51 protein-coding genes and 4 other annotated features (1 of these 55 running past the window's edge) are annotated in these 57,671 nt (G+C 47.5%); of the genes, 16 read left to right on the top strand and 35 right to left on the bottom strand.

All coding sequences use genetic code 11. The features are described 5' to 3' along the window. From BpJC4_RS08245 to BpJC4_RS08230, 4 genes are all read left to right on the top strand, one after another. Positions 1 to 941, top strand: the 3' portion of a protein-coding gene (locus BpJC4_RS08245) for a glutamate-1-semialdehyde 2,1-aminomutase (protein WP_151679600.1). It extends 352 nt beyond the left edge of the window; only the last 941 of its 1,293 coding nucleotides appear in the window; its start codon lies off the left edge, out of view; it ends in the stop codon at positions 939 to 941. A 306-nt stretch (positions 942 to 1,247) separates the two neighbouring features. Beyond that, positions 1,248 to 1,472, top strand: coding sequence for a glutamine amidotransferase-related protein (locus BpJC4_RS08240; RefSeq protein ID WP_151679601.1), 225 nt, complete (start codon positions 1,248 to 1,250; stop codon positions 1,470 to 1,472). Beyond that, complete coding sequence (locus BpJC4_RS08235; protein WP_151679602.1) at positions 1,426 to 1,818, top strand: type 1 glutamine amidotransferase; 393 nt, start codon at positions 1,426 to 1,428, stop codon at positions 1,816 to 1,818. Before BpJC4_RS08240 ends, BpJC4_RS08235 begins: the two co-directional genes overlap by 47 nt. Positions 1,819 to 1,985: 167 nt before the next feature. Then, positions 1,986 to 3,065, top strand: a complete 1,080-nt coding sequence (locus tag BpJC4_RS08230; RefSeq protein WP_151679603.1) for an FUSC family protein — start codon at positions 1,986 to 1,988, stop codon at positions 3,063 to 3,065. 36 nt (positions 3,066 to 3,101) lie between these two features. Here the strand turns inward: BpJC4_RS08230 and BpJC4_RS08225 are convergent, their stop codons facing one another. The 10 genes from BpJC4_RS08225 to gltC all read right to left on the bottom strand — a co-directional run bounded on the left by BpJC4_RS08225 (position 3,102) and on the right by gltC (position 12,917). Then, a complete protein-coding gene (locus BpJC4_RS08225) occupies positions 3,102 to 3,965 on the bottom strand; it encodes a MurR/RpiR family transcriptional regulator (protein ID WP_253724305.1) in 864 nt (287 codons plus the stop codon). A 4-nt stretch (positions 3,966 to 3,969) separates the two neighbouring features. Continuing rightward, positions 3,970 to 5,430, bottom strand: coding sequence for a PTS transporter subunit EIIC (locus BpJC4_RS08220; protein WP_151679605.1), 1,461 nt, complete (start codon positions 5,428 to 5,430; stop codon positions 3,970 to 3,972). A 17-nt stretch (positions 5,431 to 5,447) separates the two neighbouring features. After that, entirely contained in the window at positions 5,448 to 6,335 is an 888-nt protein-coding gene (murQ, locus tag BpJC4_RS08215) for an N-acetylmuramic acid 6-phosphate etherase (protein ID WP_151679606.1), read from the bottom strand. Continuing rightward, complete coding sequence (locus tag BpJC4_RS08210) at positions 6,335 to 7,405, bottom strand: DUF871 domain-containing protein (RefSeq protein WP_151679607.1); 1,071 nt, start codon at positions 7,403 to 7,405, stop codon at positions 6,335 to 6,337. The genes murQ and BpJC4_RS08210 overlap by 1 nt, the downstream gene beginning before the upstream one ends. Before the next feature lie 435 nt (positions 7,406 to 7,840). Next, entirely contained in the window at positions 7,841 to 9,589 is a 1,749-nt protein-coding gene (locus BpJC4_RS08205) for an ABC transporter ATP-binding protein (protein WP_151679608.1), read from the bottom strand. 112 nt (positions 9,590 to 9,701) lie between these two features. Then, positions 9,702 to 10,232: a nucleoside tri-diphosphate phosphatase gene (gene ntdP, locus BpJC4_RS08200; RefSeq protein WP_151679609.1), complete on the bottom strand. Its 531-nt coding sequence runs from the start codon at positions 10,230 to 10,232 to the stop codon at positions 9,702 to 9,704. 203 nt (positions 10,233 to 10,435) lie between these two features. Further along, complete coding sequence (locus BpJC4_RS08195; protein WP_151679610.1) at positions 10,436 to 10,690, bottom strand: YgaB family protein; 255 nt, start codon at positions 10,688 to 10,690, stop codon at positions 10,436 to 10,438. Positions 10,691 to 10,835: 145 nt separating this feature from the next. Continuing rightward, positions 10,836 to 11,060, bottom strand: a complete 225-nt coding sequence (locus BpJC4_RS08190; protein ID WP_151679611.1) for a gamma-type small acid-soluble spore protein — start codon at positions 11,058 to 11,060, stop codon at positions 10,836 to 10,838. A gap of 84 nt (positions 11,061 to 11,144) precedes the next feature. Then, entirely contained in the window at positions 11,145 to 11,897 is a 753-nt protein-coding gene (gene fabL, locus BpJC4_RS08185; protein WP_151679612.1) for an enoyl-[acyl-carrier-protein] reductase FabL, read from the bottom strand. A 114-nt stretch (positions 11,898 to 12,011) separates the two neighbouring features. Continuing rightward, positions 12,012 to 12,917 carry a glutamate biosynthesis transcriptional regulator GltC gene (gltC, locus tag BpJC4_RS08180; protein ID WP_151679613.1) on the bottom strand — a complete coding sequence of 302 codons (906 nt, stop codon included), beginning with the start codon at positions 12,915 to 12,917 and terminating at the stop codon, positions 12,012 to 12,014. A gap of 135 nt (positions 12,918 to 13,052) precedes the next feature. Between gltC and gltB the strand changes: the two genes are divergently transcribed. Together gltB and BpJC4_RS08170 are read left to right on the top strand one after the other, a co-directional pair. Beyond that, positions 13,053 to 17,618 carry a glutamate synthase large subunit gene (gltB, locus tag BpJC4_RS08175; RefSeq protein ID WP_151697763.1) on the top strand — a complete coding sequence of 1,522 codons (4,566 nt, stop codon included), beginning with the start codon at positions 13,053 to 13,055 and terminating at the stop codon, positions 17,616 to 17,618. 55 nt (positions 17,619 to 17,673) lie between these two features. After that, positions 17,674 to 19,131, top strand: coding sequence for a glutamate synthase subunit beta (locus BpJC4_RS08170; RefSeq protein ID WP_151679615.1), 1,458 nt, complete (start codon positions 17,674 to 17,676; stop codon positions 19,129 to 19,131). A gap of 324 nt (positions 19,132 to 19,455) precedes the next feature. Here the strand turns inward: BpJC4_RS08170 and mutY are convergent, their stop codons facing one another. Next, positions 19,456 to 20,553: an A/G-specific adenine glycosylase gene (gene mutY, locus BpJC4_RS08165; RefSeq protein ID WP_151679616.1), complete on the bottom strand. Its 1,098-nt coding sequence runs from the start codon at positions 20,551 to 20,553 to the stop codon at positions 19,456 to 19,458. A gap of 180 nt (positions 20,554 to 20,733) precedes the next feature. On the opposite strand from mutY, the gene BpJC4_RS08160 reads away from it, so the two are divergent. After that, a complete protein-coding gene (locus BpJC4_RS08160) occupies positions 20,734 to 21,714 on the top strand; it encodes a metal-dependent hydrolase (RefSeq protein WP_151679617.1) in 981 nt (326 codons plus the stop codon). Positions 21,715 to 21,801: 87 nt separating this feature from the next. After that, on the top strand, positions 21,802 to 21,957 hold the full coding sequence (locus BpJC4_RS08155) for a small, acid-soluble spore protein K (protein WP_151679618.1): 156 nt from the start codon (positions 21,802 to 21,804) through the stop codon (positions 21,955 to 21,957). Positions 21,958 to 22,235: 278 nt separating this feature from the next. On the opposite strand, the gene BpJC4_RS08150 is transcribed toward BpJC4_RS08155, so the two are convergent. After that, positions 22,236 to 22,553: a YfhH family protein gene (locus BpJC4_RS08150; protein ID WP_151679619.1), complete on the bottom strand. Its 318-nt coding sequence runs from the start codon at positions 22,551 to 22,553 to the stop codon at positions 22,236 to 22,238. Between the two features lie 13 nt (positions 22,554 to 22,566). After that, the gene (gene recX, locus BpJC4_RS08145) at positions 22,567 to 23,358 is read right to left on the bottom strand and encodes a recombination regulator RecX (protein ID WP_151679620.1); all 792 of its coding nucleotides are present in this window, start codon (positions 23,356 to 23,358) and stop codon (positions 22,567 to 22,569) included. A gap of 92 nt (positions 23,359 to 23,450) precedes the next feature. On the opposite strand from recX, the gene BpJC4_RS08140 reads away from it, so the two are divergent. Continuing rightward, a complete protein-coding gene (locus BpJC4_RS08140) occupies positions 23,451 to 23,573 on the top strand; it encodes a YfhE family protein (protein ID WP_151679621.1) in 123 nt (40 codons plus the stop codon). An 80-nt stretch (positions 23,574 to 23,653) separates the two neighbouring features. Continuing rightward, positions 23,654 to 23,836, top strand: a complete 183-nt coding sequence (locus BpJC4_RS08135; RefSeq protein ID WP_151679622.1) for a YfhD family protein — start codon at positions 23,654 to 23,656, stop codon at positions 23,834 to 23,836. A gap of 206 nt (positions 23,837 to 24,042) precedes the next feature. Here BpJC4_RS08135 and trpA read toward each other — a convergent pair whose 3' ends face one another. The 7 genes from trpA to BpJC4_RS08100 all read right to left on the bottom strand — a co-directional run bounded on the left by trpA (position 24,043) and on the right by BpJC4_RS08100 (position 33,364). Then, on the bottom strand, positions 24,043 to 24,834 hold the full coding sequence (trpA, locus tag BpJC4_RS08130; RefSeq protein ID WP_151679623.1) for a tryptophan synthase subunit alpha: 792 nt from the start codon (positions 24,832 to 24,834) through the stop codon (positions 24,043 to 24,045). Next, on the bottom strand, positions 24,827 to 26,032 hold the full coding sequence (gene trpB, locus BpJC4_RS08125; RefSeq protein WP_151679624.1) for a tryptophan synthase subunit beta: 1,206 nt from the start codon (positions 26,030 to 26,032) through the stop codon (positions 24,827 to 24,829). Before trpB ends, trpA begins: the two co-directional genes overlap by 8 nt. Further along, entirely contained in the window at positions 26,007 to 27,434 is a 1,428-nt protein-coding gene (trpC, locus tag BpJC4_RS08120) for an indole-3-glycerol phosphate synthase TrpC (RefSeq protein WP_151679625.1), read from the bottom strand. The genes trpB and trpC overlap by 26 nt, the downstream gene beginning before the upstream one ends. A 1-nt stretch (position 27,435) precedes the next feature. Beyond that, positions 27,436 to 28,461, bottom strand: coding sequence for an anthranilate phosphoribosyltransferase (gene trpD / locus BpJC4_RS08115; protein WP_151679626.1), 1,026 nt, complete (start codon positions 28,459 to 28,461; stop codon positions 27,436 to 27,438). Beyond that, the gene (locus tag BpJC4_RS08110; RefSeq protein ID WP_151679627.1) at positions 28,445 to 29,044 is read right to left on the bottom strand and encodes an anthranilate synthase component II; all 600 of its coding nucleotides are present in this window, start codon (positions 29,042 to 29,044) and stop codon (positions 28,445 to 28,447) included. The genes trpD and BpJC4_RS08110 overlap by 17 nt, the downstream gene beginning before the upstream one ends. Beyond that, entirely contained in the window at positions 29,025 to 30,425 is a 1,401-nt protein-coding gene (gene trpE, locus BpJC4_RS08105; RefSeq protein WP_371862227.1) for an anthranilate synthase component I, read from the bottom strand. Before trpE ends, BpJC4_RS08110 begins: the two co-directional genes overlap by 20 nt. A 67-nt stretch (positions 30,426 to 30,492) precedes the next feature. Then, positions 30,493 to 30,743: a binding site (T-box leader), on the bottom strand. Between the two features lie 77 nt (positions 30,744 to 30,820). After that, positions 30,821 to 31,062: a binding site (T-box leader), on the bottom strand. Positions 31,063 to 31,387: 325 nt separating this feature from the next. Continuing rightward, the gene (locus BpJC4_RS08100) at positions 31,388 to 33,364 is read right to left on the bottom strand and encodes a methyl-accepting chemotaxis protein (RefSeq protein WP_151679628.1); all 1,977 of its coding nucleotides are present in this window, start codon (positions 33,362 to 33,364) and stop codon (positions 31,388 to 31,390) included. Between the two features lie 372 nt (positions 33,365 to 33,736). Continuing rightward, positions 33,737 to 33,949 (top strand) — a binding site (T-box leader). Between the two features lie 67 nt (positions 33,950 to 34,016). Between BpJC4_RS08100 and BpJC4_RS08095 the strand changes: the two genes are divergently transcribed. Both BpJC4_RS08095 and serA read left to right on the top strand, forming a co-directional pair. Next, the gene (locus BpJC4_RS08095; RefSeq protein ID WP_151679629.1) at positions 34,017 to 35,177 is read left to right on the top strand and encodes a pyridoxal-phosphate-dependent aminotransferase family protein; all 1,161 of its coding nucleotides are present in this window, start codon (positions 34,017 to 34,019) and stop codon (positions 35,175 to 35,177) included. Then, positions 35,170 to 36,795: a phosphoglycerate dehydrogenase gene (serA, locus tag BpJC4_RS08090; protein WP_151679630.1), complete on the top strand. Its 1,626-nt coding sequence runs from the start codon at positions 35,170 to 35,172 to the stop codon at positions 36,793 to 36,795. Before BpJC4_RS08095 ends, serA begins: the two co-directional genes overlap by 8 nt. 101 nt (positions 36,796 to 36,896) lie before the next feature. On the opposite strand, the gene BpJC4_RS08085 is transcribed toward serA, so the two are convergent. The 11 genes from BpJC4_RS08085 to ilvD form a co-directional block, all read right to left on the bottom strand. Then, positions 36,897 to 37,925, bottom strand: a complete 1,029-nt coding sequence (locus BpJC4_RS08085; RefSeq protein WP_151679631.1) for a PTS sugar transporter subunit IIC — start codon at positions 37,923 to 37,925, stop codon at positions 36,897 to 36,899. Between the two features lie 509 nt (positions 37,926 to 38,434). After that, a complete protein-coding gene (locus BpJC4_RS08080) occupies positions 38,435 to 39,565 on the bottom strand; it encodes an HAD family hydrolase (RefSeq protein ID WP_151697762.1) in 1,131 nt (376 codons plus the stop codon). Positions 39,566 to 39,730: 165 nt separating this feature from the next. After that, the gene (gene ilvA, locus BpJC4_RS08075) at positions 39,731 to 40,702 is read right to left on the bottom strand and encodes a threonine ammonia-lyase (RefSeq protein ID WP_371862166.1); all 972 of its coding nucleotides are present in this window, start codon (positions 40,700 to 40,702) and stop codon (positions 39,731 to 39,733) included. 37 nt (positions 40,703 to 40,739) lie between these two features. Next, entirely contained in the window at positions 40,740 to 41,330 is a 591-nt protein-coding gene (gene leuD, locus BpJC4_RS08070; protein ID WP_151679633.1) for a 3-isopropylmalate dehydratase small subunit, read from the bottom strand. A 15-nt stretch (positions 41,331 to 41,345) separates the two neighbouring features. Further along, positions 41,346 to 42,764, bottom strand: coding sequence for a 3-isopropylmalate dehydratase large subunit (gene leuC, locus BpJC4_RS08065; protein ID WP_151679634.1), 1,419 nt, complete (start codon positions 42,762 to 42,764; stop codon positions 41,346 to 41,348). 75 nt (positions 42,765 to 42,839) lie between these two features. Further along, entirely contained in the window at positions 42,840 to 43,940 is a 1,101-nt protein-coding gene (gene leuB, locus BpJC4_RS08060; RefSeq protein WP_151679635.1) for a 3-isopropylmalate dehydrogenase, read from the bottom strand. A 20-nt stretch (positions 43,941 to 43,960) separates the two neighbouring features. Beyond that, a complete protein-coding gene (locus BpJC4_RS08055) occupies positions 43,961 to 45,502 on the bottom strand; it encodes a 2-isopropylmalate synthase (protein WP_151679636.1) in 1,542 nt (513 codons plus the stop codon). Then, positions 45,489 to 46,517: a ketol-acid reductoisomerase gene (ilvC, locus tag BpJC4_RS08050; RefSeq protein ID WP_151679637.1), complete on the bottom strand. Its 1,029-nt coding sequence runs from the start codon at positions 46,515 to 46,517 to the stop codon at positions 45,489 to 45,491. Before ilvC ends, BpJC4_RS08055 begins: the two co-directional genes overlap by 14 nt. Positions 46,518 to 46,544: 27 nt before the next feature. Further along, positions 46,545 to 47,066 (bottom strand): acetolactate synthase small subunit, encoded by a 522-nt coding sequence (ilvN, locus tag BpJC4_RS08045; protein WP_151679638.1) that lies wholly within the window; start codon positions 47,064 to 47,066, stop codon positions 46,545 to 46,547. After that, complete coding sequence (gene ilvB / locus BpJC4_RS08040; protein ID WP_151697761.1) at positions 47,063 to 48,778, bottom strand: acetolactate synthase large subunit; 1,716 nt, start codon at positions 48,776 to 48,778, stop codon at positions 47,063 to 47,065. Before ilvB ends, ilvN begins: the two co-directional genes overlap by 4 nt. Positions 48,779 to 49,130: 352 nt before the next feature. Next, positions 49,131 to 50,831, bottom strand: coding sequence for a dihydroxy-acid dehydratase (ilvD, locus tag BpJC4_RS08035; RefSeq protein ID WP_151679640.1), 1,701 nt, complete (start codon positions 50,829 to 50,831; stop codon positions 49,131 to 49,133). A gap of 249 nt (positions 50,832 to 51,080) precedes the next feature. Here ilvD and BpJC4_RS16130 point away from each other — a divergent pair, with 249 nt between their 5' ends. Both BpJC4_RS16130 and brnQ read left to right on the top strand, forming a co-directional pair. Beyond that, positions 51,081 to 51,323 carry a hypothetical protein gene (locus tag BpJC4_RS16130; protein WP_172967459.1) on the top strand — a complete coding sequence of 81 codons (243 nt, stop codon included), beginning with the start codon at positions 51,081 to 51,083 and terminating at the stop codon, positions 51,321 to 51,323. Next, positions 51,299 to 51,538 (top strand) — a binding site (T-box leader). It overlaps the preceding gene by 25 nt. Positions 51,539 to 51,594: 56 nt before the next feature. After that, positions 51,595 to 52,947: a branched-chain amino acid transport system II carrier protein gene (gene brnQ / locus BpJC4_RS08030; RefSeq protein WP_151679641.1), complete on the top strand. Its 1,353-nt coding sequence runs from the start codon at positions 51,595 to 51,597 to the stop codon at positions 52,945 to 52,947. 221 nt (positions 52,948 to 53,168) lie between these two features. On the opposite strand, the gene BpJC4_RS16560 is transcribed toward brnQ, so the two are convergent. Continuing rightward, entirely contained in the window at positions 53,169 to 53,339 is a 171-nt protein-coding gene (locus tag BpJC4_RS16560; RefSeq protein ID WP_253693388.1) for an STAS domain-containing protein, read from the bottom strand. Positions 53,340 to 53,368: 29 nt separating this feature from the next. Further along, on the bottom strand, positions 53,369 to 53,797 hold the full coding sequence (locus BpJC4_RS08020) for a DUF4395 domain-containing protein (RefSeq protein ID WP_151679642.1): 429 nt from the start codon (positions 53,795 to 53,797) through the stop codon (positions 53,369 to 53,371). A 175-nt stretch (positions 53,798 to 53,972) separates the two neighbouring features. Here BpJC4_RS08020 and BpJC4_RS08015 point away from each other — a divergent pair, with 175 nt between their 5' ends. After that, positions 53,973 to 54,263, top strand: coding sequence for a hypothetical protein (locus tag BpJC4_RS08015; RefSeq protein ID WP_151679643.1), 291 nt, complete (start codon positions 53,973 to 53,975; stop codon positions 54,261 to 54,263). A gap of 31 nt (positions 54,264 to 54,294) precedes the next feature. Here BpJC4_RS08015 and BpJC4_RS08010 read toward each other — a convergent pair whose 3' ends face one another. After that, the gene (locus BpJC4_RS08010) at positions 54,295 to 55,554 is read right to left on the bottom strand and encodes a hypothetical protein (protein WP_151679644.1); all 1,260 of its coding nucleotides are present in this window, start codon (positions 55,552 to 55,554) and stop codon (positions 54,295 to 54,297) included. A 172-nt stretch (positions 55,555 to 55,726) separates the two neighbouring features. Here BpJC4_RS08010 and cypC point away from each other — a divergent pair, with 172 nt between their 5' ends. Then, positions 55,727 to 56,989, top strand: a complete 1,263-nt coding sequence (gene cypC, locus BpJC4_RS08005; protein ID WP_151697760.1) for a CYP152 family fatty-acid peroxygenase CypC — start codon at positions 55,727 to 55,729, stop codon at positions 56,987 to 56,989. 30 nt (positions 56,990 to 57,019) lie between these two features. On the opposite strand, the gene BpJC4_RS08000 is transcribed toward cypC, so the two are convergent. Continuing rightward, entirely contained in the window at positions 57,020 to 57,661 is a 642-nt protein-coding gene (locus BpJC4_RS08000) for a Bax inhibitor-1/YccA family protein (protein ID WP_151679646.1), read from the bottom strand. Positions 57,662 to 57,671 lie beyond the last annotated feature (10 nt).

Genomic DNA, 57,671 nt, shown 5'->3' with positions numbered 1-57,671 from the left:
GAACGGAAGCAGTGATGACCACGATCCGCGTGGCGCGCGCATATACCGGACGCGATAAAATTATTAAGTTTGAAGGGTGCTACCACGGGCATTCTGATTTGGTGCTCGTTGCCGCCGGTTCAGGCCCTTCGCAGCTCGGTATGCCGGATTCGGCGGGGGTCACTCGGGCGATCGCAAACGAAGTGATTACCGTGCCGTACAATGATGTTGAACCGTTTAAGCAGGCGCTTGAAAAATGGGGCGATGAAGTGGCAGCCGTACTTGTCGAACCGATTGTCGGCAATTTTGGGATTGTCCCGCCGAAGCCTGGATTTTTGGAAGCGATCAACGAACTGGCGCACAAGGCCGGCGCGCTCGTTATTTATGATGAAGTCATTACGGCTTTCCGGTTCATGTACGGCGGCGCGCAAAACCTGCTGGGCGTGACGCCGGATTTAACGGCGATGGGCAAAATCATTGGCGGTGGACTCCCGATTGGCGCATACGGAGGACGAAAAGACATCATGGAAGAAGTTGCACCACTCGGCCCGGCGTACCAGGCGGGAACAATGGCCGGAAACCCGGCTTCGATGCTGGCCGGAATTGCCTGCCTTGAAGTGCTGCAAGAGGAAGGCGTATATGAAAAATTGGACCGCCTCGGCGCAATGCTTGAAAAAGGCATAATGGAAGCGGCCAAAAAGCACGGTGTTACGATTACGATTAACCGCTTGGTCGGCGCGTTCACCGTTTACTTTACGGATGAAAAAGTTGAGAACTACAAACAAGCTGAAGCATCGGACGGCGAGATGTTCGCGAAATTCTTTAAATTGATGCTTAACCGGGGCATCAATCTTGCTCCTTCGAAATACGAAGCATGGTTCCTGACGACCGAACATACAGAAGAAGATGCCCAGGAAACAATTAAAGCCGTAGACTACGCTTTTTCGCAGCTGGGCAAATAATTTATAAAAAACCTTGGCAACCAATATGCCAAGGTTTTTTATATGGGTTAGAAATGGAGTTACACAACAGCCTTCCCATTATCTGTGAATTCTTTCACTACTATCCTGCCGGCAAACATGTTATAATTCAGTTCATAGTAAAATCAAGTTCGGGGGGAGGGGAGAATACAATGCGTATCCATTATATTCAGCACGTCCCTTATGAAGGCTCCGGGACCATTCTTGACTGGGCTAAAGAAAACGGGCATGTGCTTTCACACTTTTCTGTATGAAAACGAACCATTCCCTGCACAAGAAGATTTTGACATGTGTGTCATTATGGGCGAATATATGAATATTTATGAGGAAGAAGCTTTCCCATGGCTAAATGCTAAATGCAGAAAAAACTTTTATCCACGAAACGATCCGCTCGGGGAAAAAGTGCTGGGGATCTGCCTCGGGGCACAGCTTATTGCGGACTGCCTAGGCGAAGTAGTCCGTAAAAATAAATATAGAAACGGAAATCGGCTGGTTTCCCGTCCGTTTTACTGAAGAATCACTCCACCATCCTTATTTTAAAACATTTCAGGCATCACCTGATGTTTTGCACTGGCACGGGGATACATTTACGATTCCGGACGGGGCGGTCGTCTTGGCAAGTTCCGAAGCATGCAAAAACCAGGCCTTTTTATATGGCACGAATATCGTAGCGTTTCAGTTTCATCCGGAAGTAACAGAGAAAATTTTCCAAAATTTCCTTATCCATGCAAAAGAGGATCTTCAATTGACAGGCACTTATATACAAAATGAAGAAACAATGCATGCGAAAATGCCGGATCTGTCCGAAATCCGGCGCCAATTCACCGCTTTTCTCAATGCATTCAGCTTATCCCGCTGACACCTGCCCGGCAGTGCGGTTCAATTGCCGTTCCTGTGCCATCTTTTTGCACCATAAAGTCCCCTCTTTTAGAATAAAAGCAGGAACATTCCTGTTTAAACCGCATTTTTACAGGATCAAGAAATAAATCGCCAGGCAATACTTTTTTTAGAAAGGAAATTTTCGTTATGAGGGTTGGAGCCCGCATCATCAAAACAGGAATTGCAATTACCATTGCCCTGTTTTTGGCACAATTGCTAAAAATGCCATCACCGGTTTTTGCCGGGATTGCTGCCACTTTCGCTATCAAACCCACCATTTACCGGTCTTACCGGTCCATCATAGAACAAATACAAGGCAATATTATCGGCGCCGTACTGGCCGTTATTTTCGTCATGGCCTTTGGCAACCATTTTTTGATTGTCGGTCTCGGGTCGGTGCTCATCATTATTTTAATGCTGAAACTGAAGCTCGATGATACAGTCGGGCTTGCACTTGTTACGATGATCGTCATTATGGAAGCACCGAACAACAATTTCCTGCAGGCGGCCGGGGTCCGGTTTGCCACTTTGTTTATCGGGATTTTCAGCTCATTTTTGGTGAATTTAATTTTTCTGCCGCCTAAATACGAAGCAAGGCTGTATGTACGGCTCACCCATGCGACAGAAGAACTGCTGAAATTTATCCGGATCACATCCCGGCAGGAAGCGGATTACCATTTGTTAAAAGAAGAGCTGCCCACCATCAAAGAACGCGTCTATAAAGTGGAGCAGCTTTACACGTTGTTCAAAGAGGAAAAAAGCTACGGGAAAAACAGCAAAATTGAGCGGCAGCGGAAAGTGGTTTTATATAAAGAAATGGTCTCAATCTTAAACTTGAGCTACACCATTTTAAAAAGGCTGTACCAATACAAGTCGGATATTGCCCATTTGCCGGAAACGTTCCAGATGATGATCCGGGAACAGCTAGAATATCTTGTGAATGAACACGAAAAACTGCTGCTCATGTTCCTCGGAAAAGTAAAGGCGCATGCGCAAAAGCAAAATACGGGCGATAAACAGCGGAATGTATTGATGGATCTTTTCCTGCAAAAATTAAAAGACAAGACGTTCCGCGCCGATCTCCAGTCATACCATATCATGAACCTGCTTGCGCTGTTGGTCGACTACCAGGAACAACTCGAACATTTGGAAGCATTGATTGAAGTCTACCAAAAATACCATAAAGATAAAACAGAATTAAACATCAATGAATTGGAAGACCAGTAATCATCTGGGTCGGCTTTGCAATATTGCAAGCCGGCCCTAATCTTTCCGGAAAAAAGTTTGAATCCGGCTCTTTGAAGTTTTCAGCCGGCCGACAGCTTCACTGTAATGCTTGCTGACATAGGCAAAATATAAAACATCAATCGTAAACAACTGCGCAGCCAGTGAGGTTGTTGCGGCGCTTCTGAGCATGACTGCCTCCCCGCCATGGTGGAAAACCGCGAAATCAACCATTTCCGTAAGCGTGCTATCCTGCTTTTGCGTGATGGCAACCGTTCGAAGTCCTCTCTGCTTTGCTATTTTCATTAACTTCACCGTTTCAATCGTTTCTCCCGAATTGGAGACCGCAATAAACAAGCTATTCTGATCCGCATTGGCCAACGAAGAGGCAAGCAGGTGATGGTCCTGCATATGGACTACGGCTTTGCCGATCCTTGAAAATTTTTGCGTAAAATCTTCGGCCGCGACATGTGAAGCGCCCAGGCCGTAGACGTAAATGACGGGACAGGCATCGAGCATTCCGGCCACTTGATCCACGGCTTCCGCATCCAGCTTGTTGGCGGTTTGCGAAATTGACTGGTTAAACCTGATGGCCAGTTTTTCAGCAATTAACGGCACATCTTCATTTGGGGAAATATCGGTGTAAATTTTTCCGTTTTCCCCCGAAACATCTGCATACAACTTGATTTTCAGCTGAGCAAATCCCTGCAAACCGATTGATTTGCAAAACCGCACAACCGTTGCCGGGCTTATCCCTGCTTTTTTCGCCAAGCTTCCCGTATTCTCATCCACAATTTCTTCTGCATGGCTGAGTATATACTCCCCCAGTCTCCTTTCCATTTTTGAAAGCTCTTCTAATTTCGATTTGATCTTTAAAATGATACTTTCTTCCAAGGCCGTCACTCACTTATTTTGTATTTGCTTCCTCCATCGCTTCTTTTGGAACACCGAAGAAATAGGTCACAACAAAACCGCCAATATACCCAGAGACGAGCCCCGCAACATATCCGAGCCAGTGCCCATTTGCGATTAAAGGGATTAAATCAATGCCGCTTGTGCCGACCGCGATGGCCCCGATATTGCCGATTTCGGCGATCACCGCACCGCCAATGCCCCCGCCGATGCACGCCGTAATAAACGGGCGCCCTAAAGGAAGGGTCACGCCGTAAATCAAAGGTTCGCCGATGCCCATGATGCCGACCGGCAAGGCGCCTTTGATCAGCCGTACCAATTTTTTGTTTTTTCTGCATCTCACCCATAACGCCAGCGCCGCACCGACCTGCCCCGCGCCGGCCATTGCTAGGATCGGCAGCAGCGGCGTCACGCCTGTTTTATTGATCATTTCAATATGGATCGGGGTTAAAATCTGGTGAAGGCCGAACATGACCATCGGCAGAAAAAAGAGGCCCAATATGAATCCTGAAAACACGCCGCCGGCATCAAGCAGCCAGTTTACCGAACCGACAAGGGCGCTAGAAACAACACCCGCGGCAGGCATCACGATAAAAATCGTAAAAAGCCCGACAACCAATAGTGCAATCGTAGGTGTTACAATGATATCCACCGCATTTGGGACAATCTTGTGCAGCCATTTTTCAACAAAAGACAAAATCCATACTGCAAATATGACACCGATAATGCCGCCCCGCCCGACCGCAAGCGCATCTCCGTTGAAAATATTCGAAAGCGGCGCATTCGGGTACATCCCTGTTAACAAAATGGCCGCACCAATGATGCCCCCAAGTCCTGGTGTGGCGCCAAATTCATTCGCGCTATTAATGCCGACGTAAATGGCCAAATAAGTATAAAGCCCGTTTTTAATAACGTTTAAGGTTGTAATAAACGGTGCCCAGTTATGCCCGAGGTCGCCTGCAGTCATCATGTTAGAAAAAATCGCTGCAATCCCGGCAATCATCCCCGCGCCGACAAATGCCGGAATCAGCGGAACGAAGATGTTTGAAATCGATTTCAAAACTCTTTTAAAAGTAGTGTTGTCGTTGCGCTTCGCTTTTTCCTTCGCTTTCACCTCGGCGGCTTTTGCTTCTGCCAATTCACGGTTTGTCAGGCCGGATTCATTTTTATCCGGGTGTTTTGGAAATCTTTCTCCCAATTTCACTCCTGCCTGCGCCACCATGATGCCCGCCACTTTGTTCACAATGCCGGGCCCTAAAACGACTTGCAGCGATTCATCTTCCACCACGCCCAAAACGCCGTCAACTGCTTTCAATCCTTCCATGTTGATTTTGCTGTAATCTTTAATGGTAATTCGGACCCTCGTCATACAGTGGATGATTTTATCAACGTTTCCTATACCACCGACATTTTCGTAGATTTTATCCGCCAAACGTTGTTCCTTTGTTTCCGCCATTTTTCTCCCCCCTGAGATTACAAGATTTTCCGGACGAAACCGTTTGCGGCCTCTAATCTCCGACATGCTTCTTCTTTTGAGAGGCCGGTTAACAGCATCACGATGGCTACTTTTGCATTTCCACCCGATTCGCGTAAAAACTGTTCAGCCGTTTCATAACTGCAGCCCGCCGCCTGCATGATGATATTTTTTGCGCGTTCTACCAGCTTTTCATTTGTCGGTTTGACATCCACCATCAAATTTTTATAAACCTTGCCGATTCCGACCATTGTTGCGGTGGAAATCATGTTTAACACGAGTTTTTGCGCCGTGCCCGATTTTAAACGCGTTGATCCGGTTAACACCTCAGGCCCAACATCCACCTCTATCGCGATATCGGCGTGCCTGCTGATTTTTGCCCCTTTATTGCAGGCAAGGCTTGCGGTGAGCGCACCTGTCCGTTTCGCATAATCCAACGCACCGATCACATACGGGGTTCTGCCGCTTGCCGCAATGCCAAGCACCGTATCGTTTTCGGATAAACGGATTCTTTTCAAATCTGCTTTCCCAAGCTCCGGGGAATCTTCCGCACCTTCAACAGCCGACGTCATGGCTGCCTCGCCCCCTGCAATCACCCCCTGTACCATGGAAGGATCCGCGCTAAAAGTTGGCACACATTCGACCGCATCCAGAACCCCTAACCGCCCGCTCGTTCCCGCACCGATATAAATCAGGCGTCCGCCAAGTTGAAAAGACCGGACGGCTGCTTTTACCACTTTTTCAATTTGCCCCAGCTCTTTTCCAACGACCAAAGGCACTGTTTGGTCTTCACTATTCATTAAACGCAAAATATCAATGGAAGGCAGTATGTCCAAATCCATAGAGCGTTTGTTGCGCTGTTCCGTAGTGAGTTTTTGCAGCTCCATTATTTTCCTCCCTCACTCGCTGTAATCTCAAACTTTGTTCCTGATTGTATAAAGGGTAGGAGCGGCAAATCGCGCGCTGCAATCCGGCCGATTACATTGACTTTCGGGTCGGGAGGCAGGGCGCGCCTTACAATTTGCAGTTCCCCTTTATATCTTTTGTAAAGTTGATTATCCAATGTAATGCTGCCGGCAGTGCGCAGCCCGTTATTTTCGGGCGGAATATCCGCATCTTTATTTTCTCTCCGGGAATAGATGCTCCGGATGACATCCCTTGCCGGATCGATCCGGTTTTGATGTTTTTTAAAAATATACGGTTGCCATTTTTCTTCTTTCGCGGCAGCATGCAGGAGAATCGTTTCGCATCGGATCCATTGTCTGAATTGGCTGCAGGATTCAACCGTTAAGCCAGGATCACCGATGTATACATGATCCACAGCGTAATGTTGCAAAAGCGACAATGAAGCAGCGAGCGGATTTTCATGCCTGTGCATTTCCAAAGTAGGAAGGGTTTCGTACAAAGGATGGCGCAGCTCGCCGTCCCCAGGGGCAAAGGCGGCTACGGAAAGCCCTTTGCTTTTCAGCCACTTGTTTTTTTCGCCAAACCATTTTTCATCAAGGCCGGTTTCGAGGCGTGGATAATAATTGTGCCAGGCTTCCATCCGACTGAAATTGGCACCGTACTTTTCCAAATTTTCATAATCACTTTCAGTAAGAGTGTCCGCATTTACTCCGACTATAATGAAGTTTGAAAGTGCGGCGATATCTTTTAAATCAATTCCGTCATCCACGCGGAGCCCTGTGATCCCGCTTTCCTTGATTTGTTTGGGGCGGTGGATGGAGAGGCCTACTGCTTCAAGCGCATTTCCCGAAATATCGGCCATGAGCCTGAGACCCCTGCTTCTTGCGGCATTCACAAGCTGTTTCAACCTTCCACCGTATTGCAATACATCGTCTTCCGGAAGATGCAGGGATGTAAAAATGCCTTTAAACCCGATATCTGCCATTTCCGCTATATAGGCTTCTTTCGCATCAGACCAGTCTTCATTTAAATAAATTGAAAACCCAAACAAGTATTCACCCCCTTTTTAATTTCATTATATTCTGATTTGAAATAAAATTACAATATTATTCAAAAATTATAATCAAAAAAGAAATAGCGTTTCACTTTTAACAAAGGTTATTATTGATGATCGCGCAATCCGCTACACCCCTGCGCCACGAGCCTCCTCACTCAATACCTCAGCACGAGAGCTCGCTTATCCTTCAGGAGTATAAGAAATTAGCGATCATCAACAATAAAATTTAACAGAGCCTAAACAAAAACAGAGGGCATATATGCGCCCTCCGCTTTTCTATTGCCCAGCTCCGGCTCCTATCGGTTAGTGAACTTCTGGCCCCCCTCTTTTTGCGTAAACCAACATCGGCTCATTTCCTCGCCGTGTTTCCTTTATCTCAGTTCGAGAACGTGAGGCTCATACGCCGATAATCAGTCGCCTCCGCTTTCTCTAGTCGTCCAATTGCTGGATTTGGAATAAGTTGTAGTACAGCCCTTGTTTTTCCATAAGCTGTTCGTGTGTGCCCATTTCTTTGATCTCGCCGTCTTCAATTAGAATAATGCGGTCTGCATGGGTAATGGTCGACAGCCTGTGGGCCACAATCAAAGTCGTCCGGTTTCGCGCCAGTTTCTCGATCGCTTCCTGTATGAGATGCTCGCTTTCCAGGTCAAGTGCAGATGTTGCCTCATCAAGGATCAGAATCGGCGGATTTTTCAAAAACACGCGCGCAATCGCAATCCGCTGCTTCTGCCCGCCGGACAATTTAACGCCCCGCTCGCCGACAGTCGTATCATACCCGTCAGCCAAATTCATAATAAAGTCATGGGCTTTGGCCGCAATGGCCGCCTGCACCACTTCCTCATCCGTTGCGTGCGGATTGCCGAGTAAAATATTCGACTTCACCGACTCGCTGAACAAAATATTATCCTGCAGCACCACCCCGATCTTATCGCGGAGACTTCTTACTTTAAACTCGCGGATATCCCGGCCGTCCAAATAAATGGCACCCTTCGTGACATCATAAAACCGGGGAATAAGGCTCACGAGCGAAGATTTCCCCCCGCCGCTCATGCCGACAAGCGCAACCGTTTCCCCTGCTTTAATATGAAGATTGATATTCTTCAACACCGGCTCCTGCTTATCTGCATATTTGAATTCCACACCTTCAAACCGGATATCGCCATGCACATTCCGGCATTCTACCGCATCCGGCCGGTCATCGATGTCGTATTTTTCATCGAGCAATTCAAACACGCGGTCCATTGACGCAAACGCCTGCGTAAGCGTTGTGCCCGAGTTGACGAGCCTCCTCAGCGGACTGTATAAATTATCGATATAGGCGATAAAAGCGGCAAGCGTCCCTACCGTGAGGTTGCCTTTAATGACGAGGTAGCCTGACACAAAAATAATTAACAGCGGTGCAATATCGGTAATCGTATTGACAACGGCAAACGATTTCGCAGTCCAGCTTGTATGGGTGAGTGCTTTTTTCAGAAAATTTTGATTATGTCTGTCAAATTGTTTTTGCTCATGATCCTCTATCGCAAAGCTTTTAATGACGGCCATGCCCTGCACCCGCTCATGCAAATATCCTTGCACCTCGGCCAGCGCCTGCGAACGTCTCCTCGTTAAAAACCGCAAATTTCCGAAAAAATATTTGACCGAAAAAATATAAAACGGAAAAACAACTAGCGAAATAAGCGTCAGCCGGGCATCCATCATAAACATCATCACAATCGCAATAAGAACCGTTGTCATATCCAGCCATACGTTCATCAGGCCTGTAATGACAAAATCCTTCGTCTGTTCGACATCATTAATCACCCGGGAAATGACTTCCCCGCCGCGCGTATTTGCATAAAATTTAAAACTTAATTTTTGCAGATGCGTAAAAAAGCGGTCACGGATATCGTACAAAATTTTGCTTGCAGTCCACTGCGCAAAATATTGCCGGTAATATTCGATTGGAGGCCGGATGATGACAAAAATGCCGAGCATCATTGCCATGATCCAGACGAGCTTATGAAGTTTCTCCTCAGCCGTTAAACTGTGGCTGCCGATAATATCATCGATCACATATTTAATCAAGAGCGGAATCAAAAGCGGAATCGCAAACTTGATGATACCGATAATAATGGTTGCAATAATCTGTATCCAGTAAGGCTTTACAAACTTCATATATCTTTTTACACTATCCACGCAACAAACCCCCGAACGGACAAAACGTACCATGTTTTTTCCTCTTTTTTTAAAAATCAATTCCAAATGGATACATATAAAAAACCTGTTGGATGTCAACAGGTAATTTACTTTAACGCAAATAGGTCAAATAGCGCTCATACCATATGTCGATAAAGTCCGGGCTGAACGGGCCTTTCCGCTGACGGATCCAGTGAATGAGGATGTCCACATTCCGCTTTAAAATATGGTCTATAACATCTGGATAGCCCATTTTTTTGCGGTGGTACTCATATTCATCCTCATCCAGCAGGGTAAACGTCATGTCCGGATATACTTTAATATCCAAATCATAATCGATATATTTCAGCGCTTCGCTGTCGTAAACAAACGGGGAACCCAAATTACAGTAATAATAGACCCCGTCTGCGCGAATCATTCCAATAATATTGAACCAATGGTCCGCGTGAAAGTAGCAGATCGCAGGTTCCCTCGTTATCCATGTCCTTCCGTCCGACTCGGTCACAAGCGTCCTGTCGTTCGCGCCAATCACCAATGTCTTTGTGCTTTTCAAAACGGTTGTTTCTTCCCATATACGGTGAATATGGCCGTTATGCTTATAGCTTTGTATTTGTATTTTATCACCTTCAGACGGAATCCCCATAATCTCATGCCTACTTTCATGATTGTTTATGTAAACCCCCGCCCGTACAGGGGTTTTGGAACAAATGGCCGACAGCATCCACTCCGGAAACGGCCGGGGCAAGCTCTTATGTATATTATGGAACGGAACAGGTTATTTTTTATTTATTATAACGGTTATTGGAAATTTTTAAAACAAAACAACCCTATTTTGAATAGGATTGTTTAAGTGCAGATTTTCGAGCTCCGGTAAACGCGGATCAATTCCGCCGTCTGCGTTTCAAAAACTTTTTGGATTTCGTGCAATTCTTCATTCATCCTTTTAATTTCCGCGAGTAAGTCGTCCGCTTTAGCTTCTTCCTCAAGTTTCAGCAGTTCCGATTCGATTTTCCTGCATCTTTCTATTTCCGATTGCAAATACAGCAGTTTGTCCATCGTATCCATTTGCTGCACCACAAGCCGATTAAATTCTCCCATCATACGATTCCCCCCAAAAGGACAAATTTAACTTTTCAATAACACATATTCTGGACGTCGGGTAAAACTCCTTTGACTGCTTTTGTCGAATGCCGGGGCGACAAATGCAAAAAAGGGGCACCCGAACCGGATGCCCCTTTGTATCGCGTTATTGCTGGCCGAATTGTCCAGCATTTTGCGATTTTTTCGCTTCAGATTGCTGGTTTTGCTTTCTTACTTCCTGAGCGTCAGTTTCGCTTGCGAATTCAGAACCGAAAGATCCTTGGCCGGAAGCAGATTGCGCATTTTGCTTTTTTACTTCCTGCGCATTTGTTTCGCTGGCAAATTCAGAACCGAAATTTCCTTTGGCAGCTTTGTTGAAGTTTTTTGCCATCGTTATCACCTCCACGAGTATAATGTAACCAGAGGCGAAACGAATTATCCTTTCAATCAAACATTACAAAAAAAGGAAATGTACTTAATTCAACAGCAACGACCGGCCCCCGTCAACAATAATCGTCTGCCCGCGGATCATGAACGCATCATCCGAAATGAAAAACCGCACCGCTTTGACCATATCCCCGATTTCAACCATCCGCCCCGCCGGCGTGTTTTTCCGCGCATCTTCTAGCATCTCTTCGCGGTTTGGAAAATGGCTGAGTGCATCGGTATCCAAAACGCCGCCCGATACGGCATTTACGCAAATATTTTTCGGGGCCAGTTCAACCGCCAAATAGCGCGTCAACGCTTCGATCGCCGCTTTCGAGACGCCGACAGCCGTATAATTTTCTATATAGCGGATTGAACCTAATGAGCTTATGCTTACGATTTTGCCGCCGCCGTTTTTTTCCATCAATTTGGAGGCTTCCCTGGCGCAGAATAAAAAAGCTTTGCTGTTGATATCCATCGTCCAGTCCCAGTGCCGCTCTTCCAGTTCCATCGCCGGGCGCAGGACACCGGACGCGGCATTATTCACCAACACATCAAGCCTGCCGTATGTATCCTGAATTTGCGCAAACATCTCTTTAATTTTTTTCACATCACCGACATTCGCTTTCACGAGCAGCGCCTTTTGCCCCCGTTTTTCAATTTCTTCGGCAACTTCCATCGCCTTAGACCGGCTCCGGGCATAATTTATCACAAGATCATAGCCCATCTCTGCAAGATCAAGCGCGATTGCTCCGCCGAGGCCGCGGCTTGCCCCTGTTACAAGTGCCACTTTATTTGCCATGGATTACACCTTCCCTACGTATTTTCAAAGGCTGCAGTTGATTTCCCCGAAAATCGGCTTTTTTTCCGGGGGCACCGCACATCCGCAACCAATTGAACAGTTTTATTAAAAAAATTATCTTTGAAACCGGTTCAGCCTGTCGTAAAATGATTTTAAAAATTCATATAACTTTTTTTCAGACGGCGCAATTTCCCTTTTTTTCGGAACCATCACGCCAACCGGGCGCATAAATTGGGTATCGCTGATTTCAGCCGTTACGATTTCTTTAGACAAATTAAATAATAGCGCAGGCTCCGGAAGTATTGCAACACCCGTTCCGCTTGCTACGAGCCCTTTAATGGTCTCCATATCCTCGCCTTCAAAAGCAATTGCAGGTTCAAAACCGGCCTGCTGGCATGCGGACACGAGCATTTCCCGGATTAAAAACCCGGACCGGAACGTAATAAAATGTTCGGATTTCAGCTGGGAGAGCCGGATCAACTCCTGGCCCGAAAGCCAATGGTCGCGGCGGAAAAGTAGCATCAGCTTTTCCATATATAAAATTTCTCCGGCCACAGCCGGATGATTATCGGGAACAGGGGAAGAGATGGCCAAATCAAGCTCCCCGTTTTCGATTAACCGAGTTAAATAGTTTGGGGTGCCCTGCACGAACTGGTACTGCAAATTCGGATGCATTTTCCGGAACTGCGCGAGCAGCGCCGAAAACGGCTGCACCGACAGGCCGGTAGAAAAGCCGAGACGGACATGGCCCGTATCTGGATCCAAAAATTCATTCATTCTTTGCTTTGCTTTATTGATTTCATTCACAACTTTTTCGGCATGTTCCAGGAATACTTTGCCGATCGGCGTCAGCTTGACATTTCTTCCCTCACGCAAAAACAGGGTGACGCCGAGCTCCGCTTCCAGCAAAGAGATTTGCCTGCTGATCGCCGACTGGGCGACATGAAGGTCTTCTGCCGCCCTTGTCACATGCTCCCTTTTTGCAACTTCAATAAAGTAAATTAACTGCCTTAATTCCATTCGCCATCACACCATTCTCAAAATGAGATTAATTTCATCTTAATAATATATTGTAAGAAAGAATAACAAGAGGGTAAAATTTAAAATAATCTTACTTTTCGGACTCGAGCTGATTAATGGAAGGAATGTGAAGCAATGAATAATCAACATTATGGACTTTACCGATCAGAATATGAGCATGATGCATGCGGCATCGGCTTTTACGCGGATATTAAAGGCCGCGCGTCTCATGAGATTATCACAACCGCTCTGGAAATGCTGAGAAGGCTGGATCACCGTGCCGGTAAAAATGCAGATGAAACAACGAGCGACGGCGCCGGCATTTCAATGCAAATTCCGCATGAGTTCTTTGAAGCCGTATGTTCCTTCACCCTTCCGAAAAAAGGGGAGTATGCTGTAGGAATGCTCTTCCTACCACATGATCCGCACGCCCGAAACGAAATACTGGTCGAATTTAAAACGCAGGCTTCTTCTCTCGGCCTTTCCGTCCTCGGTGTGCGCGATGTGCCTGTAAATCCGGGTATACTTGGCCGGCAGGCGGAAGAATCACGGCCGCACATCGTTCAGATTTTCGTCTCTTCTTCAAACGATAACACGAAAGAATCGGTTTTTCAAAGAAATGTCTATATTTTGCGGAAACTGGTGGAGAACAAATTTAGTTCTTCTTTTTATGCCGCCAGTTTTTCCAATCAAACAATTGTTTATAAAGGCATGCTTTCTGCAGATCAGCTTCCTTTATTTTACGTTGACCTGCAGGATGGGCGATTCAAATCGGCGTTGGCGCTGATCCACTCCCGTTTCAGCACCAATACTTTCCCGAGCTGGGAAAGGGCCCATCCAAACCGGATGATCGCCCATAACGGCGAAATCAATACGATTAAAGGCAATGTCAACTGGTTTAACGCGAAAATCCCATTATTCGCTAATCAGCTGGATCTTGAAGCACTGGAAAAAGTCCAACCCGTGATCAACGCGAGCGGATCGGACTCCGCGATCTTTGACAATGTGCTTGAATTTTTGACGATGAACGGCATCTCCCTTCCGCACGCCATTATGATGATGGTGCCGGAGCCGTGGGAAAGCAGCGAAGACCTTCCGCCATATTTAAGATCATTTTATGAATACCACAGCCAGATCATGGAACCATGGGACGGCCCGATGGCGCTGGAATTTACAAACGGAAAACAAATCGGGGCGGTGCTTGACCGGAACGGATTGCGCCCTGCCCGTTACTATATTACAAATGACGATAAGATCATTTTTGCTTCTGAAGTCGGCGTTGTTGACGTTGAACCGGAAAATGTAAAAGAACGCCGCCATTTAAAACCGGGACAGCTTTTGTTTGTGGATCTTGAAAAAGGCATGCTGATCCCGAGTGATGAATTAAAAGCGCAGATCAGCCTGGAAAAACCATATGCGGACCATCTCGAAGAATCCGTGATCAAACTGCCGGCAGACAAACATTTAATACCGGCCGCATCCCAGCTGGAAAAAAATGAACTTTCTTATTTGCAAACTTTATTCGGCTACACTTACGAAGAATTAACGAAATCAATAGTGCCAATGGCGCAGGAAATGAAGGAACCGATCGGGGCGATGGGGGTTGATACGCCGATCGCGGTACTGTCGGAACGCCCGCAGCTTTTGTTCCATTATTTCAAACAAAGTTTCTCGCAGGTCACGAATCCCCCGATCGATTCCATCCGCGAAGCCTGCGTCCTTTCAACGGTCACATGGCTAGGTCCGCAAGTCTCTCTTGACGGGCACGATGATACCACCCATAAAAAAATCCAATTGGAACATCCGTTTTTAAGCACGGCAAAATTTCATGCCATACAAAACCAGGGTCTGAAAGCTGCTGTCCTCCCTGCTTACCATTCGCCTGATACAAGCCTTGAACAGGCACTGAAACAGTTGCTTAAGCTGGTGGACGAAAAAATTGAAGAAGGGTCGGAAATCCTAATCCTTTCCGACCGTGCAGTCGGCCAAAGCGCCGTTCCGATCCCGTCCTTGCTTGCCGTGTCGGCCGTGCACCAGCATATGATTCGCCGCGGCACAAGGCCGAAAGCAAGCCTTGTCCTCGATTCCGGGGAACCCAGGGATGCGCACCATATGGCCGCCTTGCTCGGGTACGGCGCGGATGCCATCCATCCATATCTTGCGCTTGAAACGATTAGAGGCTTAATCGAAGAAGGGCATATCAGCCTGCCATTTAAAAAAGCAAGCGAAAATTACTTGAAAGTTATCAAGAAAAGCGTCGTCAAAATCATGACAAAAGTCGGGATTACGACGCTGCAAAGCTATCGTGGCGCGCAAACATTCGAAGCGCTCGGCATCGCAGAAAGTGTTGTGGACCGCTACTTCACCGGTACCGTATCGCAAATCGGCGGCATCGGGCTTGAAGAAATCGGCATGGAGTCTTATAAACGTTATGAAAAAGCCCAGGAAATCCTTTTCCATTACAATAAAGCGCTCGATCCGGGCAGCGAACTGCAGTGGCGGAAAGACGGCGAGTACCATTTATTTAACCCGCAAATGATGTACACGCTCCAGCAGGCGGCACGGACGAACAATAAAGAATTGTACCGCCGGTTTTCCGAAATGTACCACCACGGGCCTTACGCGACGATCCGGAGCCTGCTAACGATCAAAAGCAACCGGAAACCGATCCCAATTGATGAGGTGGAACCGGTGGAATCCATTTGGAAAAGATTTAAGACAGGTGCAATGTCTTACGGTGCATTGAGCAAAGAAGCCCACGAAGCGCTCGCCATTGCTATGAACCGCATCGGCGGAAAGAGCAACAGCGGCGAGGGTGGAGAGGAAAAAGAACGCTACGTGCGCGATGCCAACGGGGATTTCAGGCGGAGCGCCATCAAACAAGTTGCTTCCGGCCGATTTGGCGTCACAAGTCTTTATTTGACCGAAGCGGATGAAATCCAAATTAAAATGGCCCAGGGCGCTAAGCCGGGCGAAGGCGGACAGCTGCCGGGCTCAAAAGTATATCCATGGATCGCGGAAGTGCGCGGCTCCACGCCGGGCGTCGGTTTAATCTCGCCTCCTCCTCATCATGATATATATTCGATTGAGGATCTGGCACAGCTCATTTATGATTTGAAGAGCGCAAACCCGAGCGCCCGCATTTCCGTAAAACTCGTGTCAAAAGCAGGTGTCGGAACGATTGCGGCAGGCGTGGCAAAAGGCCTCGCCGATACGATTTTGATCAGCGGACATGACGGCGGCACCGGAGCCAGCCCGCAAACAAGCATCAAACATGCCGGCATGCCTTGGGAACTCGGCCTCGCTGAAACCCATCAAACATTAACGCTGAATGGCTTGCGCAACCGCGTGGTGCTGGAAACGGATGGTAAGCTGATGACCGGAAGGGATGTTGTCATTGCCGCCTGCCTCGGTGCCGAAGAATTCGGCTTCTCCAGCGCACCGCTTGTCGTGCTCGGCTGCATCATGATGCGCGCCTGCCATCTTGATACATGCCCGGTCGGGGTTGCCACGCAAAATCCGAAACTGCGTGCCAATTTTATGGGCAAACCGGAACATGTCGTCAATTATATGCGCTTTATCGCAGAAGAAGTCCGTGAAATTTTGGCTGAATGCGGCTACCGCAGTCTCGATGAACTTGTCGGCGAAACGGGCCTGTTAAAAATGAAAGACGAAGTGAAAAACCATTGGAAAGCAAAACAGCTCAATTTCGATAAACTATTGTTTAAAGCAAACGAAACACCGCTTTCCGTACAAGGAAAAACCACCCAAAACCATAAAATGGAAGAACGTTTTGACAGCCGTGAATTGCAACATCTTTCCATATCCGTACGGAACAAGCAAAAGGCAGCCATTACCCTGCCTGTACGCAATACAGACCGGGCAATTGGCACCACTTTGGGCCATATCATTACAAAAGAATACGGTGACCGCGGGCTGCCGGAAGATTTTATCCAAATTAACCTGAACGGTTCCGCCGGCCAAAGCTTTGGAGCGTTTATTCCAAAAGGCCTCACCTTATATCTTGAAGGCGACGCAAACGATTATGTCGGCAAAGGGTTATCCGGCGGAAAAATCATTGTTAAACCAGGAAACGGATGGCTGCATAATGAAGAACAGGCCATTATAGGGAATACCGCTTTCTTCGGTGCCACCTCCGGTGAAGCATACATCCGCGGAACAGCCGGCCAGCGGTTCTGTGTCCGCAACAGCGGTGTGCATGCCGTCGTAGAAGGAATCGGCGACCACGGCTGTGAATACATGACAGGAGGACGCGTTGTCGTGCTCGGTTCCATCGGCAAAAACTTTGCTGCCGGAATGTCCGGCGGAATCGCCTATATCTACACCGGCATTATGGGCGAAGATGAAGCTTTATCGCAAGTTAACCAGGAACTTGTCAGCGTTGAAGACGCCGAAGCCGATGAAGACATGCGCGAACTTTACCATATGATCCAGAAACATTACCAATATACCGGCAGCCCGATTGCAAAACGTATTTTGAAAAATTGGGAATGGTCTCTGCATCAGTTTGTGAAGATTGTGCCTCGCGAATATAAAGCGATGATGGAACTGATCCAATACTTCCAGGATCAGCAAATGCCGCTTGACGAAGCAAAACTGGCTGCATTTGAATTTAAAAAATCCGGGAAGAGCCTGCCGGCAATCGAAAAAGAAGCAGCTTTTCCGACTAAAGCAAAATAACGATAATCAATATTCATCCGTCAGCCGTCGGATGGATTTGTTGGGAGTGTGAGACATGCGCGGAACGACAGACTTTATTGACCAAAAACGTGAAAAGCCGAAAGAAATCGATGCACTCGAACGGATCGCAACATGGAAAGAGTACCAAAAACCTTTTCCGGAAGAGAAACTGAAAATCCAGGCATCCCGCTGTATGGAATGCGGCACCCCGTTTTGCCAGATGGGGGAATTAATCGGCCGGCAAACGAGCGGCTGCCCTCTTTACAATTTAATTCCGGAATGGAACACGCTTGCCGCTCAGGGAAAATGGGAAGAAGCATACTACCGCCTGCTTTTGACTAATAATTTCCCTGAATTTACTTCCCGCGCCTGCCCCGCCCCGTGCGAAGGGTCATGCACAGCCGGGCTGGTCAGTGAGCCGGTCACCATTAAAAGCATTGAAAAAGCGATCATTGACCGCGCCTATAAAGAAGGTTGGGTAAAGCCGAGAATCCCGCTGAAACGGAATGGCTTAAAAGTGGCTGTTGTCGGAAGCGGACCTGCCGGTATGGCGGCAGCCGATGATTTGAACCAAGCCGGCTATGATGTGACAGTTTTTGAAAAAGAAGATCGCTTTGGCGGGCTGTTAATGTACGGAATTCCGAACATGAAAATCGAAAAGCAGTATGTTCAGCGCAGAATTGACCTACTTCAGGCTGAAGGCATCGAATTTATAGCCAATACGGAAATCGGAAAAGATATTACCTTGGAAGAGCTTCAGGAAACATATGACGCTGTCCTGCTCTGCATCGGCGCGGAAAAGCAGCGTGAAATAGACATTCCGGGACGCGGGTTGAAAGGTATATATCCGGCGATGGAATATTTGAAAACAAGCACAAAACACCTGCTGGATAACGGCGGCAACGGTGAACCCCGCATTACAGCGAAAGGCAAAAAAGTGATTGTGATCGGCGGCGGGGACACCGGTGCGGACTGCGTGGCAACAGCCATCCGCCAGGGCTGTAAAAGTGTTGTACAATTTGGCAAACACGGCGAACTACCGAAAGAACGCCCGGAACATGAGCCGTGGCCTGTTAACCCATCCCTGTTTACGTTGGATTATGCTTACGAAGAAACGTTTAAAGCGTTCGGGGAAGACCCGCGGAAATATTATATCCAAACAACAGAATTTCTCGGCAATGAAGACGATGAAGTCACCGGTCTCCTCACCGTTCCTTTCACAGATGAGCCTGTTGCGGAGAAGCAACTTTGGAAAGCGGATCTTGTCCTGATCGCAATCGGATTTGAGGGTGTTGATCCTACCAAAGCGGCGGGCGCAGAACTCCAAAACGGGCGCATTCAAACACGCCCGGGAAGCTTTCAAACGAACCGTGAAGGCGTCTTTGCCGCAGGGGATGCGAAACGCGGCGCAAGCCTCATCGTCTGGGCAATGCAGGAAGGAAAAAAAGCAGCAAAAGAAATTGAATTGTATCTTGCGCAAAAAACCGCTGCCGCCCAGCTACCGTCTGTTTAACATTAAAATTAAAGAGGTTGCCCATAGCCTGTAAGACGGTTATAGGCAACCCCTTTTTTGTATGAAAACAAATATGAATAAATGGAAACACTTAAATTAACCCTCATCCTTATATTTTCCTGAATCCGTGGCGAAAACCTAATGAATGGCTTTCGTAGGCAGGTTTTCCAAGCTGAATTTCGAAAAATAACTGATTTTTTGTTCTATTGTATTTTGCTTCATTGGTAAGTTATGAATGTACACTATTTGAGCAGTTTTATGGCATGCCAATTTTCCAACATTTATTCTACATCACGCTGACTAACCTTTTTCGACCATCCCGCGTTATTTTAACGCCCGGTAAGCTTTCCAAATTTTTTGATGTGAGACCGGGAATGCGTACTTTTCAATTTCCCACGCCGGTACGCATTTCAACTCATCCGTTCCCTCTACCCGGTTTTTTATCTTTCCGCGGTAAACACGAATATCCCAAATTAAGTGGGTAAATACATGGCGGATTTCTGTAAAATAATCCGTTTCAAGCTCAGCTTCTATTCCGAATTCCTCAGAAAGATAATCTTTCAGCACCTGCCTTGCCGGCAAGAAGGAGCTTTCTTCCGTTTGGACAAATTCCCACATGTTTGCAAGCAGACCTTTACCCGGCCGTTTATGAATCACAATACGGCCGTCTCCATCCTCCAGTACCGCTGCAGCCAGCTGGATCTGTTTTTGTTTTTTTCCTTTTGATTTAACAGGGAGCACTTCTGTTGTTCCTTCAGCAAATGCCCGGCAATGGTCGCGGACGGGGCAAAGCAGACATGACGGTGATTTTGACGTGCAAACAAGCGCCCCCAGCTCCATTAACGCCTGGTTAAAAAAAGACGGGTTTTCATGTGAAATCAGTTTTCGTACGGCATCTTCAAAAATTTTCCGTGATGAAGGCTTGGCTATGTCTTCCCATACGGATAAAATTCTTGAAAGCACCCGCATGACATTGCCATCCACTGCCGGTTCCGGCTGGCCGTACGCAATACTTAAAATCGCGCCGGCAGTATAAGGCCCCACCCCTTTCAGCTTTGCCACTTCTTTAGGCGTTTTTGGCACAGTACCGCCGTATTTTTCCTGTACCTCTTTCACGGCAGTGTGCAGGTTTCGGACACGTGAATAGTAGCCAAGCCCTTCCCATTCTTTTAACACTTCATCTTCATCCGCATCCGCCAGCGCTTCTAGCGTCGGAAATTTTTCCATAAAACGCTGAAAATAAGGGATGACAGTATCCACCCTTGTTTGCTGCAGCATGATTTCCGACACCCAAATTTTATAAGGATCACTGTCGCGCCGCCATGGAAGATCCCGCATTTCCCTTTCAAACCAGGAAATTAAATCCTTTTGAAAGGCATGTATATCAAAACCTGTAAAATCGATTGGTAAATTTTTCTCCACTTTACATCCTCCAAATGATTGTTACATCCGCTTTTTGATGGGAAAAATATAAACGAGAAAATACTGTATTGTATTACTCATAACTGTTGCAATTCTTTTTAATTTACCATATGATGAAGGCATAATGAAAGAAATTAGCGCTTTACAACAGGACCAGAACCACTTTTAGGAGGAATAAGATTGGATACAGGAACCCATGTTGTAATGGGATTTGCACTCGGTGGTTTGGCAACATTAGACCCTGTAGTTGCACAAGATGCGGTTCATTTTCACAGCGTACTTATTGCCACGGTTTTAGGTTCACAGGCACCGGATATTGATACGGTATTGAAGTTTAAAAATAATGCGGTTTACATCCGCAACCACCGCGGCGTTACCCACTCCGTTCCCGCCGTTTTGCTGTGGCCGCTCGCCATTACGGCTGTACTCAGCATCTTCTTCCCGGGAACTGACGCGCTCCATTTGTGGTTGTGGTCGTTTTTAGCCGTTTTCCTGCACGTTTTCGTTGATATTTTCAACGCGTACGGAACGCAGGCACTCCGCCCGTTTACTTATAAATGGGTTGCTCTTGGTGTGATCAATACGTTTGACCCTTTCATTTTCACAATCCATGTCATCGGCTTGGTCGCTTGGGCGCTTGGGGCACAGCCGGGCGCAACTTTTCTGGCCATGTATTTTATTATATTCCTATATTATATCGCCAAATTCCTGGCCCGTCACGATGTAAAAAAAGCCGTTTTGGCCATTATCCCGGACGCGGAAAATATCATTATTTCACCAACAATCCGTTTTAACCAGTGGAAAATTGCGGTGAAAACGAAAGATGCTTATTATGTTGCAAAAGCATATAAATCAGATATTACCGTGCTGGATAAATTCAAACGGCTGCCTGTACCGGAAAATGACATTTTGCAGGCGGCAAAACAGGATAAAAACTTATCGTCTTTCCTGAGTTTTTCCCCTGTTTACAGCTGGCAGGTAAAAGAGTATGAGGGCGGCTACCAGGTCCGTTTTACCGACCTGCGTTACCGGACAAACGGCCATTATCCGTTCGTTGCCGTTGTCAAGCTCAATCAGGATCTGGAAATTACCGGTTCCTATACCGGCTGGATTTTCAATAAGGATAAATTGAAGAAAAAACTTGATGTCGTGCCAAGATAAGGTGCGTTTCCTTATGTTGCAAAATACGCATAATAACCGGTGCGGGGGCTTTTCCCGTACCGGTTATTATTATAGGAGGGCTGTAACATGCGCAATAAAGAAAAAGGATTCCCGTTTCATCGTGACAATAAATTTGAAGGTGAGCCGCGCGCAAAAGCTGAATATGCTTCAAAGCGCGCGGACGGCACAACCAACACCCATCCGCAGGAACGCATGCACGCTTCAAGCCACCGGGGGCAGTAGGGCAAAAAGGGCTGTTAAAAAGCAGGGATCATTGCTTTTGGCAACCCCTGTTCTGCTGCTGATCCGATTGGGAGTTTTCATTTTTTATTAGGGTCTCGAAAAGACCAATTCGCTCATGTTAAAACTTTCAAACTGTCTTAAGGCCCTTATAAAAGACATTTCTCAGGCCGGTTCAACTCGTTTTGTCCTTCCGGCATCAATTCCGCCTCATTTTGTCCTTTAGCGCCCGCCATGCTTATTCCTGCCGTCCCGCTTTCCTACATCCACTCCTTAAAACCTCATTTCACTTCTTTCAGCATCGAGATCGGCAGGGCTTCGATCGGTTTACCGCCGCTGATCCGGTAACCCCAGGCAAATACGCCTTCAATGTAGTCGATTTTAAAATAAGCGCCAGGATCCCCTTCGATCTCGTAAATTTCCCCTTTTTTAAAAGAAGCCGGATCGAGCAAATAAGACCTGGCCATTGCAATTTTCCGCTCCAGAACGGCAAATTCATTAACGATGCCAAGCTGCTCCGCTTTCCGCGCTTTCTCCGTCAATTGTGCAATTTCCTGCTTCAGTTCATACTCGCTCATTTCGCTGTACCTTTTTTCCATTTGTTCCATCCCCCTATTCCTGCTCCCGCAAATAACGTTCAATCATATCGAGCGGAAACCCTCTCCGATATAAAAACTGCTTTATTTTCTGTCCGTATTCATATCCTGACAAATTCCGGTATTTGCGCTTTGCTTTTTCCGCCTGCACCAAAAGCGCTTCCCACTCTTCTTTTTCCCCCTTCTCAAGATGGAGCCTTTCCATCGCCAATGCAATTATATCAGGCGGGTACCCTTTTCCTGCCAGCCCCTGCGCCACTTTTTGTTTTAAAAGTTTCTCCGAAAGCCTGGCGTGCTGCCTGGCCAGTTTTTCCGCATAAGCATAGGCTTGCTTCACTTGTTTCTCCGTATGAAATTCCTCAAGCGCTTTTTCAATAAGGTCTGGCGCAATACCTTTTTGCCGCAGTTCCATTTCAATTACAACCGGGCCTTTATACGTCGTATTCATTTGTGTGCGCACATAACTAGCGGCAAATTCCGCATCATCCAAGTACTGCATTTCATAAAGCTTTAAAATCACTTCCTGAATGACTTCAGGTGCAAAATCCTTTTTCTTGAGATCATCGCGAACTTCTTTTTCAGACCGCATCCGGTATGACAAAAACTGGATTGCAGTGTTGACCCCTTTTCGGACTTCATCCTGGGCCAGAATGGATTCGATATCGAGTTCGTTCAGTTCTTTCCCCTTTAAAAGTCGGAACCGCGCCAGCACTTCCTCATCAACACTGAAACGGTACTGGCCGTCCAGAAAAATATTGTAACGTTCTTTATTGTTTTTTTGAACAGAAATTTTTGTAATGACCGGCACACCAATACCTCCCTCGTCTCTTTATTTTACCATTCAAAGTGTAGGAAGCGTTAAATCGGGGAACACTAAATGAAAAAAGGAGGTTTTTGCAGTTGCCGAAAGACAAAAAAGTCCAAACAAAAAGCACGCTAAGAAGCATGCAGGAAGTAACCTATCAGAGAGAATTTAAAAAAGCGGACCGTGCCGGAGGGTATATGGACAAGGGGCGCAAATAATTACCTGTTTAAGAAAAACCTTTTGGGCAAAAAGTATGCTTGCGGGGCCTTCCGCAAAATGCTTGAAAGGGGTTTTCAGCATGGGCCGCGGGCATAAGCAGAAAACGCGCGATAAAAACAAAGCAACACTGCCGCAAGTACCGAAAAACATGAAAAGCGACGGGAAGGATATTGAATTTTCACGTGAACTTGCCGACCAGGACGATTTAGAGGCGCAAGCCCGTTCGGAAGCGGCGAAAAAAAGGGCAAAAAACAGAAGTTGACGGAGCAAAAGCGGGTGCCCGGCTGAGACCGGCTCCCGCTTTTTGTGGATATTGTGTATAATGCCTAAATTTCCCTATTTTCAAAAGCAGTGGTCTGTGCATAAAATTGTGCACATTTTTTGTGTATGAATTGTGGATATTGTTTATAACTTAAAATTAGCCTGAATTTCCTATGTTTTTCATGTGTATAAAACTGTGGGAAAATGTCACAGCTTCTGATCAGCCATTGTTTGTTTAGCGCTTGCAATCAGTTCTCGGATTGCTTCAGTATCGTCCTGCCTGAAAAGCTCGATAATTTTGCTGCCTGCAACGACGCCGGCACAGTAATTTGTTAGATGGCGGACATGTTCCGGTTTGGAAACGCCGAAGCCGGCAAGCACCGGTACCGGGCTGATTTCCGATAAGTAAGCCAAATAAGCCTCGATATTGTCGTGGAAACTCGTGCGGCTGCCGGTAGTGCCGGTGACCGTGACTGCGTAGAGGAAGCCTTCTGAACGAGCGGCAATTTCTTTCAGCCGATCTTTCGGGCTTGTAATCGCGGCAAGCCGGATCAGCGCAAGGCCACGCTTTTTCAGTTCCCCTGCAATGATCTCTTCTTCTTCAAGCGGCAAATCAGGAATGATCAGACCGGCAACGCCCGCTTCTACGCAGGAATCTGCAAATTTTTCCATCCCGAACGCAAAAATCGGGTTAAAATAAGTCATCAAAATAATCGGAACCTGCCTCGGATGGGCTTTTAAGTGGTCCAGCACTTTTTTGACCGTTGTGCCTTGTTTAAACGCGCGGAGGCCGGCAGCCTGGATTGTCGGGCCGTCTGCGACCGGGTCGGAAAACGGGATACCGAGCTCAATCGCCGTTGCGCCGCAGCTTTCTAAAAACCGCAGCTTTTTTTCGGTCTCCGCTAAACCGCCGTCCCCGGCCATAATATAAGGGACAAACGCTTTTTCATTACGGGCTAAAACATCTGCAAATGCCGCTTCCAATTTTTGTTTACCCATTCTTTTTCCCTCCCAGCAAGCGGCTGACCGCTTCAACATCTTTATCGCCGCGCCCCGACAGGCAAATCACAATGGAGTTATCTTTTCCCATTTCTTTGGCCAGTTTCAGCGCAAAGCTGACAGCATGGGCGCTTTCCAAAGCCGGAATGATGCCTTCCGTTTTGGAAAGCAGCTGGAAGGCTTCCAGCGCTTCTTCGTCGTTAATTGATGTATAAGTGACGCGGCCGATTTCTTTTAAATAGCTATGCTCAGGGCCAACACCCGGGTAATCGAGCCCAGCGGATACAGAGTAAGCTTCCTGGATCTGCCCGTCGTCATCTTGAAGCAAATACGTTTTCATGCCATGCAGAACGCCGAGCCTGCCATCGCTTAAAGAGGCCGCGTGTTTCCCGGTTTCAAAGCCGGCTCCCCCCGCTTCCACGCCGTACAATTTTACCATTTCATCCTGGACAAACGGATAAAACATGCCGATCGAGTTGCTGCCGCCGCCGACACAGGCGACAACCGCATCGGGAAGTCTGCCGGTCTGTTCAACGATCTGTTTTTTCGTTTCTTTCCCGATCACGCTTTGGAAGTCGCGGACAATTTGCGGGAATGGATGCGGTCCGACTGCCGATCCCATAATATAATGGGTGTCTTCTACATGGCTGACCCAGTAGCGCAGCGCTTCATTGACCGCGTCTTTAAGCGTGCCGCTCCCCTGCGTAACACTTTTAACCTTTGCTCCCAGCAGTTCCATCCGGAAGACATTTAATTTTTGCCGTCGGATATCTTCTTCACCCATAAAAATGAAACATTCGAGTCCAAGCAGCGCGCAAACGGTGGCGGTCGCTACCCCGTGCTGCCCGGCGCCTGTTTCGGCAACGACTTTCTTTTTCCCCATCCGGAGCGTCAGAAGTGCCTGCCCGACTGTGTTGTTGATTTTATGCGCCCCTGTATGGTTCAAGTCTTCGCGTTTTAAGAAAATTTTCGGACCTCCGCCGAGCTTTGTTAAGTTTTCCGCATAATAAAGCGGGGTTTCGCGGCCAACATATTGCTTCAACAATTCATTCAACTTCTGATGGAAGGCCGGGTCTTTTATTGCTTCATGATAGGCCTTCTCCAATTCATGAACTGCCGGCATCAGTGTTTCCGGCACGAATCTTCCGCCGAATGTCCCAAAGTGCCCGGTTTTATCGGGTTGTTTGTATGCTAACATAGCTGTCACGCTCCTCTAATTTTTGAAAAGCTTGTTTGGCTGCTGCCACAAAAGCTTTGATTTTTTCGGGATCTTTTTTCCCGTTTGTTTCCACGCCGCTTGAAACATCGACGATATGCGGCCTGACAGTGAGAATCGCTGTTTCAACGTTATCAGGCGAGAGCCCCCCTGCCAGCATGACCGTCCGCTCATTCGATAAATCTTTTGCCAATTCCCATTCAAAAGCTGTTCCACTTCCGCCGCGATATTTTCCACCCGGACTGTCCAAGAGCACAATATCGCAGCGGTAAGCTTTTAATGCGTCAATATCTGAAAGCGTTTGAACCGGAAAAGCTTTGATCACCGGATAAGGGATTTGGGCCGCTTGTTCCGTTGTTTCATCACCGTGGAGCTGGAGATAATCAAGGCAGGTCCTTTCTGCAATCTCCGCCATTCTTTCAGGGGTTTCATTGACGAACACGCCGACTTTTTCCACGTTTTCCGGCAATTGTTTTGCAATCAGCACCGCCTCATCTGGCTCAATTTTCCGTTTGCTTTCGGCAAAAACGAACCCGACCATATCGGCGCCCGCCGCAACAGCCGCCTGTGCCGCCTCAAGCGTTTGAATCCCGCAGATTTTCACTTTTCGTTTTTCCGGCACACCGGTGAGCCGTTTGACCGCTGCCAGCAGGTCTCCTGAGCGCATGAGCGTTTCACCGACTAAAATTCCTTTTGCACCGGCTCTTTCTACTCGAACAACGTCTTTCCGGGTGCGGATGCCGCTTTCGCTGATGATGAGGATTTCCGGATCATCGATTTTCCGTGCGAGCCGTTCAACAACGCCGAGATCCACTTCAAACGTCTTTAAGTTGCGGTTATTTATGCCGATAATGTCCGGACCCACTTGGAGCGCCGTCCCTAGCTCCTGTTCGGTATGCACTTCAAGCAACACTTCAAGCCCCTGGCCGCGCGCGTAACGATAAAGCTGTTCCAGGCGTTCCGGATTAAGTGCCGCAACAATCAGGAGAATGACGCTTGCGCCGTTTGCTCTTGCCCGGTCGATCTGGATTTCATCAATAATAAAATCTTTGCAAAGGACCGGTAGCCGGACCGCATCGCTTACTTCTTTCAAATCTTTGATCGTACCATTAAAAAAGGTTTCGTCCGTTAATACAGAAATCGCTCCGGCACCCGCTTTTTCGTAAGCAAGTGCCTGCTGAACCGGATCGACGACCGTTTTGATATCGCCTTTTGAAGGGGAAGCCCGTTTGATTTCGGCGATGATGCATGTTTTTTCCGCCTGCATAAACGTTTCATACAGGGAAGGGGCTTCCCGGTTTGCCGGCACGTACCTTTCTCCGGATGTTTTCAGGCGGGACACTTCTTTCTCTTTTTCGGCTAAAATTTTTTCCAAAAATGTCAAATCAAATCGCCTCCCGTGCCACATTGCTGCTGGCTTTCCTGAGCGCGCGCAGCTTTTCAAGCGCTGCCCCTGAATCGATGCTTTCTTGTGCTATCTTAATCCCTTCTTTCACCGTCTCCGCTTTTCCTGATGCAAATATGGCAAGCCCGGCATTGAAAAGCACCGTATCACGGTAAGGGCCTTTTTCACCTTTTAATACCGACAACAATATTTCACTGTTCTTTTGTGCATCGCCGCCACGGATTGCTTCGTTTGAATAATATGGAAGCCCCACATCTTCAGGCAACAGCGTAAATGTTGTGATCCTACCTCCGTCCAAAAGCGCTAAATGGTTTTCACCGGACAAAGAAGCTTCATCGAGATAACCAGCGCCGTTTACGACAAGTGCCCGTTTCCTTCCCAGATGACCGAGCACTTCCGCCATCGTGACAAGCTTGTCGCGGCGGTAAAGGCCGAGCAGTTGCGTTTCCAGATTCATCGGATTCGTAAGTGGCCCGATCAGGTTAAAAATCGTCGGTATCCGCAAATCTTTCCGGATTTTCATAATTTTCTTCAGGGCTGGATGGACATTCGGCGCAAACAGGAAGACGATGCCGATTTTTTCTAACAGGCTTTCAATTTCTTCAGCCGGAAAAGACAGCGAAATGCCGAGTTTCTCCAACACATCCGCGCTGCCGGTCTGGCTGGAGACGCTACGGTTGCCGTGTTTAGCGACTTTAATCCCGGCTCCGGCAAGCACAAATGCGGAAGTCGAGCTGATGTTAAAGCTGTGGCTGCCGTCTCCGCCAGTGCCACAGTTGTCCATAAGCCCGGAGACATTGCAGGGGATCGACACCGCTTTTTCGCGGATCACTTCGACCAGCCCGGCAATTTCTTCCGCTGTTTCGCCTTTAAACCTCAAGGTCGCCAAAAATGCGCCCTTTTCCCCTTCTGTCACTTCATCCGAGAACAGCGCCCGCGATGCTTCCCGCATTTCTTCAAACGTGAGGCCTTTTTGGGATAAAATTTTTTCAAGATATGGTTTCATATTGCTCATCCTTTCTAAGTTCGTGTAAAAAGTTTTTCAGCATTTGTTTGCCGGTTTCCGTTCCGATCGACTCGGGATGGAACTGAACGCCGCAGCACGGGGCGCTTTTATGTCTGACTGCCATGATTTCGCCGTCATCCAAAGATTCCGCAATAACTTCCAGCTCTTCCGGCACGGTTTTTTTATCAATCACAAGCGAGTGGTAGCGCATCACTTCAACCGGTTCAGGCTGGCCGGCAAACACGCCTTTTCCGTTATGCTGAATGAACGAAGTTTTGCCGTGCTTGATTTCTTTTGCTTTTGTGATTCTTGCCCCGAAAGCTGCGCCGATTGCCTGATGGCCAAGGCAGACGCCGAGGATCGGGATTTTCCGGTAAAGCTTCCGGACAACTTCGACCGAAATCCCGGCGTCTTCCGGCATACCCGGACCCGGCGATAAAACAATAGCTTCCGGCGCGAGCGCCTCGATTTCTTCTATGGTGATCCGATCATTCCGGAAAACCTCCACTTCTTCCCCAAGCTCGCACAAATACTGGTACAGGTTGTAAGTGAAAGAATCATAGTTATCGAGCAATAAAATCATTCGTCTGCACCTCCAAAATCGATCTTGCTTTATTTAGCGTTTCATCATATTCTTTTGCCGGATCAGAATCGTACACAATACCTCCTCCTGACTGCAGGTAGGCGGTGTTGTCTTTGATGAGAAGCGAGCGGATCGCGAGCGCGAAGTCGATATCACCGTTAAAGTTGATGTAGCCAACCGCGCCAGCGTACATGCCTCGCTTTTGCTTTTCCAGTTCATTGATTATCTGCATCGCTCGAATCTTCGGCGCGCCCGATACCGTGCCGGCCGGGATGCATGACACAAGCGCATCAATTCCGCTGAACCCGTCTTTCAACTTCCCCTGTACTTCCGAGACAATGTGCATCACATACTGGAACCGTTCAACGACCATATATTTATGGACACGAACGCTGCCGGGCACGCACACGCGGCCGAGGTCATTGCGGCTCAAGTCAACTAGCATTTTATGTTCGGCGAGTTCTTTTTCATCCTGGAGCAAGTCTTTCTCCAAATATAGGTCTTCTTCCGGCGAATCCCCCCGCGGCCGTGTGCCTGCAATCGGATTCGTGTAAACCATCCTTCCTTTTGCTTTGATCAAGCTTTCCGGGGACGCACCGAGGACGACATAGCTGCCGAAATCGAGATAAAACATATAAGGCGACGGGTTTGCCTTTCTTAATTTCCGGTAAAAATAAAACGGGTCGTGATCAATTTTCCCTTTCATGCGCTGCGAAGGAACGACCTGGAAAATATCGCCGTTTTCAATATATTTTTTCGCTTTTTCCACCATCCGCATATACACTGTTTTTTCGATTGACGGAACAAAATTGATCGGACCGTAGTCAACGAACGGCTCTGTTTCCGTCTGCGTAAAAATCGCTTTCTTCATGGCAGCAAGATTATTGTCAATGGCCTCCCCGTCTTCACCGGTAGAGACAAGGTAAACCGACTGGCTTTTATGGTCGTAAACCACAACATTTTGATACAACATCAAATGTAAATCCGGGATGCCGATTTCATCTTCCGGCACTTCACCGATATCTTCGTACTGGCGGATTGCGTCATATCCAATATAACCGACCGCCCCGCCGTAAAACGGGAAAGGAAGCGGAAGATCGAGCTTAGGCAGCAGCCTTTTGATAAGTTCGAGCGGCTTACCGTTTTTCTTTTCGTCCCGGCCTGACAAATGGTCAATCACCTGCAGCTCATCCGCCGTCCCAATGAATTCCTTCACCGGATCCGCTCCAATAAAAGAAAACCGGCCGTTGCTGTCATTCGGCAGCGAGCTTTCAAACAAAAATTTACGACTGCCATTTAATCTTTTAAAAATCATAACCGGCGTTAAAATATCGCCATTCAGTTTAATAATTTTGTACTGGAAGTTTATCTGTTCCATCATTCGCTCCCCCTTTATATTTGAAGTAAATAAAAATACGTCCTCTATCCGTGCAAGCATTGCTGCAAAGATAGAGGACGTTTTCCAACGCGGTGCCACCTCTTTTGAAAGGCTTTTAACCTTCCCGCTCATTCGGGTACGGAACGGATTTGCCGCTTTTATACCCTATCCCGGTAACGGGGGAAGCCGTGTTTCCCTACTTGTTGTTTCAGGAAACCTCTCGTAAGCCCATTCTGTAAAGGCAGACGTGCCGGACTCCCACCCGCGCCGGCTCTCTGGGACGCTGCTTCCTTACATACTCCTCTTACTCAACGATTTTTCTATTAAAAATATATTGTTGGTTATCGTAAAAATTGCTTTATTTTTTCCTTTAAACGCAAAAAGGGTTCCCGATCCATGTAAAGGACGGGGAACCCGCGGTGCCACCTTTATTGGCTTCTTCAGCCCGGCTTTGACGGTATCAGGGAAAACCTTAATACCTGCCTTTTGTAACGATAAGGCATTCGCCAAAGCCTACTCCAAAATCGTTTCGGTTTGGAAGCTCGGAAGCCCATTCACCTGCACATCATCACCGGTTTACACCAGCCACCGGCTCTCTTCGGAATCCATACAGGCTACTCTTCTTCTTCATCACCTGGAGTTTTCAATTGATTGATTATTATATTAATACTGAAATGGGGATATGTCAACCCTTATTCAAAAATTTTTTTAGCCCGTTTTTACATTCGGATAGCGGAACGAGATATCAAAAGCCGTTGCCTGCTTCAGCATGCTTTCCAGTGTGAGAAGGCATCAAAACTCCCTTTTTTATCTGTCCAGAAGCCATATTTTCTCTGATGCGGCCTTTTTCCTTTCTTAAAAAGCAAAAAAATCAAATACAGGTGCAATGACCCATTGATGAATCAAAGGGACGAAAAAATACAAAAACCCGGCTTCCGCACTAGGCAGAGAACCGGGGATTTAAATTAAAACTTATATTTTTTCACAATATCCTGCAAGTATTCTGCCAAGTAGGACAACGCCCTTGCCGAATCGGCAATATCGTCCATCGCCTTCAAATGGCTTTCAATAGAAGCGGCCATTTCTTCTGTTGCCGCTGCGTTTTCTTCGGCAATATGGGCAAGCTCATTCGCAGTTGACGTAACTTCCTGGACGGATGCGGAAATTTCTTCAGAAACAGCCGCCATTTCCTCAACCTGCGGCGTAATCTCTTTCATGTCATCCATGATCGTTTCGAATTTTTCGATCGTATCTTCCGAGCGGGCCACGCCGTCTTCTACATTTTTTGAAACCTTTTCCATTTCCCGCACGGAATCTTCCGTGTCGTTTTGGATTTTGGAAATCAAATTTTCAATTTCTTTTGTGGAATTTTGCGACTGGTCTGCCAGTTTTCTGATTTCTTCCGCTACAACCGCAAACCCTTTCCCATGTTCGCCGGCCCTTGCCGCCTCAATCGCAGCATTTAGGGCAAGCAAATTTGTCTGGGCGGCAATTCCTTTAATCACCTCAGTAATTTGGCTGATCTGCTTCGAATTTTCGTAAAGGGCCTGGATTTTCGTATTGGAATGGGTTACAGATTCGGCAATGGATCTCATTTGCGCCACCGTCTCACGCACAGATTCCCCGCCGGCTTTAGCATGCTCCAATGTCGTATTTGACAAGTTTGAAATCACCATCGTGCTGTCCGCCACTTTTTCCATTGCTTTTGCAATTTCCCCCATTGCCTGGGCGCTGCTTTCCGTCCCGTTCGTCTGCGTTTCCGCGCCGCTGGCGATTTGGGCGGCTGCGGTATTGATTTCATGGCTCACCGATGTCGTATTTTCCGCGTTGGCCTTCAGCTGATCAGACGAGGATACGACCATCTCCGCGCTTTTATCGACTTGGTCAAGCAAATCACGCAAGCTGTCCTGCATCTTTTTAAAACTTTCGGCCAGTTCGCCGACTTCATCTTTTCTCCGCACATCAATTTTCTCCGTTAAATTACCCCCGGAAATCTTCAGTGCAGCTTCTTTCAGGCGGCTGATCGGCTTTGTTACCGAACGGATGACAAAATAAGTTAATAAAGTGCCGAGGACAAGAAATATGAAAACGATAAGAATGGTTTTTTGGACAATCGGCTTCGCTGCGTGATCAATTTCATTTGAATACATCGTCCCGGCAATTTTCCATCCCGTAAGGCTGTCGGTTGTAAAAAACATTTGCCTTTCCTGGCCTTTATATGTATAAGTTGTGTGACCGGAAACTTTGCCGAATACGGTATCATATACTTTTTCTTTCGCGTAAGTGCCCGGTGTTTTCCCCGGCATCACAACATATCGGCGGGCTGAGTCAACCAGAACGGCATAGCCGTTTTGCCCGATTTTAATTTTTTTTGCCAATCGCTGGACAGCGCTCATTTTCATGTCCACAGCGACAACGCCGGATTGGTCTTTTGTCGTTTCCGCAATCGTAATTACTGTCTCTCCTGTAACTGCATCCTTATAAGGGGCAGTAATAATCACTTTTCCGGGATTATCCATAGCTTGCATGTACCATAGCCTTTGCCTCGGGTCGTAGCCCGACGGCAAATCGTTTTTCGGCCGGATAATCATCTTCCCGGATGCGGTGCCGACATAAACATTCAGGACATTCTCATTCAAATCGGCATATTGGCTGAACATATTCGTAATTAAGGATTGCTTTTTATAGGATGCGGATGAGATTTTTTTAGAAAAATAACTTACATCCTGCATCCGCGGTTGAATCGTGTCGCGCATAATCCCCTGCAAGAGTTTTACATTTTCTTCTGCATCACTGAGCATCTGCTTTTCAACCTGTATTTTTGCAGACTGTTCTGAAAAATATCCGATCAGTACAGATGGAATAAGCAAAATGGATAAAATGGATATAATCAATTTCACCTTCATATTCCACCGTACATGTTTTTTCAAAATGTTTTCCATCTGGTTCAACTCCTTTGGCTGATTTTTCTGTCTGTGCAGTCCCCTAATTTTTTTATCGTTTAGTATGATGGTTCATAAATAGTCCTTTTGCCCTATATTGCAAAAAGTGAAAAGAGGGAAGAAGGCCTACATTCCCATCACACCGCTTTTTCTTTTCAAATGTGAGGATTTTATGAACATATTTTCATCTCGAATTTAAGGCTGGACTTGGCAGGGAAAAAGCCGGCTGCCAATCTTGTCGATTACCGGAAAGAGGATTAAAACGCTTACTTCGTCAAAAAATACGGCGATTTTAAAATTATTTAATTTTTCCCTTTACATAAATAAAAACACCTGTTAGAATATTTTACACAGAGAAAGTTAACCCCATTGGAAAAAGTAATGATGAAGAAGGCGTATTTGCAAAAAGCCACAGAGAGTCGGTGGTTGCTGTGAACCGATGCTTTTGCCAATACAATGCCCAGCGCTTCTGAACTGGCCGGCTGAAATTGGAGTAGGCTGGACCCGGCACACGCCGTTATTTTGCCCAGAGGCTGCTTTTTCGCAGCAAAAGAGGGTGGCACCACGGTATATCACGTCCCTCATAACAAGGATCACCTTGTTATGAGGGCGTTTTATTTTTAATCTTTAAAAATGGAGGATTGACGCACACATGCTTTTTTGCAAGGAATCTTTATTCACACCCGGCCCGACACCTGTACCGGATCGAGTGAAACAAGCAATGAACCAGCCCATGGTGGCCCACCGCAGCGAAGTTTTTTCCAATAATCTCAAGCAGGTTGCAACCAGATTGATGCCGGTTTTCGGAAGCAAAGAACCGGTCATCGTCATAGCCGGCAGCGGGACATCCGCATTGGAAAGCGCCGTCTGCAACGTAGTCCATGAAGGCGACCATGTCGTTGTGGTTGTAACCGGGGTATTTGGGGAACGTTTTGCCTCCATTTGCGAGTCATACGGTGTCAATGTACACCGCCTCGATATAGAATGGGGAACCGCCTGCCGCCCGGAACAGCTTGAAACTTTCTTAAAAGGCCTGGAACACCCGGTCAAAGCCGTTTTTGCCACTTATTGTGAAACATCGACATCAGTTTTAAACCCGGTCAAGGATCTTGGGGCGGTCGTAAAACGGCTGACGGACGCGCTGTACATCGTCGATGGTGTCAGCTGTATCGGCGGCGTGCCGGTGGATATGGAAGAATACCAGATCGATATTCTTGTTTCCGGTTCGCAAAAAGCGCTGATGCTGCCGCCGGGACTTGCCTTTGTCGCAGTGAACAAGCGTGCCAAAGAAGAAATCAAAAACGGGCCGAAAAAACGGTTTTACCTCGACTTAAACCGTTATATCCAATCATATGATGAAGGGACGACAACGCCGTTTACCCCGCCTGTCTCAATGGTTTACGGCGCCAACGAAGTATGCCAAATGATTGAAGAGGAAGGTTTTGGCAATGTCATTAAGCGGCATGAAATTTTAAGGGATATGACCCGTGCCGGCGTGAAAGCCCTTGGTCTTCCGCTTTTAGTGGAAAATGATGCGGATGCCTCACCTACGGTTACCGCCGTCAAACCGGCTGACGGCAAAGCAAACGTGATCAAAAAATACTTACAGGAACATTTTTCTATGGCCATCGCAAGCGGGCAGAAGCAGCTGAAAGGGAAAATTTTCCGCATCGGCCATATGGGCTACAGCACCCCATTTGATGTTTTAAACGTTTTAACAGCATTGGAAATGGTTGTACACGAATTGGAAGGAAGAGATACATTTGGCATTGCGGTGAAAAAAGCAGAGGAGGTATGGAAAGCACATGTTTAAAATTTTGGTCACGGATAAAGTCAGCGAAGAAGGCCTGAAAAAATTATATGCACACAAAGATTTTATCGTCGAACATAAACCCGGGATCGCGCCGCAGGATCTGAAGGCAGTGATCGGACAGTATGACGGCCTGATCGTGCGCAACCAGACAAAAGTCACAAAAGACATTATTGAAGCGGCCGGCAATTTGCGCGTCATTGCCCGTGCCGGCGTCGGCGTCGACAATATTGATGTCGATGCAGCCACCAGAAAAGGAATCATTGTCGTCAATTCGCCGGGCGGAAATACCATTTCAGCAACAGAACACACTTTGGCCATGATGCTTTCCCTCTCCCGCAATATTCCTCAGGCCCACCGATCCGCTTCCAGGGGAAAATGGGAACGCGAAAAATTTAAAGGCGTCGAGCTTTTCAAGAAAACGCTCGGCATCATCGGAACAGGGAAAATCGGCACAGAGGTTACAAAACGGGCAAAAGCATTTGAAATGACGGTACTCGGTTATGACCCGTACTTAACGGAAGAACGTGCTAGCAAGCTCGGCATTAAGAAAGCGACGCTTGATGAAATTGCCGCGCAATCCGATTTTATTACCCTCCATACGCCGCTCATGAAAGAAACAAGGCACATGATCGATGAAACATTTTTGGCGAAAACGAAAAAAGGCGTACGCATCATCAACTGCGCGCGCGGCGGGCTTGTCGACGAGCAGGCGCTCCTTAAGGCGCTGAAGGAAGGCCGTGTCGCCGGCGCCGCTTTGGACGTATTTGAGAAAGAGCCGGAAATCACGCCGGGGCTTTTAGAACTGCCGAATGTGATTGTCACGCCGCATCTGGGCGCATCGACCCAGGAAGCGCAAATCCGGGTGGCCGTCGATGTCAGCGAAGAAATCATCAATATTTTTGAATCACAGGCAATCCGAAACGCCATCAATATGCCGCAGACTTCCGGGGAAAACTGGGAACGGATGGAACCGTACCTGCTCCTCGGCGAACAGGTGGCACAACTCGGCATCCAATTGCTTCGTGAAGCGCCGGAAAAAATTGAAATTACGTATGCCGGCGACTTGCTCGAAGAAGATACGAAGCTGTTGACGAGAACAATCATTAAAGGCATTCTCAGCCACCATCTCGGCAGCACGGTCAATCTTGTCAACGCCCTCCATCTGTTGAAAGAGCAGGGGCTGACTTACAACATCCAGCGGAATGCTTCGTTCAAGGGCTTCTCCAATTATTTGGAACTTTCGCTTTACAAAGAAGGCAAGCAAGTCAATATCGGTGCTTCGATCATCAACGGATTCGGCGGCCGCATCGTCAAATTAAACGATTACCGTGTCGATATCCGGCCGGAACAGCATCTGCTTTATATCCGGCATCTTGATATTCCGGGCATGATCGGCCAGGTCGGCTCAATCCTCGGCGATAATGACACGAATATCGGCACAATGCAGGTCGGCCGGAAAGAAATCGGCGGTGAAGCCATCATGGTGCTGACTTTAGATAAAACCGTCAGCCGCAAAGTGCTGGATCAACTAAGAGGTCTGATCGGCATGAAAGATGTCCAAATTTTAGAACTGACAACAGGATATACCTTTCAGGAAGAGCCCTTTGTAGAGGTGTAATGGGAAAAAAGCATTCACGCAGTACAGCGTGAACGCTTTTTTTGAATGGGAATGGACACATTTGAATACGACAAAAGTCCAGCCCGCTTTTCTGTCTCTGCTTACTGTACTTCCATTCGCAGATCGCCGGCTTTCGCCCATCCAAGTACTTTCAGGAAATGGTAAATGCCAAGTGTCGTAAAAATCGGCAAGATAATGCCCGATGCCACAAAGGCAAGCAACACACCGACGCCCTGGTTCGCCAAGATATTCAGTGGAGCGATCAAAGAATTCAAGCCAAGCCCGCCGAGTTCATACGGTACTTTCAAATGGAACGCCATCGTCGCAACCGGTGCGCAAATGAGCGACGAAATAAATGGTGGAATGACAAGGCGCGGATTTTTGATCAAATTCGGGAACTGTACTTTTGGTGTAATCAACGATTGGGCAATGTTTCCGCCCCAGTCATTCTGCTTCAACGACATTGCCGTGAAACCAACAAATTGCACTGTACATCCGATCAGAGCGGCTGCGCTCGAAACCGGGTCAAGCTGCAACGCAATCGCAAGTGCAGCCGAAGATGACGGCGACATCAAGAGAATGCTCCAAACAAGCGATACAACCATCGAACCTAAAAGTGGTGAACCTTGTACAGATGTAGTGATTTCCCCGCTCAGCCATTGCAAAAACGGTGTTGTCACAGCAGCCAGCCCGGCTCCGGCAACTCCGCCGACAAGAATAGACGCAAACGGAATAGCCATCATATCCAGCTTCGTTTTTCCTGTAATACGTTTCCCAACCCAGGTTGCAACAACAGCAGCCAGCACCGCGCTGACAGGCTGGCCCGTTGCGATCGTAATTAAACCATCCGATGTCGTGTGAATTGCATTACCGCCAACCGCCGCGCAGGCCATTGCGCTGAAAATAACCAAAGTATTGCCGCCGAGCTGGTATGCGACACCTGCACCAATCGCCGGAGCGAGCAGCGATTTCGTAGCGGCACCGATCGTAAGAAATCCGTCCCAGCCTAAAAATTTGCCAAATGTTTCAAATAATAGACCAAGCCCCAAAGTCACCAGTACTGCGTTCGCAATCCCTGCAGACGCCTTATAACTTCGATCAATGATGTAATCTTTTGTAGCCTGTTTCATCTTCCCCACTCCCATATTGTTGTTATAATATTCTGTAATCGTTACCCGAATAAAAAACCAACTGCAATAGGCGCTTTTATCTGTTTGGGCGCCTCATTTTTGGATGGTTGGCGGACTAAAACAAATCTAATTGTGTGAATATGTCAACACCGCTTCAGTATAAGAGAATGATGTGCAAAATTTCAGATTTAAGAAAATATATCATCCAGGTCTGCCCCTTTTTGCTTTGATGTTGAAATATTACATCAATTAAAAAATAAAGTCAATCTTATATTTTATTTAAAAATATTATTTTTTAACATTTTTTATCCTACTCGTAACGGTTTGCGCTCTTGTTCCGTTTAATATAAACTATTTCAACAAAGTAAGCTTGTTCGTTTTTCTCACCAAAAATTTCTTGTAAAGTTTTCACTTAACCTAATGCAAGCGCCATTTTTTTGAAAATTCATTTTTCGTATGTGATAAAATATGCCATACAAAAAAGGCATGGCGGTGCATGCCTTTTTTGCTTACATAAAAATAGTTTTGAGATCTGTCACATTTTCAAAAATATAATCGGCGCCATGGGCTTCAAATTCAACCCTTGCCTCTTTGCCGGATAAGCCGGTTAAAATCCCGGCAAAAACGCAGCCCATTTTTTGTGCTGCCAAAAGATCAGCAAGTGAATCGCCGACGATTAAAACTTCTTTTCCGTTTTCAAGCGGAAGCGGGGTGTTCACACAATCACGGACAGAGGTCTGCTTTCCTTCTAAAGCGAACAAATAGGTGAAAGGATTCGGTTTTGCAAGCGGGGTGGCGCTGCCCAGTTCCCCTTCCGCCTTTAAAACTTCGTCCGCGGTCACAATATGGTTTTCATCAAATAAAGGCAGCCAACCCAGCGCGCGGAACGGCCCGTACGTTTCCAGCTGCGGCCTCCCCGTCCCGACGCCGAGGTTCAATCCTTTTTCCGACAGATAAGAAAATAAATCAGCAATCTCTTCCGGCCCGGCAAGCGGAATTTCTTCTTCCAAAAATCCTTTTTTCCCGGTTTGAACGCTTGGTTTCCCGGTGGAAGCAAGAATATGTTGGTCACCAACATACCATTCTTGGGAAGCATGTTCACACACAGACCAGAGCGCACCCTTTCTCCCAAGCGCTGTGCCGGTGATGCCGAATTTTTCAAAAGCAAGCTGATCCAATACCTTCAGCAAATCCTGTTTTGTTTCCGGCCTTCCCGCAAAATCTTTTAAAAATACCCCAAAATCCGTGGATACTTGATAGTTTGCAAGTATTCCGCGGATATCGCCTAGCACCTCGTAATCGATCTCGTGCGTCAGCCACTCCCGGATTTTGCCGGCCTCTTTTTCCTTAATCTGCGAAAGCAAGTGCAATAGCTGGCAAGTGAACGTTAAATAGATCATGTCCCAATTGGCGTTCATGCCTTGTGATTTTAGATGCCGGAGCACCTGGTCGTTTCGGAAAACTTCAGCCCGGATGCGTGTAATTTCTTCATCCGATAATGTGGTTTTAAATTTTTCCGGTGCAAGCCCTAAATAATGGCTGCTATGTATCATTTCCCAAACGGTTAAGCCCGAAGCGTCAAAATAGCGCTCTTCGCTTAGCAAAACACCGTCCACATCAAATAATACCGTTCGAATCATCTCTTCACCTCTTTCCAACATTAGTGTAACAAAATATTGCGTTTTTTCATATATTTTTTGAAGACTTTGTTAGCAAAACTGGGAAATGCGCAAAGAAAAGGCGCCTTGGGCAATATAAAGGTGAATGTCGCCTTAATATATTGCACCGGTTCGGCGCCCCGCTTTCTATAGTGAAACAAGCTTATGTTTTTTTTTGCCTGCCATTGCCAGCCGTTTGAAGTAGGAAATTTTATCCAGATCGGCATTTCCGCCGCTGACCACGATGCCGATATGCCTGCCGGGCACGCCCAGTTTGCCGCTCAATACGGCCGCAAATGCCGCGGCACCTGCACCCTCGACAAACATCTTCTCGCGCTCTAGCATATAAATAATGGCTGTGGCAATCTCTTCGTCGCTTACGATGACAATATCATCCACATACCGGCTGATCAGCGGAAAAGTAAGCTCCCCAGTTTCTTTGACGAGTATGCCGTCCGCGATGCCCGAGACATGGGCAAGCCGCCCGCTTCCCATTCCTTTAAAAAGGTTGTAGGCAGACGGAGCCCCTTCCGATTGCACCCCGATGACCCGGATTTTTGAATCATAATTTTTCAGCATGCAGGCCATGCCGGCAATCAAACCACCACCACCGACAGGAATGACCACGGTGTCGAGGTCGGCGCACTGCTGGATCATTTCAAGTGCAATCGTACCCTGGCCGGCCATCACTTCATAATCGTCAAAAGGGTGAATAAACGTTGCACCGCTGATTTGCTGGTCTAAAACAGCAGCTTCATAAGCTTCTTGAAAAGATTCGCCGGTCAACACGACTTCCGCGCCATACGCTTTTGTCGCCATGACTTTCGCGAGCGGCGTTTTTTCTGGCATATAAATTTTCGCTTTAATACCCTGCTTCGTTGCCGAAAAAGCCACCCCCTGCGCATGGTTGCCGGCGGACGCAGCAATCACGCCGTTTTTCCTCGCCGCACCGGACAGGTTCGTAATCTTATTCAGCGCGCCCCTGATCTTAAAAGAACCGGTGCGCTGCAAGTTTTCCATTTTAAAATATAATCTCGTTCCCGCCATTTCATTGAATGTCGCCGATTGGTTCAACGGCGTCCGGTGCACGATCGGCAATAAATTTTCAAACGCTTCTATAACGTCTTTCGTTTGTAAAGAATCCCCATTGTCCTTTTCACACTCCTACTTGTGCTGACGCTTCATATTTTGAAATTTCATCTTCAAGCAGCAATGTCAGCCCGATTTCATCCAGTCCCTTTAACAGCATATTCTTCTGGTACGGATCAATGTCAAAATGAATGGCTTTTTCCCCATTTAATACCACTTGTTTTTCAAGATCCACCGTCACATACAGCGATTGCGCCTCTGCAGCCTCCATCAGCTGCTTAACTTCTTCTTCCGGTAGCATAACCGTTAATATCCCGTTTTTCAGGCAGTTGTTGTAAAAAATATCGGCAAAACTCGGCGCGATGATCACTTTAAATCCGTAGTCCTGCAGGGCCCACGGCGCATGCTCGCGCGAGGACCCGCATCCGAAATTTTCTCCCGCAATCAGAATAGATGCGCCGGTGTATTTCGGGTCGTTTAAAGGAAAATCACCCCGTTTTTCCCCGTTCTCATCAAAGCGCCAATTATAAAACAAGCATTTCCCGAACCCTTGCCGCTCAATTCTTTTTAAAAATTGTTTTGGGATAATTTGGTCGGTATCAACATTTTTCCTGTCCAAAGGGAATACGAGGCCAGAAAAAGTTTGAAATGGCTCCATTTGCTTTTGCCCCCTTTACATGATTAATGCGCCGGCTTGATCCAGTTTCCTGACATCGACAAATTTGCCGTAAATCGCAGCAGCCGCTGCCATGGCCGGGCTAACGAGATGCGTTCTTGCGCCGGCCCCCTGCCTGCCTTCAAAATTCCGGTTCGATGTGGAGGCGCATCTTTCCCCGGCCGGAACGATATCATCATTCATGGCCAGGCACATGCTGCATCCGGATTCGCGCCATTCAAACCCGGCTTCTATAAAAATTTTATCCAGCCCTTCTTCTTCCGCTCGGGCTTTCACGCTTTGCGAACCAGGTACAACTAAAGCGCGGACCCCTTCTCTGACGTGCCGGCCCTTTACAATTTCTGCAGCCGCCCTCAAATCGGCAAGGCGTGAGTTTGTGCACGATCCGATAAACACATGCTGGACGGGAATATCGGTAATTTTTGTCCCCGGTTCGAGGCCCATATAGCGCAATGCTTTTTCAACCGCCTGGCGTTCACCCGGATCATCGATTTCCGCCGGATCCGGCAGTTTTTCGCTGACCGGCAGGCACATCGACGGGTTCGTTCCCCATGTCACTTGCGGTTCGATTTCGCTTGCATCCATTTCAAGCGTGCGGTCGTAAACCGCCCCTTCATCCGATGCAAGCGAAAGCCAGTAAGCCGCTTTTTCTTCAAAATCTTCTTTCGGCGCGTATTTTCTCCCTCGCAAAAACGAAATGGTCGTTTCATCCGGGCTGATGAGACCTGCCCTGGCACCGGCTTCAATCGACATATTGCAGACGGTCATCCGCTCTTCCATTGATAAATTACGGATTGCCTCCCCGGTGTATTCGACAATATAACCGGTTCCGACGCCGATGCCGAATTTTGCAATAATGGCGAGGATTAAGTCTTTTGCCGTGACGCCCGGACCGAGCTTGCCGTTGATTTTAATTTGCATCGTTTTCGGCCGCTTTTGCCAAAGTGTCTGTGTCGCCAAAACATGCTCGACTTCGCTTGTACCTATGCCGAACGCGATCGCGCCAAACGCGCCGTGCGTTGATGTATGGCTGTCCCCGCATACAATCGTTTTCCCCGGCTGTGTCAGCCCGAGTTCAGGCCCGATGACATGGACAATCCCCTGATCCGGATGATTGATCCCAGCGAGAGGAATGCCAAATTCCTGGCAGTTTTTTTCCAAAGTTGACATTTGTTTTTTCGAAATCGGGTCTTTTGAGATCCTGCCCCTTGTTGTGGCAACATTGTGGTCAACCGTTGCAAACGTCAAATCCGGCCTTCTCACTTTGCGGTTATTCATTCTCAGCCCTTCGAACGCCTGCGGGGAAGTAACCTCATGGACCAAATGAAGGTCGATATAGAGGAGGTCCGGCTTCCCTTCTTCTCGGTGGACCAAATGGTTTTCCCAAATTTTGTCGATAATCGTTTTCGGTGCCATCGTATCACTCCCATCCGTTGCTTTTTATTGTCTCCATATGTCATCCGCGGATGACGCCCCATTAAACTCCGGAAATCAATTGGAAACGCTGGACGCGGCTTCACTTTCGCCCAATTTTTCTATCAGCCTGCCGGCCAGTTCATCCGTGCCGACGATTTTGCCGTTCGGAACTTGCAGGTCACCTGTACAATATCCGGCTCTAAGCACGCCATCCACCGCTTTTTCAATTGCCTCGGCTTCTTTTTCAAGCCCGAACGAGTAACGCAGCATCATCGCGGCCGATAACACTGTGCCAAGCGGGTTGGCTTTTCCCTGGCCGGCAATATCCGGCGCCGAACCGTGGACCGGTTCATACATGCCGAACCGGTCGGAACGGAGGCTTGCTGAAGGAAGCATGCCAAGGCTGCCGGTAATCATTGAAGCTTCATCGCTTAAAATATCGCCAAACATATTTTCAGTGACAATGACATCGAATTGGCCCGGATTTGCAATGAGCTGCATCGACGTTGAGTCAACAAGCATATTGCGTACTTCCACATCCGGATATTTCGCTGACGTCTCCTCAACAATTTCCCGCCACATTCTGCTCGATTCCAGCACATTTGCCTTATCTACAGATGCCAGTTTTTTTCTTCTGATGCGCGCAAGCTGAAATGCTTTGTCTACGATCCTTTCAATCTCTTCTCTCGTATATTGCAGCGTATCCACAACCTCATGCTGTGCCGGGCCGCGCCTTTCGCTAGGGCGCCCGAAATATAAGCCGCCGGTCAGTTCCCTGACAATGACAAGATCCACATTTTCCACAAATTCCCGTTTTAACGGCGATGCCGAAAGGAGAGGCGCGTATGCTTTTACCGGGCGCAAATTTGCAAACAGCCCCATTTCTTTTCGGAGACCGAGCAGCCCTTTTTCCGGGCGGAGGGAGGCCGGATTATGGTCCCACTTCGGCCCGCCTACCGCACCGAGCAGAATCGCATCGCTCCTGCGGCAAATTTCAAGTGTTTCTTCAGGGAGGGGCGTGCCCGTTTCATCAATTGCCGCGCCGCCGATCAGCCCTTTTTCAAAAACAGCTTCATGGCCGTAACGGCCCAACACATTTTTTAAAACGCGGATCGCTGCGTCCATGACTTCCGGCCCGATTCCATCGCCGGGCAGAACAGCCATTTTCATTTCCATTGTATTTCCTCCCCGTGTGATCATACCTGTACTTTGTTTCTCGTTTGCTGTTCCATGGCAATCGCCCGATTAATCGCATTTAAGAAAGCTTTTGCCGAAGCTTCCAAAACGTCCTGGGCAGATCCGCGGCCTCCGGATTCAAACTGCCCGTATTTGACTTTGACAAATGCGTCAGCCAGCGCATCCTGCCCGGAGCCGACCGACTGCAGTTTATAGTCCTTCAATTCGATCGGGCCTTCAAACATCTTGCTGATTGTGTGGTAAATGGCTTCAACGCTGCCCGATCCTGTTCCGGCTTCTTCTGCCAGTTCCCCTTCAGGCGTTTTGATCCGGACAGTTGCCGTCGGGATGTTCAGCGTGCCGTACTGTACCTGCACGTTTTCCAGTTCATATTGCGGCGTATCCGCCACATCGGTTTGTTTATCGGCTAAAATCGCAAACAAATCATCGTCGGTGACTTCTTTTTTCTTGTCCGTTAACGCTTTGAAAGCTTTAAACGCTTCGTTCAGTTTTTCCTGGTCAAGGTCAAAGCCGAGCTCCGTCGCCCGTTCTTTGAAGGCATGGCGGCCGGAATGCTTGCCGAGCACTAGCCTGTTGCTGGAGAAACCGACCAGTTCCGGCGTAATGATTTCATAAGTCGAAGCTTCTTTTAACACGCCGTCCTGGTGAATACCGGATTCGTGGGCAAATGCATTGGCTCCGACAACCGCTTTATTGCCCGGAACGACCATACCCGTTAATTTGCTGACCAGCTGGCTCGTGCGTTTGATTTCGTTTAATTTCAGGCCGGTTGTTGCCTTGTAATAGTCTTGGCGGATGTGAAGGGCAACTGCGACTTCTTCGAGCGCCACATTACCGGCCCGTTCACCGATGCCGTTGATTGTCCCTTCCACCTGGAGGACGCCGTGTTCTACTGCCGAAAGCGTATTGGCTGTGGCCATCCCAAGATCGTCATGGCAATGGGCCGATAAAATGACTTTGTCAATATTCGGGACATGCTCGCGCACATAGTCGTACAGCGCGCCATACTCTTTCGGCGTCGTATAGCCGACTGTATCCGGAAGATTGATAACATTTGCGCCGGCATTGATCACTTCCGTAATGATGCGGACGAGAAAATCTTTATCAGACCTCGTTGCATCTTCCGCCGACCATTGCACAACCGGAAATTTTTGTTTTGCATATTTTACGGCTTCGACTGAATCGTAAACGACTTCATCCGGGGTTTTTCTCAGTTTGTACGTCATATGGATGGGCGAAGTTGCCAAAAAGACATGGATTCTCGGTTCAGCAGAGTGCTTTAAAGCATCCCAGGCCGCATCAATATCGCGTTGGTTTGCCCTTGCCAATCCCGTAACAGAGCTGTTTTTCACCGTTTTTGCGATCGCTTCAACCGCTTGGAAATCCCCTTTGGAAGAGGCAGGAAACCCCGCCTCAATAATGTCTACTCCAAGCCTTTCCAACTGCTTTGCGATTTCGAGCTTTTCCGCCATATTCAGATTGACGCCTGCGGATTGTTCCCCATCCCTTAAAGTCGTGTCAAAAATATTAACCTTTCGCATTCACGACCACTTCCTTTTGCTTAATCGGATTTTTGACAAAAGGCATTAATTCACGCAGTTCTTCGCCTACTTTTTCGAGCGGATGATTTTGCTCGCGGGCATTGATGGCATTGAACATCGGCCTGTTCGCCTGGTTTTCAAGGAGCCAACCCTTTGCAAACGTGCCATTCTGGATATCTTTCAATACTTCTTTCATGCGCTGTTTCGTTTCTTCGTTTACGACCCTTGGCCCGGAGACAAAATCGCCCCACTGCGCCGTGTCGGAGATGGAATAGCGCATGTTTTTTAAGCCGCCTTCGTAGATCAGATCGACAATCAGCTTCATTTCATGGCAGACTTCAAAATAGGCAAGTTCCGGCTGATATCCGGCTTCTGTTAACGTTTCAAAGCCGGCTTTGATCAATGAGGTCAAACCGCCGCACAGCACAGCCTGTTCGCCAAACAAATCGGTTTCCGTTTCTTCTTTGAAGGTTGTTTCAAGCACACCGGCACGGGCAGACCCGATCCCTTTTGAATAAGCAAATGCCAGGTCTTTTGCATCACCGGTTACATCCTGATGGACAGCGACAAGCGCAGGCACCCCGGCCCCTTCTTCAAATGTACGCCTGACCAGATGCCCCGGTCCTTTAGGCGCAACCATAAAGACATCTACATTTTCAGGAGGGATAATTTGGGTAAAATGGATATTGAATCCGTGTGCAAATGCCAGTGCATTGCCCGCCTCAAGTCCTACTTCCACCTCTTCTTTATACACTTTCGTTTGCTGCTCATCCGGCAAGAGCATCATGATCACATCTGCTTCTTTAGCTGCTTCTTTAACAGATTTTACGGAAAAACCATCCTGTGCGGCACGTTCAAATGATCTGCCAGGTCTTACGCCCACTACAACATCAAAGCCGTTATCACGCAGGTTTTGCGCATGGGCATGGCCTTGCGAACCATAGCCGATAACCGCGATTTTCTTTCCCTTTAAAACGGCTTCCTGGATATCTTTGTCGTAATAAACTTTTGCCATTGTGAATCTCTCCTTTTTGAAAATTTTTTATTTTAATAGTGAATAAGAGCTGAGATCTGTTACTTGTTTTTGCGAGCCACGTAGGAATGCGGTCAGGCCGGTGCGGACCATTTCCTTGATGCCGTATGGTTTCAATAAATCAACAAGCGCCTCCACTTTTTCGCTGTCTCCGGTCACCTGGATCGTGACGCTTTCACGGCTCACATCAATGATCGATGCCCGGAAAGGTTCGACCAGTCCGCCGATTTCGCTTCTTGTCTGTGCGGTGCTTAATACTTTAATGAGGGCAAGCTCCCGCGAGACAATCGCCTGGTCCGTAATATCCTGAACCTTGATGACATCAATGAGCTTGTTCAGCTGTTTTGTCAGCTGTTCAGCCTGCCTGTCGTCTTCAACATTGACGACGATTGTCATCCGGGAAATGCCTTCCATTTCAGTGCGGCCCACCGTGATGCTGTCGATGTTAAACTGCCGCTTTGCGAGCACACCTGTAATTTTATTCAGCACGCCGCTCTGGTTTAACACGGTGGCTACAACAATTCTTTTCATGGCTTCACCCCCATCATTTCATGCAGCCCTTTGCCCGGCGCCACCATCGGAAACACTGCTTCAAGCCTTTTCACCCGGCAGTCGACAAGTACGGCTTCATCATCCTGCAGCACCTTTTTAAGCGCAAGCTCAAGTTCTTCATTGTTTGTGGCGCGGATGCCCCCGATGCCGTAACTTTCTGCAAGCTTTACAAAGTCGGGCTGTACCGGAATGGTCGAGTATGAATACCGTTCTTCATAAAACGATTCCTGCCATTGGCGCACCATCCCGAGATATTGATTGTTGACAATGAAAATTTTAAGCGGCAGATTCAATTCTTTTACAACCGCAAGCTCCTGCAGCGTCATTTGGAAACCGCCGTCTCCGACAATTGCAACAACTTTTTCGTCCGGACAGGCAATTTGTGCGCCGATCGCTGCCGGGAACCCGAATCCCATCGTGCCGAGCCCGCCTGATGTAATCCATTTGTGCGGCTTTTCAAAACCGTAGTATTGCGCTGCCCACATTTGGTGCTGGCCGACATCAGTGGAAACAATCGCATCTCCGTTTGTATAATGATGGATTCTTTTAATGACATGTTGTGGGGACAGCTCCTCATCGTTATCTTCATACCAAAGCGGGTAATTTTCGGCGTATTCCTTCACATGTTGGACCCATTCATCTGTGCCGTTGTTTTGCAGATCTTCAGCACAAATTTTCAGTAGTGCTTCTTTTGCATCCGATACGATCGGGATGTCTGTTTTTACGTTTTTGCCGATTTCAGCCGGGTCGATATCAATGTGGACCACCCTTGCATTCGGGGCAAAATGGGCTAAATTACCGGTAAGCCTGTCATCGAATCTGGCCCCGATATTAATCAAGAGGTCGCATTCGCATATCGCCATATTTGCCGCGTATGTCCCGTGCATGCCGCCCATTCCGAGAAAGAGCGGATGGCTAAACGGAAAACTTCCAAGGCCGAGCAGCGTATTGACAACCGGAATATGGCATTTTTCCGCAAATTTGATTAAAAGATCGGACGCCTTCGCATGCAGGATTCCCGCGCCTGCCAAAATGACCGGTTTGCTGGAATAAGAGACGGCTTCCATCAGCTTTTTAATTTGGAGCGGATTCGGGTAAAAATTCGGCTGGTATCCCGGCAAGTAGACTTCCGGGCCTTCGCCTAATTCCACCGTTCCCTGCTGGATATTTTTCGGAATATCGACGACAACCGGGCCCGGCCTTCCGGATTTCGCAATATGAAAAGCTTCTTTCACGACACGGGGCAAATCCCGCAAATCGCGCACCTGGTAATTATGTTTTGTAATCGGCGCCGTCATGCCGATGACATCGGCTTCCTGGAAAGCGTCGGATCCGATAACGGAAGTTGCAACCTGTCCAGTAAATACAACAAGCGGAAGCGAATCCATCATGGCATCCGCAATGCCGGTAATTAAGTTTGTTGCCCCCGGCCCTGACGTTGCAATGACGACACCCGGTTTTCCGGTAACACGCGCGTAGCCTTCCGCCGCATGAATGGCGCCCTGCTCGTGCCGGGTAAGGATATGCCTGATCGGTTTATCGTAAAGCGCATCGTAGATCGGCAATACCGCACCCCCCGGATAACCGAACATCACTTCGACCCCTTCATTGATCAGTAACTGGACAAGCGCTTCAGCACCACTACATTCCGCTGTTTTCACATTGCCATCCATTCTTGCTTTCGCACACACAATTTAACCTCCTATTCTGAAATACGCAGGCTCATTCGCTTTACTGTGATCTATCCCAATAAAAAATGCCTTTTCTCCTTGAAACCGGCAAATCGGATTTTGCCGGTTTTGCAGGGATGAAAAGGCAACTTTTCATGGTACCACCCAACTTCACGGCGTTCTTGCAAACGCCGCCTCATGCAGCATTCCTTACAGAATGTTGCTTTTTGTAACAAGTCGCCCACACCCGGCAGCCGACTCGGCAAACCCTAATAGGCAAAAAGCCGTTCAGATCCGCACTCAGAGGCGATGTCATGATTGGGGTATTGCCGGGCTCCCAGCATCCCCGGCTCTCTGAAAATACCTGATCCAATCACTTTGTCCCCGTCAACGTTTTTTGCGGTAATCCAATTTTCAAAACCCCGCCCGTATTGGCGGAAGTAACCAATGCAGAATACCTAGCCAAATATCCGCGAGTAATTTTCGGATCCGGCTGCACCCAATTTTGTCTTCTCCGCTGTAGCACTTCTTCAGGCACATGCAGTTCAATGCTTCTGTTGATTAAATCAATGGTGATTTGGTCGCCGTTTTCGACATAAGCGATCGGGCCGCCTTCTGCCGCTTCCGGAGAAATATGCCCGACGCAGATTCCGCGCGTCGCCCCGGAAAATCTCCCGTCCGTAATCAAAGCAACTGTCTTACCAAGTCCCCGGCCCATAATGGATGAAGTTGGCGCAAGCATTTCCGGCATACCCGGCCCGCCTTTAGGCCCTTCATAACGGATGACAACGACATGCCCTTCACGGACCATCCCGCTGTCGATCCCGGCCTGGGCTTCTTCCTGGGAGTCGAATACAATCGCCTCCCCGGTAAAGGTTTTAATGGACGGATCAACGGCACCAACTTTGATAACTGCTCCATCCGGAGCCAAGTTTCCGTACAGGATAGACAAGCCGCCGACAGGGCTGTACGGATTTTCTTTTGGCCTGATCACTTCCAAGTTTAAAATTTTCGCATCTTTCACATTTTCATAGATGGATTTTCCCGTAATGGTCAGCCGATCCGGATGAATGGCGCCTTCAATTTTGCAAAGTTCATGGATAATGGCGCTAATGCCGCCTGCGAGATGCACGTCATGCATCGAATAATCCGAGGCCGGCATAATTTTTGCCAGGTACGGTACCCTTTTGGCCACTTCGTTGATGCGTTCCAAATCATAGTCAATCCCTGCTTCATGGGCAATTGCCAGCGTATGTAGCACTGTATTGGTTGAACCGCCCATCGCCATATCAAGCGCGAACGCATCGTCAATTGCTTCTTCTGTCACAATATCGCGCGGGCGGATATCATTTTTAATGCAATTCATTAAATACTGGACAGCTTCCCGGATGATGCGGTGCCGTTCTTCCGACGTGGCAACGATCGTTGCATTGCCCGGTGGAGTAAGCCCAAGCATTTCCATTAAAGAATTCATTGAGTTTGCCGTGAACATCCCTGAACACGACCCGCAAGTCGGGCAGGCGCTCGTTTCCAGCATTCTCAATTCATCGTAACTGATTTTTCCGGATTTATGGGCACCGACGCCTTCGAAAACCGACGTCAGGGAAAGCTGTCTTCCATCCGGTGAGACCCCCGCTTCCATCGGGCCTCCCGAGACAAATACCGCGGGAACATTCGTCCTTACTGCCGCCATCAACATACCCGGCGTAATTTTATCGCAGTTTGGAATAAAAAATACCCCGTCAAACCAGTGCGCGTTGATGACTGTTTCGGCACTGTCGGCAATCAACTCGCGGCTTGGCAGCGAATACCGCATCCCGATATGCCCCATCGCAATGCCGTCATCAACCCCGATTGTGTTGAATTCAAACGGGACGCCACCCGCTTCCCTGATCGCCTCTTTTACGACTTCTGCAAACTTGTTTAGATGCTTATGCCCCGGGATAATATCAATATAGGAATTGCACACCCCGATGAAAGGTTTATCAAAATCTTCCGTTTTCAGTCCTGCCGCATACAGCAAACTGCGATGCGGGGCCCGGTCGATCCCTTTTTTGATCATGTCGCTTCGCATTCCATCACTCCCATTCCATCACCTTCAGGGGGCTTTTTTCCGCCCGCTGCGCCAAGTTTCTGCGATATTGTGCTTGAGCGAATTTTTAATATTCTTTAATTGTTGTCAATCATACGACTTTTAGGCGCAGAGGTCAACCCTTTTCCGTGAACTTTTTTGACAATTTTGATTTAAAAATCTATTTGTAAACGCTTCCATCATTTTCACGATAGTATTTTTATCATTTTAAATTTTTTATGTTTTTTCGAAATGACATTTTTCTTTTTATTGGATTTTAAAAGCATTTTCCCATTAAATATTGATGAGCATGAAATCCACTCCTGCCCGAGAGATCCCGCGCCACCGCTCTCCCGCTTACGCCCGGCAAATGGCGCGATCAACCAAAAAAATTTAACAGAAAAAATTTCTCTTACGCTGTTGACAGAAGGAATGTTCAGTGATAATCTTATTTTCAAACAATACAAAAAACAAAGTCGAGGACGGGAAGAGTAAGTTTGGGACTTGTTCCCCAGAGAGTTGGCATATTGCTGAAAGCCAATGTTCAAGCCCATTCCGAAGATCATCCCCGAGATGCAAAGCTGAAATTGCAGTAAGCTTTGACGGCAATTCCCCCGTTAGTTGAGGAACACGTATGATTGTACGTTGATGAGGTGCCGCATATTGTAATGCGGAATGAGGGTGGTAACGCGAGTAAACTCGTCCCTTTATCGGGGCGGGTTTTTTTATTTTCCAATACATTTCACATCAAAAGGAGTAGACAGATATGAAACGAAACGAAACATTATTTATCGGCTTTATGTTATTTTCCATGTTTTTCGGGGCCGGGAATTTAATCTTCCCTCCATTTCTCGGCGTCCAGTCGGGAACATCCTATTGGCCGGCGATGGCGGGCTTTATTGTAACCGGCGTCGGGCTTCCGGTTCTGGTTATCGCTACGGTATCGGTTGTTGACGGCGGCATCCAGGCGATCGGGAACCGTGTCCACCCGCTTTTCAGTACCGTTTTTACTGTCATTGTCTATTTATGCATCGGGCCGTTTTTGGCGATCCCGCGCAATGCAAACGTTGCTTACGAAATGGGTGTTAAACCGTTCCTTCCCGCTTCCGTCCAAAGTTCGCCTGTTGCTTTGCTGTTGTTCAGCGTAGTATTTTTCCTGCTTGTCTACCTGGTCAGTTTAAATCCGGAAAAAATGTCAAAATACCTCGGACGCTGGATTACGCCGGTATTGCTTGTAGCCATGGTGGTCCTTTGCGCTGTCGGCTTCTTTAAACTCGCGGGGCACCCACTCCAGGCACCGGCTGTGGATTATCAAACTGGTTCTTTCTTTAAAGGGTTTATTAACGGGTACTCCACGATGGATGCACTGGCTTCTCTGGCCTTCGGCATCGTCATTTTAACAGCGGTCAAACACCGTGGTGTGTCCAATAGAAAACAGATGACAGCTTATACATTAAAAGCCGGGTTTATCGCCGGCGCAATCCTTGCTTTAGTGTATGTCGCCCTTGGATTTATCGGGGCAAAAATGGCATCCGCCGGCACTTTTCAAAACGGCACGGACGTATTAACCGCAGTTTCCACACTGCTTTTCGGGGAAGCCGGAAAAGCGCTGCTCGGATTTATCTTTATGCTGGCCTGCTTCACAACAGTAGTTGGATTAACAACAGCATGCGGGGAGTATTTTTCAAATTTAATGCCGAAACTCAGCTATCATCAGGTGGTCATTGCCGTCACCCTTGTTGGTTTTACACTCTCGAATTTAGGCCTGAATTTGATTTTAAAATTTTCCGTACCTTTTTTGGAAATGGCCTATCCGATGACGATCGTGCTTGTTGTCCTGACGTTTTTCCATAAGCTTTTCCACGGTTCGAAAAAAGTGTACGGCTGCACATTGTTATTTACTGGCGTCTTTGCCGTCATCGAAGGGCTGGAAGGGTTCGGTATCCCGCTTGGCTTTGTACAGGCTTTCGCGCAAAAACTTCCGCTTGCCTCTGCTGGGTTGGAATGGGTCGTACCGGCACTTATTGGAGCTGCCGCCGGGCTTCTGCTAAGCAGGCTGGGGCACCATGCACCCGAGGCACAGCCGGTCCATTCAAAAGCAACGGAACAAAGCTTGTAACATGCCGCAAACGGCTGCTGCATTTATAGAATTTTAAAACCCCCGGGCCACTCCAAAATGGCCGCGGGGGTTTTAATACCCAGTTTCTTCTATAATATATATATCTTATAACAGTTGGATTTCCTTCTTTAATTCATCATATTTGAAATAGTCTTTTATGCCTGCTGCAAAGTTCCCTTCATTTCAGCCCTGTTATCAAAGGAAAGCTCCCTCATAACCATTTATTGCACAATTTCCGGGCGCAATCCGGTAATGACCATTTTGCAGCTCATCATTGAATTGCCGTCAATGATTTTAAAAATATGGTCAATGACATGCATTTCCATTTCCGAAATCCCGGAAAAATCCATAATCAGCGTTTGAATATGCAACCTGCCAACTTCCAGCAGCACTTTCTCTTCCCTATGAGCCCCTTTCTTCTTTACGAAGAATGCGTCCGCCTGTATTGATATTGTTTCCACTGATAGTGGATAAAGCACCCGATGCAGAAACCGAGGATCGCAATGAATGCAGCAAGTGCGACGAGAGCAGTAAACACATAGCCTGCAACGTTCCACCCGAGGCGAAAACTGATAAACCCGAGCGCCAGGCATGTTACGGCAATTTTTTGGTTAAATTGCTGCTGCTCCCAATCTTCCGGTATGTAGGCTTTCGGGTCTTTCCGCAAAAACAGCTTTGCCAGTTTCATCACCGGATTGAAGTGGAACAATAACCCTGCCAGGCCCGCAACGAGCGGAATCAACAAAAACCACTCCCGCCCGGACACCCAGGTTAAAACTACACTCAGCACAATCACCCATTGGTTTGCCCTTACCAATGGGCGAGGTATCGAACGCACCATTTCCGCCATTTAAACCCAACCTTTCCAATATAATTAATTTATTTAATGCTATATTAAGGGATTTTTTGTGTTTTGTATACTCTTTTGATTTCACCAGCTTCGACAATTGAAACCTTTTGTTTTATGATTCGTATAAAGAGAAGAAGGTACATTTATATTTTTGCTGGTAAAGGAGACAAATATGATGTCATCTTTGTCACAAGTATACAAGTTACTGCTTGGCTTAACGGAATTGTTTTTCGGCATCCCTTTTTTGGGCGGGGCGATTATTCTCGCTCATCTGTGGGCCCCGTTAGGCGGGTTGATTCTGCTCCATATCGTCGGTGCTGTGTTTGCTTATGCAGGCGGAAAAGCGGTTTGGGGACATGTATTCGGCATCATTGGAAACGTGCTGGCTTTTATTCCGGTTTTAGGCATGATTTTACACATTTGCATCGGATTGACCGTCTTTACCCAAGGACTGCGAAACACCTAATACGAAAAAGTCGCTTATAGAGAGCGGCTTTTTAAATGGCTGTTTTGCTTTCCGATTGTTCGGCTATATAGGCTGTAATTTTTCCCCACGCTTCCTGCGTTGCCAAAAAATCACTGTAATGCTGCTTTACTTGGCTGTGGTAATGTTCAAATTCCCGAAGCACGTCCATAAAATCACTGCGCCCAAAATACCGGCAAATTTTTGGCAGCGTCGCTTCGAGCCGGGCGCGCACTTTTTCAATTTTTTCTTCATACGTTTCCGGCTGGGTAATGTACAGGTAAAGCGGCTTATACCGGATCCAGCCGACGCACGCTTTATAAAAACGTTCGACAACCTGCTTTGTGTCCGCTTTTATATAGTTTAAATTTGTCGGCAGCACCCCGAGCAGCAGATGCTGGTAAGCGCCGAACCCGTCATGGAATGTATAGGCGGGGACACGCAAAACTTTCCGTTCACCCAGGCATGTACTTAAAAAAGTATCTTCGCCGCGCGCATTCGGGGGATTGTAAAACGGAAGCACGCGGGAAGGGTCCGTTAAATTCAGTGTCAAGTTCGAACCCGAAATGAATTTTGCCCGGTTCACTTCCTCCACTTCTTCCGCTTCGTCACTGATAAGGATGCTTGTATCGGCATACGTTACCCCGCCGTTTTCCATCACGCTTTTAATTGTATTCCAATTTACAATATCATTGCTCAAGGCTTCGATAAAGGTTCGGAGATCTTGTTCATTCAAATCTTCGTTGAAGGCAATGAAAGGGATCGGGGAAATATAGCCGCAGTGGTAACCATTTGTAATATCCGCCTCTCTGATGTGCTCCAAATGGGTCCGCAGCACCTGCTGGCCTCCCCAAACAGCATATTTCCTGCTTTTTGTAACGGCAACTGGATATTCATCGTCATCCAGAAAAATCAGATAGTCGATCCCGTTTTTTAATGCTTCGTAAACGACGATATTCCGTTTTGAAGCATATCCATCCCCAAACAACAAGCCGCCTTCTTTTTCCGAGATGATGCCGCGTAAAACAAGGTCTTCCATTTCTTTCCGTGTTTCCTCTTCCCCGATAAAACAGGCATGATCAATTTCTTCCATTATATCTGTATCTATATGTATAAAATCCTCCGGTTCGGCATTTTCATAGTTTAAGTCGTACGCAACAAACAGGCGCAGACGGATGCGGTCTATTTCCGTCAGTTCGGATTCTTTTAAATTATACATATAGGTTCTTAAAACATTCTTAAAACTTTTCCTTCCTGTTGCAAATCCAATACCAACTTTGATTCCCTCTGCCATTGCTCATTTCCTTTCCTGTCCTGAAATGTGAAAAACACTCTCTTTCCCTTATACCCCATTGCAAAGTGAAACAAAACCTGACATAACTTTCCCGGATTGTGGGTAAACTTCGAATGTGATTGGATCCGGGCTTATGGAACAAAAGTGAAAAATGGAAAAAAGGAGAAATACGATGGCTGAACAAATCCCAAATGAAAAAACAATAGATGATACAATTGACCTTTTGAAGGAAGGCTACCTCTATATTAAAAACCGGACGGATGAGTATCGGATAAATTTGTTTGAAACGCGCCTGCTTGGACAAAAAGCTGTCTGCATCAGCGGCGAAGAAGCGGTAAAAATTTTTTACGATCCGGAAAAATTCAAGCGGAACGGAGCTGCCCCGAAACGTGTACAGAAAACATTGTTCGGGGAAAATGCGATCCAGACATTGGACGGGAAAGAACATATCCGCCGAAAAGCTTTGTTTTTGTCGCTAATGGGGCCTGATGCACAGCAGCGACTCGCACAAATGGCAGCAGCGGAATGGGAAGCCTGCATCCCAAAATGGGAAAAAGCCGTCAGGATCGTATTATTTGATGAAGCAAAAAACCTTCTTTGCCGGGCCGCATGCCGCTGGGCCGGTGTGCCGCTCCGGGAAGAGGAGACCGGGAAACGGGCACAGGAATTTATGGATATGGTGTACGCTTTCGGGGCTGTTGGGCCGCGGCATTGGAAAGGAAGAATGGCAAGAACGAGCGCGGAAGACTGGGTACGCGGCATTATTGAAGATGTCCGTGCAGACAAAATAAAAGCCGAAGATGGTTCTGTTTTAAAGGAAATAGCACTGTACCGGGATAAAGACGGCCGGCAGCTCGATGCGCAAATAGCAGCCGTGGAACTGATCAATGTGCTCCGCCCGATCACCGCAATTGCCACCTTCATTACCTTTGCAGCCCTTTCCTTACTTGAGCATCCCCGCTATAAAGGGTGGTTAGAAGGCGGGGACGAACAACGCATCGAATGGTTTGCCCAGGAAGTCAGGCGTTTTTACCCATTCGGCCCTTTCTTAGGCGCAAAAGTCCGCAAAAATTTTACATGGAACGGCTATGAGTTTAAAAAAGGGCTGCTTGTGCTGCTCGATATGTACGGCACGAACCATGATGAAAAGATTTGGGGGGATCCTGATGTGTTTCGGCCGGAACGTTTCCGGGACTGGAACGGCAGCCTGTTTAATTTTATTCCCCACGGCGGTTCGGATCCGTCGAGAGGCCACCGCTGCCCAGGCGAAGGGATTACGCTGGAAATCATGAAAGCTACCCTTGATTTTCTTGTCAATAAAATTGATTATGATGTCCCGGCGCAAAATTTAAACATTCCGCTGAATAAAATCCCGACATTGCCGGAAAGCGGTTTTATCATACAAAATGTGAAAAAGAAAACGCCTGCCGTTTAATGGCGGGCGCTTTCTTTAAATCCGTCCAGTTTAGTCGTCGCTTCCCCAAATGCCGAGGATTTGCAAAATGTTAATAAACAGGTTTACAAAATCCAAATACAAATTTAAAGCCAAAAGCGGAACCATTTCCTCCGTTATACTGTGGTGCTTCATTTGGTTAAAGTCATATACAATATACAAGGAAAAAACAATTGCACCAATAAAGGAACACGCCAGCAGGCCGGTTGGAGTAAGCGGGCTGAAAATGCTGAAAATCCCGATGAAAATGAGCGCCAGCAATGCAACGAGCAATGCCGTGCTTAAAAAGCCGAGGTCCCTTTTTGTAACCGCGCCGATTGTACCCATGACGGCAAAAATGCCAAAGGTGGAACCGAAAGCGAGCAGTACCACTTCAGCTCCGGCCACGGATGCATAATAAGCAACGACAGGGTACGTCGTAATGCCGGATATAAACGTAAACGCATAGACAAATAAATAGCCGACGCTCTTCCGCCTTCTCAGCCAAAAAGCGGCAATGATCATGGCCACTTCCGCAACCATCAGCGGCATCATTAACCCCGGCGGCACGAATCTTCCCGTATATAAACCTGCTGTCGCAAACAGCAGCGAAACGGCAAATACCCAGAGCACTTTCTGGAACATCGACCTTTGCCTTGTTTGTAAGGCCTCCATAAAATCCCTC

The sequence above is a fragment of the Weizmannia acidilactici genome (genome assembly GCF_008974185.1).
GTDB lineage: Bacteria > Bacillota > Bacilli > Bacillales > Bacillaceae_C > Weizmannia > Weizmannia acidilactici.
The sequence above is the reverse complement of the archived record's forward strand: the minus strand, read 5'-3'. Positions and strand labels throughout refer to the sequence as shown.

What these genes read in the sequence shown, in the direction of transcription:
- BpJC4_RS08240 (WP_151679601.1), top strand. Translation starts at nt 1,248, where the DNA reads ATGTGTGTCATTATGGGCGAATATATGAATATTTATGAGGAAGAAGCT.
- BpJC4_RS08230 (WP_151679603.1), top strand. Translation starts at nt 1,986, where the DNA reads ATGAGGGTTGGAGCCCGCATCATCAAAACAGGAATTGCAATTACCATT.
- BpJC4_RS08220 (WP_151679605.1), bottom strand. Translation starts at nt 5,430, where the DNA reads ATGGCGGAAACAAAGGAACAACGTTTGGCGGATAAAATCTACGAAAAT.
- murQ (WP_151679606.1), bottom strand. Translation starts at nt 6,335, where the DNA reads ATGGAGCTGCAAAAACTCACTACGGAACAGCGCAACAAACGCTCTATG.
- ntdP (WP_151679609.1), bottom strand. Translation starts at nt 10,232, where the DNA reads ATGGGGATTCCGTCTGAAGGTGATAAAATACAAATACAAAGCTATAAG.
- BpJC4_RS08195 (WP_151679610.1), bottom strand. Translation starts at nt 10,690, where the DNA reads ATGATGGGAGAATTTAATCGGCTTGTGGTGCAGCAAATGGATACGATG.
- BpJC4_RS08190 (WP_151679611.1), bottom strand. Translation starts at nt 11,060, where the DNA reads ATGGCAAAAAACTTCAACAAAGCTGCCAAAGGAAATTTCGGTTCTGAA.
- fabL (WP_151679612.1), bottom strand. Translation starts at nt 11,897, where the DNA reads ATGGCAAATAAAGTGGCACTTGTAACAGGGGCAAGCCGCGGCCTCGGC.
- gltC (WP_151679613.1), bottom strand. Translation starts at nt 12,917, where the DNA reads ATGGAATTAAGGCAGTTAATTTACTTTATTGAAGTTGCAAAAAGGGAG.
- gltB (WP_151697763.1), top strand. Translation starts at nt 13,053, where the DNA reads ATGAATAATCAACATTATGGACTTTACCGATCAGAATATGAGCATGAT.
- BpJC4_RS08170 (WP_151679615.1), top strand. Translation starts at nt 17,674, where the DNA reads ATGCGCGGAACGACAGACTTTATTGACCAAAAACGTGAAAAGCCGAAA.
- BpJC4_RS08155 (WP_151679618.1), top strand. Translation starts at nt 21,802, where the DNA reads ATGCGCAATAAAGAAAAAGGATTCCCGTTTCATCGTGACAATAAATTT.
- BpJC4_RS08150 (WP_151679619.1), bottom strand. Translation starts at nt 22,553, where the DNA reads ATGGAAAAAAGGTACAGCGAAATGAGCGAGTATGAACTGAAGCAGGAA.
- BpJC4_RS08135 (WP_151679622.1), top strand. Translation starts at nt 23,654, where the DNA reads ATGGGCCGCGGGCATAAGCAGAAAACGCGCGATAAAAACAAAGCAACA.
- trpA (WP_151679623.1), bottom strand. Translation starts at nt 24,834, where the DNA reads ATGGGTAAACAAAAATTGGAAGCGGCATTTGCAGATGTTTTAGCCCGT.
- trpB (WP_151679624.1), bottom strand. Translation starts at nt 26,032, where the DNA reads ATGTTAGCATACAAACAACCCGATAAAACCGGGCACTTTGGGACATTC.
- trpD (WP_151679626.1), bottom strand. Translation starts at nt 28,461, where the DNA reads ATGAAACCATATCTTGAAAAAATTTTATCCCAAAAAGGCCTCACGTTT.
- BpJC4_RS08110 (WP_151679627.1), bottom strand. Translation starts at nt 29,044, where the DNA reads ATGATTTTATTGCTCGATAACTATGATTCTTTCACTTACAACCTGTAC.
- trpE (WP_371862227.1), bottom strand. Translation starts at nt 30,425, where the DNA reads ATGATGGAACAGATAAACTTCCAGTACAAAATTATTAAACTGAATGGC.
- BpJC4_RS08100 (WP_151679628.1), bottom strand. Translation starts at nt 33,364, where the DNA reads ATGGAAAACATTTTGAAAAAACATGTACGGTGGAATATGAAGGTGAAA.
- BpJC4_RS08095 (WP_151679629.1), top strand. Translation starts at nt 34,017, where the DNA reads ATGCTTTTTTGCAAGGAATCTTTATTCACACCCGGCCCGACACCTGTA.
- serA (WP_151679630.1), top strand. Translation starts at nt 35,170, where the DNA reads ATGTTTAAAATTTTGGTCACGGATAAAGTCAGCGAAGAAGGCCTGAAA.
- BpJC4_RS08085 (WP_151679631.1), bottom strand. Translation starts at nt 37,925, where the DNA reads ATGAAACAGGCTACAAAAGATTACATCATTGATCGAAGTTATAAGGCG.
- BpJC4_RS08080 (WP_151697762.1), bottom strand. Translation starts at nt 39,565, where the DNA reads ATGATTCGAACGGTATTATTTGATGTGGACGGTGTTTTGCTAAGCGAA.
- leuD (WP_151679633.1), bottom strand. Translation starts at nt 41,330, where the DNA reads ATGGAGCCATTTCAAACTTTTTCTGGCCTCGTATTCCCTTTGGACAGG.
- leuC (WP_151679634.1), bottom strand. Translation starts at nt 42,764, where the DNA reads ATGGCACCGAAAACGATTATCGACAAAATTTGGGAAAACCATTTGGTC.
- leuB (WP_151679635.1), bottom strand. Translation starts at nt 43,940, where the DNA reads ATGGAAATGAAAATGGCTGTTCTGCCCGGCGATGGAATCGGGCCGGAA.
- BpJC4_RS08055 (WP_151679636.1), bottom strand. Translation starts at nt 45,502, where the DNA reads ATGCGAAAGGTTAATATTTTTGACACGACTTTAAGGGATGGGGAACAA.
- ilvC (WP_151679637.1), bottom strand. Translation starts at nt 46,517, where the DNA reads ATGGCAAAAGTTTATTACGACAAAGATATCCAGGAAGCCGTTTTAAAG.
- ilvN (WP_151679638.1), bottom strand. Translation starts at nt 47,066, where the DNA reads ATGAAAAGAATTGTTGTAGCCACCGTGTTAAACCAGAGCGGCGTGCTG.
- ilvD (WP_151679640.1), bottom strand. Translation starts at nt 50,831, where the DNA reads ATGCGAAGCGACATGATCAAAAAAGGGATCGACCGGGCCCCGCATCGC.
- BpJC4_RS16130 (WP_172967459.1), top strand. Translation starts at nt 51,081, where the DNA reads ATGACATTTTTCTTTTTATTGGATTTTAAAAGCATTTTCCCATTAAAT.
- brnQ (WP_151679641.1), top strand. Translation starts at nt 51,595, where the DNA reads ATGAAACGAAACGAAACATTATTTATCGGCTTTATGTTATTTTCCATG.
- BpJC4_RS08020 (WP_151679642.1), bottom strand. Translation starts at nt 53,797, where the DNA reads ATGGCGGAAATGGTGCGTTCGATACCTCGCCCATTGGTAAGGGCAAAC.
- BpJC4_RS08015 (WP_151679643.1), top strand. Translation starts at nt 53,973, where the DNA reads ATGTCATCTTTGTCACAAGTATACAAGTTACTGCTTGGCTTAACGGAA.
- BpJC4_RS08010 (WP_151679644.1), bottom strand. Translation starts at nt 55,554, where the DNA reads ATGGCAGAGGGAATCAAAGTTGGTATTGGATTTGCAACAGGAAGGAAA.
- cypC (WP_151697760.1), top strand. Translation starts at nt 55,727, where the DNA reads ATGGCTGAACAAATCCCAAATGAAAAAACAATAGATGATACAATTGAC.
- BpJC4_RS08000 (WP_151679646.1), bottom strand. Translation starts at nt 57,661, where the DNA reads ATGGAGGCCTTACAAACAAGGCAAAGGTCGATGTTCCAGAAAGTGCTC.